General features: G+C 72.8%; 51 protein-coding genes, 1 pseudogene and 1 riboswitch (2 of these 53 running past the window's edge). Of the genes and pseudogenes, 18 read left to right on the forward strand and 34 right to left on the reverse strand.

Annotated features, from left to right (window positions below; all coding sequences use genetic code 11):
• Window positions 1-405, reverse strand: partial view of a helix-turn-helix transcriptional regulator gene (locus tag BFV98_RS17650; RefSeq protein WP_013283582.1) — the 5' portion only. The gene continues 177 nt to the left of window position 1, outside the view; only the first 405 of its 582 coding nucleotides appear in the window; its start codon is at window positions 403-405; its stop codon lies beyond the left edge, outside the window.
• Between the two features lie 212 nt (window positions 406-617).
• Here BFV98_RS17650 and BFV98_RS17655 point away from each other — a divergent pair, with 212 nt between their 5' ends.
• Window positions 618-2,663, forward strand: a complete 2,046-nt coding sequence (locus BFV98_RS17655) for an AAA family ATPase (protein ID WP_071097113.1) — start codon at window positions 618-620, stop codon at window positions 2,661-2,663.
• An 81-nt stretch (window positions 2,664-2,744) separates the two neighbouring features.
• Here the strand turns inward: BFV98_RS17655 and BFV98_RS17660 are convergent, their stop codons facing one another.
• The 4 genes from BFV98_RS17660 to BFV98_RS17675 are packed head-to-tail and all read right to left on the reverse strand — an operon-like array spanning window position 2,745 to window position 4,968.
• Complete coding sequence (locus BFV98_RS17660; RefSeq protein ID WP_013283580.1) at window positions 2,745-3,344, reverse strand: hypothetical protein; 600 nt, start codon at window positions 3,342-3,344, stop codon at window positions 2,745-2,747.
• Between the two features lie 4 nt (window positions 3,345-3,348).
• Entirely contained in the window at window positions 3,349-3,702 is a 354-nt protein-coding gene (locus tag BFV98_RS17665) for a YbaB/EbfC family nucleoid-associated protein (protein ID WP_013283579.1), read from the reverse strand.
• Between the two features lie 9 nt (window positions 3,703-3,711).
• Window positions 3,712-4,638, reverse strand: a complete 927-nt coding sequence (locus tag BFV98_RS17670; protein ID WP_013283578.1) for a WXG100 family type VII secretion target — start codon at window positions 4,636-4,638, stop codon at window positions 3,712-3,714.
• Between the two features lie 9 nt (window positions 4,639-4,647).
• Window positions 4,648-4,968 carry a type VII secretion target gene (locus BFV98_RS17675; RefSeq protein ID WP_013283577.1) on the reverse strand — a complete coding sequence of 107 codons (321 nt, stop codon included), beginning with the start codon at window positions 4,966-4,968 and terminating at the stop codon, window positions 4,648-4,650.
• A gap of 149 nt (window positions 4,969-5,117) precedes the next feature.
• On the opposite strand from BFV98_RS17675, the gene BFV98_RS17680 reads away from it, so the two are divergent.
• From BFV98_RS17680 to BFV98_RS17690, 3 genes are read left to right on the forward strand one after another with little or no spacing between them, the layout of a single operon-like run.
• Window positions 5,118-6,005 carry an ABC transporter ATP-binding protein gene (locus tag BFV98_RS17680; protein ID WP_013283576.1) on the forward strand — a complete coding sequence of 296 codons (888 nt, stop codon included), beginning with the start codon at window positions 5,118-5,120 and terminating at the stop codon, window positions 6,003-6,005.
• Between the two features lie 9 nt (window positions 6,006-6,014).
• The gene (locus tag BFV98_RS17685) at window positions 6,015-6,752 is read left to right on the forward strand and encodes an ABC transporter permease (protein WP_013283575.1); all 738 of its coding nucleotides are present in this window, start codon (window positions 6,015-6,017) and stop codon (window positions 6,750-6,752) included.
• A gap of 45 nt (window positions 6,753-6,797) precedes the next feature.
• The gene (locus BFV98_RS17690) at window positions 6,798-7,604 is read left to right on the forward strand and encodes a VOC family protein (RefSeq protein ID WP_221488161.1); all 807 of its coding nucleotides are present in this window, start codon (window positions 6,798-6,800) and stop codon (window positions 7,602-7,604) included.
• Window positions 7,605-7,727: 123 nt separating this feature from the next.
• Here the strand turns inward: BFV98_RS17690 and BFV98_RS17695 are convergent, their stop codons facing one another.
• From BFV98_RS17695 to BFV98_RS17710, 4 genes and pseudogenes are all read right to left on the reverse strand, one after another.
• Entirely contained in the window at window positions 7,728-8,507 is a 780-nt protein-coding gene (locus BFV98_RS17695; RefSeq protein ID WP_071097115.1) for an ABC transporter ATP-binding protein, read from the reverse strand.
• The gene (locus BFV98_RS17700; RefSeq protein WP_369752213.1) at window positions 8,504-9,598 is read right to left on the reverse strand and encodes a FecCD family ABC transporter permease; all 1,095 of its coding nucleotides are present in this window, start codon (window positions 9,596-9,598) and stop codon (window positions 8,504-8,506) included. Before BFV98_RS17700 ends, BFV98_RS17695 begins: the two co-directional genes overlap by 4 nt.
• Window positions 9,599-9,675: 77 nt before the next feature.
• On the reverse strand, window positions 9,676-10,608 hold the full coding sequence (locus tag BFV98_RS17705) for an ABC transporter substrate-binding protein (RefSeq protein WP_071097117.1): 933 nt from the start codon (window positions 10,606-10,608) through the stop codon (window positions 9,676-9,678).
• A 107-nt stretch (window positions 10,609-10,715) separates the two neighbouring features.
• A riboswitch (cobalamin riboswitch) is annotated at window positions 10,716-10,809 on the reverse strand.
• Window positions 10,810-10,929: 120 nt separating this feature from the next.
• A pseudogene (locus BFV98_RS17710) lies at window positions 10,930-12,249 on the reverse strand (M14 family metallopeptidase); the annotation flags it as partial.
• A 205-nt stretch (window positions 12,250-12,454) separates the two neighbouring features.
• Between BFV98_RS17710 and BFV98_RS17715 the strand changes: the two are divergent.
• Window positions 12,455-13,795, forward strand: coding sequence for a C39 family peptidase (locus BFV98_RS17715; protein WP_013473537.1), 1,341 nt, complete (start codon window positions 12,455-12,457; stop codon window positions 13,793-13,795).
• Between the two features lie 84 nt (window positions 13,796-13,879).
• Here BFV98_RS17715 and BFV98_RS17720 read toward each other — a convergent pair whose 3' ends face one another.
• From BFV98_RS17720 to mqnE, 3 genes are read right to left on the reverse strand one after another with little or no spacing between them, the layout of a single operon-like run.
• Window positions 13,880-14,164, reverse strand: a complete 285-nt coding sequence (locus BFV98_RS17720; protein ID WP_071097119.1) for a DUF4229 domain-containing protein — start codon at window positions 14,162-14,164, stop codon at window positions 13,880-13,882.
• 26 nt (window positions 14,165-14,190) lie between these two features.
• Window positions 14,191-14,619 (reverse strand): hypothetical protein, encoded by a 429-nt coding sequence (locus tag BFV98_RS17725; RefSeq protein WP_013283567.1) that lies wholly within the window; start codon window positions 14,617-14,619, stop codon window positions 14,191-14,193.
• Window positions 14,620-14,626: 7 nt separating this feature from the next.
• Window positions 14,627-15,796: an aminofutalosine synthase MqnE gene (mqnE, locus tag BFV98_RS17730; RefSeq protein WP_013283566.1), complete on the reverse strand. Its 1,170-nt coding sequence runs from the start codon at window positions 15,794-15,796 to the stop codon at window positions 14,627-14,629.
• A 222-nt stretch (window positions 15,797-16,018) separates the two neighbouring features.
• Here mqnE and BFV98_RS17735 point away from each other — a divergent pair, with 222 nt between their 5' ends.
• From BFV98_RS17735 to BFV98_RS17745, 3 genes are all read left to right on the forward strand, one after another.
• Window positions 16,019-17,659 (forward strand): NlpC/P60 family protein, encoded by a 1,641-nt coding sequence (locus BFV98_RS17735; RefSeq protein ID WP_176921706.1) that lies wholly within the window; start codon window positions 16,019-16,021, stop codon window positions 17,657-17,659.
• A 109-nt stretch (window positions 17,660-17,768) separates the two neighbouring features.
• Window positions 17,769-19,406 (forward strand): hypothetical protein, encoded by a 1,638-nt coding sequence (locus tag BFV98_RS17740; protein ID WP_071097123.1) that lies wholly within the window; start codon window positions 17,769-17,771, stop codon window positions 19,404-19,406.
• Window positions 19,407-19,595: 189 nt separating this feature from the next.
• Complete coding sequence (locus tag BFV98_RS17745; RefSeq protein ID WP_071097125.1) at window positions 19,596-21,503, forward strand: DEAD/DEAH box helicase; 1,908 nt, start codon at window positions 19,596-19,598, stop codon at window positions 21,501-21,503.
• A gap of 289 nt (window positions 21,504-21,792) precedes the next feature.
• On the opposite strand, the gene BFV98_RS17750 is transcribed toward BFV98_RS17745, so the two are convergent.
• Window positions 21,793-22,044, reverse strand: coding sequence for a hypothetical protein (locus tag BFV98_RS17750; RefSeq protein WP_013283561.1), 252 nt, complete (start codon window positions 22,042-22,044; stop codon window positions 21,793-21,795).
• A 158-nt stretch (window positions 22,045-22,202) separates the two neighbouring features.
• Between BFV98_RS17750 and BFV98_RS17755 the strand changes: the two genes are divergently transcribed.
• Together BFV98_RS17755 and BFV98_RS17760 are read left to right on the forward strand one after the other, a co-directional pair.
• Window positions 22,203-22,412, forward strand: coding sequence for an AlpA family transcriptional regulator (locus BFV98_RS17755; protein WP_255368150.1), 210 nt, complete (start codon window positions 22,203-22,205; stop codon window positions 22,410-22,412).
• A 104-nt stretch (window positions 22,413-22,516) separates the two neighbouring features.
• The gene (locus tag BFV98_RS17760) at window positions 22,517-23,137 is read left to right on the forward strand and encodes a putative glycolipid-binding domain-containing protein (protein ID WP_013473532.1); all 621 of its coding nucleotides are present in this window, start codon (window positions 22,517-22,519) and stop codon (window positions 23,135-23,137) included.
• 16 nt (window positions 23,138-23,153) lie between these two features.
• Here BFV98_RS17760 and BFV98_RS17765 read toward each other — a convergent pair whose 3' ends face one another.
• The 3 genes from BFV98_RS17765 to BFV98_RS17775 are packed head-to-tail and all read right to left on the reverse strand — an operon-like array spanning window position 23,154 to window position 25,602.
• Window positions 23,154-24,248: a PLP-dependent cysteine synthase family protein gene (locus BFV98_RS17765; RefSeq protein ID WP_071097128.1), complete on the reverse strand. Its 1,095-nt coding sequence runs from the start codon at window positions 24,246-24,248 to the stop codon at window positions 23,154-23,156.
• Between the two features lie 10 nt (window positions 24,249-24,258).
• Window positions 24,259-25,101, reverse strand: a complete 843-nt coding sequence (locus BFV98_RS17770) for an SDR family oxidoreductase (RefSeq protein ID WP_013283557.1) — start codon at window positions 25,099-25,101, stop codon at window positions 24,259-24,261.
• Window positions 25,102-25,143: 42 nt separating this feature from the next.
• Window positions 25,144-25,602 (reverse strand): Lrp/AsnC family transcriptional regulator, encoded by a 459-nt coding sequence (locus tag BFV98_RS17775; protein WP_013283556.1) that lies wholly within the window; start codon window positions 25,600-25,602, stop codon window positions 25,144-25,146.
• Between the two features lie 257 nt (window positions 25,603-25,859).
• Here BFV98_RS17775 and BFV98_RS17780 point away from each other — a divergent pair, with 257 nt between their 5' ends.
• Window positions 25,860-26,126, forward strand: coding sequence for a BldC family transcriptional regulator (locus BFV98_RS17780; RefSeq protein ID WP_013283555.1), 267 nt, complete (start codon window positions 25,860-25,862; stop codon window positions 26,124-26,126).
• Window positions 26,127-26,183: 57 nt separating this feature from the next.
• Here the strand turns inward: BFV98_RS17780 and BFV98_RS17785 are convergent, their stop codons facing one another.
• Window positions 26,184-26,828 carry a UbiX family flavin prenyltransferase gene (locus BFV98_RS17785; protein WP_013283554.1) on the reverse strand — a complete coding sequence of 215 codons (645 nt, stop codon included), beginning with the start codon at window positions 26,826-26,828 and terminating at the stop codon, window positions 26,184-26,186.
• Between the two features lie 143 nt (window positions 26,829-26,971).
• On the opposite strand from BFV98_RS17785, the gene BFV98_RS17790 reads away from it, so the two are divergent.
• Window positions 26,972-27,937 (forward strand): terpene synthase, encoded by a 966-nt coding sequence (locus BFV98_RS17790; RefSeq protein ID WP_013283553.1) that lies wholly within the window; start codon window positions 26,972-26,974, stop codon window positions 27,935-27,937.
• Window positions 27,938-27,958: 21 nt separating this feature from the next.
• On the opposite strand, the gene mqnP is transcribed toward BFV98_RS17790, so the two are convergent.
• From mqnP to BFV98_RS17805, 3 genes are all read right to left on the reverse strand, one after another.
• Window positions 27,959-28,864: a menaquinone biosynthesis prenyltransferase MqnP gene (gene mqnP, locus BFV98_RS17795; protein ID WP_013283552.1), complete on the reverse strand. Its 906-nt coding sequence runs from the start codon at window positions 28,862-28,864 to the stop codon at window positions 27,959-27,961.
• Window positions 28,864-30,321, reverse strand: coding sequence for a menaquinone biosynthesis decarboxylase (locus tag BFV98_RS17800; protein ID WP_071097130.1), 1,458 nt, complete (start codon window positions 30,319-30,321; stop codon window positions 28,864-28,866). Before BFV98_RS17800 ends, mqnP begins: the two co-directional genes overlap by 1 nt.
• A gap of 94 nt (window positions 30,322-30,415) precedes the next feature.
• Window positions 30,416-30,970 carry a carboxymuconolactone decarboxylase family protein gene (locus tag BFV98_RS17805; RefSeq protein WP_071097132.1) on the reverse strand — a complete coding sequence of 185 codons (555 nt, stop codon included), beginning with the start codon at window positions 30,968-30,970 and terminating at the stop codon, window positions 30,416-30,418.
• A 63-nt stretch (window positions 30,971-31,033) separates the two neighbouring features.
• Between BFV98_RS17805 and BFV98_RS17810 the strand changes: the two genes are divergently transcribed.
• Window positions 31,034-31,504 carry a MarR family winged helix-turn-helix transcriptional regulator gene (locus tag BFV98_RS17810; RefSeq protein WP_047891627.1) on the forward strand — a complete coding sequence of 157 codons (471 nt, stop codon included), beginning with the start codon at window positions 31,034-31,036 and terminating at the stop codon, window positions 31,502-31,504.
• 8 nt (window positions 31,505-31,512) lie between these two features.
• Here BFV98_RS17810 and BFV98_RS17815 read toward each other — a convergent pair whose 3' ends face one another.
• On the reverse strand, window positions 31,513-32,997 hold the full coding sequence (locus tag BFV98_RS17815) for an ATPase (protein ID WP_030273539.1): 1,485 nt from the start codon (window positions 32,995-32,997) through the stop codon (window positions 31,513-31,515).
• A 96-nt stretch (window positions 32,998-33,093) separates the two neighbouring features.
• Here BFV98_RS17815 and BFV98_RS17820 point away from each other — a divergent pair, with 96 nt between their 5' ends.
• Window positions 33,094-33,318 (forward strand): hypothetical protein, encoded by a 225-nt coding sequence (locus tag BFV98_RS17820; RefSeq protein ID WP_030273537.1) that lies wholly within the window; start codon window positions 33,094-33,096, stop codon window positions 33,316-33,318.
• On the opposite strand, the gene ccsB is transcribed toward BFV98_RS17820, so the two are convergent.
• Genes ccsB through hemL form a run of 6 tightly spaced genes read right to left on the reverse strand, consistent with a single transcriptional unit; the run spans window position 33,287 to window position 39,354 of the window.
• A complete protein-coding gene (ccsB, locus tag BFV98_RS17825) occupies window positions 33,287-34,261 on the reverse strand; it encodes a c-type cytochrome biogenesis protein CcsB (protein ID WP_013283546.1) in 975 nt (324 codons plus the stop codon). The genes BFV98_RS17820 and ccsB overlap by 32 nt on opposite strands.
• Window positions 34,261-35,880 carry a cytochrome c biogenesis protein ResB gene (locus BFV98_RS17830; RefSeq protein ID WP_071097134.1) on the reverse strand — a complete coding sequence of 540 codons (1,620 nt, stop codon included), beginning with the start codon at window positions 35,878-35,880 and terminating at the stop codon, window positions 34,261-34,263. The genes ccsB and BFV98_RS17830 overlap by 1 nt, the downstream gene beginning before the upstream one ends.
• A complete protein-coding gene (locus BFV98_RS17835) occupies window positions 35,880-36,791 on the reverse strand; it encodes a cytochrome c biogenesis CcdA family protein (protein ID WP_071097135.1) in 912 nt (303 codons plus the stop codon). Before BFV98_RS17835 ends, BFV98_RS17830 begins: the two co-directional genes overlap by 1 nt.
• Window positions 36,791-37,366, reverse strand: a complete 576-nt coding sequence (locus BFV98_RS17840) for a TlpA disulfide reductase family protein (RefSeq protein ID WP_013473521.1) — start codon at window positions 37,364-37,366, stop codon at window positions 36,791-36,793. Before BFV98_RS17840 ends, BFV98_RS17835 begins: the two co-directional genes overlap by 1 nt.
• On the reverse strand, window positions 37,366-38,013 hold the full coding sequence (locus tag BFV98_RS17845; RefSeq protein WP_013283542.1) for a histidine phosphatase family protein: 648 nt from the start codon (window positions 38,011-38,013) through the stop codon (window positions 37,366-37,368). Before BFV98_RS17845 ends, BFV98_RS17840 begins: the two co-directional genes overlap by 1 nt.
• 3 nt (window positions 38,014-38,016) lie before the next feature.
• Entirely contained in the window at window positions 38,017-39,354 is a 1,338-nt protein-coding gene (gene hemL / locus BFV98_RS17850) for a glutamate-1-semialdehyde 2,1-aminomutase (RefSeq protein ID WP_071097138.1), read from the reverse strand.
• A gap of 157 nt (window positions 39,355-39,511) precedes the next feature.
• Here hemL and BFV98_RS17855 point away from each other — a divergent pair, with 157 nt between their 5' ends.
• Complete coding sequence (locus BFV98_RS17855; RefSeq protein WP_013283540.1) at window positions 39,512-39,844, forward strand: STAS domain-containing protein; 333 nt, start codon at window positions 39,512-39,514, stop codon at window positions 39,842-39,844.
• Between the two features lie 93 nt (window positions 39,845-39,937).
• On the opposite strand, the gene BFV98_RS17860 is transcribed toward BFV98_RS17855, so the two are convergent.
• Both BFV98_RS17860 and BFV98_RS17865 read right to left on the reverse strand, forming a co-directional pair.
• Window positions 39,938-41,530 carry an ABC transporter permease gene (locus BFV98_RS17860; RefSeq protein WP_071097139.1) on the reverse strand — a complete coding sequence of 531 codons (1,593 nt, stop codon included), beginning with the start codon at window positions 41,528-41,530 and terminating at the stop codon, window positions 39,938-39,940.
• The gene (locus BFV98_RS17865) at window positions 41,527-42,486 is read right to left on the reverse strand and encodes an ABC transporter ATP-binding protein (RefSeq protein ID WP_030273529.1); all 960 of its coding nucleotides are present in this window, start codon (window positions 42,484-42,486) and stop codon (window positions 41,527-41,529) included. Before BFV98_RS17865 ends, BFV98_RS17860 begins: the two co-directional genes overlap by 4 nt.
• Window positions 42,487-42,539: 53 nt before the next feature.
• On the opposite strand from BFV98_RS17865, the gene BFV98_RS17870 reads away from it, so the two are divergent.
• A complete protein-coding gene (locus tag BFV98_RS17870) occupies window positions 42,540-43,064 on the forward strand; it encodes a GbsR/MarR family transcriptional regulator (RefSeq protein WP_225319687.1) in 525 nt (174 codons plus the stop codon).
• Between the two features lie 4 nt (window positions 43,065-43,068).
• On the opposite strand, the gene BFV98_RS17875 is transcribed toward BFV98_RS17870, so the two are convergent.
• Window positions 43,069-43,626, reverse strand: a complete 558-nt coding sequence (locus BFV98_RS17875) for a two-component system response regulator (protein ID WP_013283536.1) — start codon at window positions 43,624-43,626, stop codon at window positions 43,069-43,071.
• On the reverse strand, window positions 43,623-47,987 hold the full coding sequence (locus BFV98_RS17880; RefSeq protein ID WP_047891618.1) for a HAMP domain-containing protein: 4,365 nt from the start codon (window positions 47,985-47,987) through the stop codon (window positions 43,623-43,625). The genes BFV98_RS17875 and BFV98_RS17880 overlap by 4 nt, the downstream gene beginning before the upstream one ends.
• A 170-nt stretch (window positions 47,988-48,157) precedes the next feature.
• Here BFV98_RS17880 and BFV98_RS17885 point away from each other — a divergent pair, with 170 nt between their 5' ends.
• Entirely contained in the window at window positions 48,158-50,218 is a 2,061-nt protein-coding gene (locus BFV98_RS17885) for a SpoIIE family protein phosphatase (RefSeq protein WP_030273524.1), read from the forward strand.
• Window positions 50,219-50,661: 443 nt separating this feature from the next.
• On the opposite strand, the gene BFV98_RS17890 is transcribed toward BFV98_RS17885, so the two are convergent.
• A complete protein-coding gene (locus tag BFV98_RS17890) occupies window positions 50,662-52,137 on the reverse strand; it encodes an FAD-binding oxidoreductase (RefSeq protein WP_071097141.1) in 1,476 nt (491 codons plus the stop codon).
• Between the two features lie 100 nt (window positions 52,138-52,237).
• On the opposite strand from BFV98_RS17890, the gene BFV98_RS17895 reads away from it, so the two are divergent.
• A complete protein-coding gene (locus tag BFV98_RS17895) occupies window positions 52,238-54,331 on the forward strand; it encodes a S9 family peptidase (RefSeq protein ID WP_071097143.1) in 2,094 nt (697 codons plus the stop codon).
• Between the two features lie 84 nt (window positions 54,332-54,415).
• Here the strand turns inward: BFV98_RS17895 and BFV98_RS17900 are convergent, their stop codons facing one another.
• Together BFV98_RS17900 and BFV98_RS17905 are read right to left on the reverse strand one after the other, a co-directional pair.
• Window positions 54,416-55,927, reverse strand: a complete 1,512-nt coding sequence (locus BFV98_RS17900) for an FtsX-like permease family protein (RefSeq protein ID WP_071097145.1) — start codon at window positions 55,925-55,927, stop codon at window positions 54,416-54,418.
• Window positions 55,924-56,291: the 3' portion of an ABC transporter ATP-binding protein gene (locus BFV98_RS17905; protein WP_013283530.1), read on the reverse strand. 334 nt of this gene lie beyond the right edge of the window; the window shows 368 of its 702 coding nt (coding positions 335-702); its start codon lies beyond the right edge, outside the window; its stop codon occupies window positions 55,924-55,926. The genes BFV98_RS17900 and BFV98_RS17905 overlap by 4 nt, the downstream gene beginning before the upstream one ends.

Here is a 56,291-nt window from a genome sequence, read left to right on the forward strand (position 1 = left end):
CTCCGGCGACTCGTCCGGCGCGCGGCGCAACCAGTCCCGGACCCGCTGGGCGTCGCGGACCATGTGCGCCTCGACCAGGGCCGCCTCGGCGGCACGCGCCTCCGGGTCGGCGTCCGGCCCCACCTCGACGTGGTACGACGGATTCACCGCCTGCCAGAGCCGCTCCCGGGCGTCACCCCGCCCGGGCGCCTGCTGGACCAGCCCGAACTTCGCCAGCTCGCGCAGGTGATAGCTGGTGGCGCTCGGCGAGAGGCCGGCGATCTCGGCGCACTCGGTGGCCGTCGCACCGCCCTCCAGCGTGCCGAGATGTTCCATGATCGCCATGCGGGCCGGGTGAGCGAGTGCCCGCATCACCTGCGGATCACTGATCGTCACCCGGCTCCGGCCGGGAAGCGCCTCGGTCATGCCTCAATGATTGCCGCCACGCCGGACCGGCCGACACACACCCCGCGGTCGACACCCGAAATCCGTTGGCGCGACCTGTCGGTGCTCCCGTAGCGTGGAGGACCGCCCGACGGCCGCGGTGAGCATGCACCGCAGCGGACGTCCCCGCGCCGGGAGCAGGCCAACCGCCCCGGACACGCGAGCGAGCCTCAGTTGAGCCATCGGAGTTCATCGTGCCCGCAACCGACCTTGACGCCATACCGAGCCTCGACGCCGAACTGGCCGCCGAGCGTGCCCACCTCGACGCCTCCCGCGCCGCGCTGACCCGGATGCGGGAACGCGCCGAGGCGCTCTTCTCCACCGGCGACAAGGTGGCCGGAGACTCGTACACAGCCGAGCAGCTCGGCCGGCACATGGCCCGGCGGGTCAAGGAGCTGGCCGACGACCCGACCACCCCGCTGTTCTTCGGCCGCCTGGACTTCGGCGGCGACGACCCGGACCACGCCGGGCGGGAGTACCACGTCGGGCGGCGGCACGTCACCGACGAGCTGGGCGAACCGCTGGTGCTGGACTGGCGGGCCCCGGTCTCCCGGTCCTTCTACCGGGCGAGCGCGCGCGACCCGCAGGGTGTCGCCGTACGCCGCCGGTTCGGGTTCAGCGCCGGGACGCTGACCAGCTTCGAGGACGAGCACCTGGACCGGGGCGAGGAACTCGGCACCGCCAGCCGCATCCTCACCGCCGAGATCGAGCGCCCCCGCGTCGGCCCGATGCGCGACATCGTCGCCACCATCCAGCCGGAGCAGGACGAGCTGGTCCGGGCCGATCTGACCGACTCGATCTGCGTGCAGGGCGCGCCCGGCACCGGGAAGACGGCGGTCGGGCTGCACCGCGCCGCGTACCTGCTCTATCTGCACCGGGAACGGCTGCGCCGCTCGGGCGTGCTGATCGTCGGGCCGAACCGGGCGTTCCTGTCGTACATCGCGGCGGTGCTGCCCGCGCTCGGTGAGGTCGAGGTCGAGCAGGCCACAGTGGAGGACCTGGTCGCGCGGGTGCCGGTCCGCGCGGTCGACGACCCGGCCGCCGCCGCGCTCAAGCACGACGTCCGGATGGCCGAGGTGCTGCGCCGGGCCGTCGAGGCCCACATCGGTACGCCGACCGAGCCGATCATGGTGTCGGACGGCTCGTACCGGTGGCGGATCGGGCTGGACCCGCTGCACCGGCTGGTCACCGAGACTCGCGGGGAAGGGCTGCCCTACGCCACCGGCCGGGAGCGGGTCCGGGCGCGGGTGGTGGGGCTGCTGCAACGCCAGGCGGAGGCGCGCCGGGCGGAGTCACCGAGCGACGCCTGGCTGCGCCGGATGAGCCGGATCAAGCCGGTCACCGACCTGCTCGACGCGGTCTGGCCGGCGCTCACCCCGGACGGGCTGGTGCACCGGCTGCGTACCGACGCCGACGCGCTCGCCGCCGCCGCGGACGGCCTGCTCACGCCCGAGGAGCAGGAGCTGTTCCGCTCCGGCAAGATCAGCCGCACCGCGAAGGCGACCCGGTGGACCGCCGCCGACGCGGTACTCATCGACGAGGTGGCCGGGCTGCTGGAACGGCCCGCCGGCTTCGGGCACGTGGTGGTCGACGAGGCGCAGGACCTCTCCCCGATGCAGTGCCGGGCCATCGCCCGGCGCAGCGAGCACGGCTCGATCACGCTGCTCGGCGACCTGGCCCAGGGCACCGCGCCGTGGGCGGCCACCGACTGGCGGGACTCCCTGGCCCACCTGGGCAAGCCGGACGCGGCAGTGGTGCCGCTGAGCGTGGGCTTCCGGGTACCCGCCGCCGTGGTGGCGTTCGCGAACCGGCTGCTGCCGGCGCTCGCCGTCGACGTACCCCCGGCCCGGTCGCTGCGCAACGACGGCGCGCTCGATGTGCGTACCGCCGAGGACCTGACGGCCGCGACGGTGGCCGAGGTGCGGGCGGCGCTCGCGCACGACGGCTCGGTCGGTGTGATCGCGGCGGACGACGCGGTCGACCGGCTCCGCGCGGCGCTCGCCGACGCGGGCGTCGAGACCGCTACGGCCGACGACGTCGAGGCCGCGGCGCGCGTCACTGTGGTCCCGGCGACGCTGGTGAAGGGCCTGGAGTACGACCACGTGGTGGTCGTCGAGCCGGCCGCGATCGTGGCCGCCGAGCCGCGTGGGCTGCACCGCCTCTACGTGGTGCTGACCCGGGCGGTCTCCCGCCTGGCCGTGCTGCACCGCGAGCCGCTGCCCGCGCCGCTGACCGCCTGACGAGGAGGCCCGGCCGCGCGGACGTGGACGGCCGACCGCGGTCCTCGACGGCCCGCCGCGGGCCCGGCGGGGCGGGTCCGGTCAGGCGGACAGCGCGGCGGCGACCTCGCGCAGCGGGCGGCCGGACTCGGCGATCGGCACGGTGAACGACAACCAGGAGCCGTCGGTGAAGTCGATCCGCAGCCGCTTCGGGTTGAGCCGGTGCCAGCCCACCCGCGCGGAGGCGATCTCGCCGCGCGCGGCCGACCACGCCACGGCGGTCTCGGCCAGCGCGCGTTCCTCGGCCTCGCGCCCGGCGAGCAGCTTGACTCCGCCGGTCCGGCAGACCAGCAACCGCCGCTCGGTGACCGCGAGCAGCGTCTCCCGGACCTGGAGGTCGGGCCGGGGCGGGCGGAGCGCGCGATGTAGGCGGGAGGCGGCGGTGCCGGGGGCGCCGCGTCCTGCGATCCCCCAGCCGATCGCGTCGACCAGGCGGTCGCCGCGGTCCCAGGTGGCCAGTGGCAGCAGCACGTTGAGCAGCACCGAGCCGATCGTCCGCCGGCTCGGCTCGGCAGTGGACTCCGGCTCGGGCGGCGGCGCCGGAGCGAGCCCCTGGCCGACGTCGGCCTTGGCGTGGGCCAGGACACGCTCGCCCGGCTCGACGAGCAGGCCGATCCGGTCGCGGTATCTGGTCTCGTCCATCGGCTCAGTATCGGTCGTGGCCGTAGCCGTCGTCGGCGGGGCGCTCCGCACCCGGCGCGTTGCCCATCACCTCGCCGACGATCTCGCGTACGCGGGCGGCGGCGGCCTCCTGCGCCCGGTTCGCCGCCGAGGTGATCTCCTCGGCGAGCGTGTACGAGTCGAAGCGCATGGCCCGCGCGTTGATGTCGGTAGAGAGGATCTTGCCGTCGGCCGCGGCCACGACAGTGACCAGGCCGGAGTCGCTCACCCCCTCGGCGCTGCTCTGCTCCAGCTCGGCCATCCGCGCGCCGAGTTCGCGCTGCCACCCGTCCAGGTTGCGGGCCAGCGCCTCGATCCGGTCCAGGGCCGGGAACGTCATTGCTGCCTCTCAGTTCACGATCGAGTCGAACACGTTCTGCACGCCGTTGGTGTACGGGCCGAGATCCTCGCGGTACGTGCCGTCCACCAGGTAGTTGCGGTCCTTGCGCCCGTCGGAGACGTCGTGCAGGCCCATCCCGGTGTCGAGCAGGGCGCCGCCGATGCCCGGGATGTTCACCGGGGACGCCTGGTTGATGGCGAACTTGCCGGGGAAGAGGATCGCAGCGCGTTTGATCTTGAACGCGAACGCCTCCCTGGTGTAGCCGGACTTGTTCCACGCCCGGTACGCCTTCTTGGCCTGCCGCAGCTCCAGCACCACCCGGCGGTAGCGCATGAGAAGCTCGGCGACCTTCTCCAGCTTGGTGACCAGCTTGGTGAGGATCTCCGCGAACCGGGCCACGATCTTGACCATGCGGCCGACGGTGGTGGCCAGCCGGGCCAGCACGCGCACCACAGTGGCCGCCAGTGTCACACCGGCGCTCAGCACGGCCGCCACGGCGGCGATGATGACCTCGGTCAGGAACCAGAGCAGGAACTCCAGAATCAGCTCGACCAGCAGGTTGAAGGCGTCCACAGCGGCGTTCGCCGCGTCGACCAGCACCTCCTTGGTGCCGTCCAGCCCTTTCGCCAGCTCCTCGATCGCCTCCTCGACCGACTCCATCGAGGCGTGGAACTTGTCCGCCGCGTCGCCGTCCCAGGCGCCGCGCAGCCGGGCCCGGTCGGCGACCTGGTCCCCGGCGATCCGCCGGACCGCCTCCCCGGTGGTCAGCGCGAGCTGGGCCGCCCGCATCAGATCGTCCGGCTCACCGGCGACCAGTTCCAGGAGCTGCTCGAACGGCCACAGCACCGCGTTCGACAGCGGCTTGAACGGGTCGGGCGTGCCCGACACGATCTGCTCGAAGTAGGTCTTGTTGCGCTGCAGCGCCTCGGTGCTCATCCCGCCCCCTCAGACGCCCGGCTTGAACATGTCGGTGTTCGCCACGTCCGTGCCGGTGTAGGCCTCTGCGGTGTCGTCGAGCCCTTCGGCGATGTCGGCCATCACCTCGGCGCCGTCCGCCAGCCCTTCCAGGCACGCCTCGAACTGCTGCTCGTACGCGGCGGCGAGGCTGAACGACGCGGGCATGACGCCGAAGGAGTGCCGGGCCACGTGGCCGTCGCGGAACGCCCGCTCCAGCTCGCGGAACCGGCCGGCCCGGTCCCGGGAGGCGGCGGCGAACGACCTCAGCGCCTCCGGCTGGACGTCGAGATTCCTGCTCGGACTGGTCACGGACCCTCCCCAGTGTCCGGTCGGAACTTCCACCGTCGTCGACGGCGCCACCAGACTAGGGGATGCGAGCACCCGGTCAGGGGACAGCGCGGCTGGCGGGCGCACGGTAGACAGGGGAGGCACAGCCCTTCCGCCCGAGGAGATCGCCGATGATCCTGGCCCAGGCCGAACAGGTCAGCCGCCGCTACGGCGACGTGCTGGCGCTGGACCGGGTCGACCTGACCGTCCGGGCCGGCGAGCTGGTCGGCCTGCTCGGGCCGAACGGCGCCGGCAAGAGCACGCTGATCAACCTGCTGGTCGGGCTGCGCCGCCCCACCGCCGGCCGGGTCGAGCTGTGCGGCGGCGACCCGCGCGACCCGGCGAGCCGGCGGCAGCTCGGGGTCACCCCGCAGGAGACCGGCCTGCCCGGCACGCTGCGGGTCGGCGAGGTGGTCGACTTCGTCTCCGCGCACTTCCCCGACCCGGTGCCGCGAGGCGAGCTGCTCGACCGGTTCGGCCTCGCCGACCAGGTCCGCCGGCAGACCGGCGGCCTCTCCGGCGGGCAGCGTCGCCGGCTCGCCGTGGCGCTGGCGTTCGTCGGCCGTCCCCGGCTGGTGGTGCTCGACGAGCCGACCACCGGCCTCGACGTGGAGGCGCGGCACGCGCTCTGGGACGCGATCCGCGGCTTCCACGCCGACGGTGGCACCGTGCTGCTGAGCAGCCACTATCTGGAGGAGGTGGAGGCGCTCGCGCAGCGGGTGGTGGTGATCGGCCACGGGCGGGTGCTCGCCGACGACTCGGTGGCGGCGATCCGCGGGATCGTCGGCGTACGCCGGGTCAGCCTGGTCGCCGACGACCTGCCGGCGCTGCCGGGCGTGGTCACCACCGAACGCGCCGACGGGCGGGTGCACCTGCTCACCACCGACGCCGACCAGCTCGTCCGCGACCTGGTCACCTCCGGGGTGCCGTTCCACGATCTGGAGGTCCGGCCCACCTCGCTGGAGGAGGCGTTCCTCGCCATCACGGCCGACGACCGGCCCGCGCCCACCCCTGCCTAGGAGACCGCCGTGCCGCTCGCCCTGATCCACGCCCGCTACCACCTGTTGGAGATCATCCGGGTGCCGGTGGCGGTGGTGGGCAGCGCGTTCTTCCCCGCCGCCTCGATGCTCTTCTTCGTGGTGCCGTTCGCCGGCGACGACCCGGTCGGCGCCACCTACGCCACCGCCGCCATGGTGACCTTCGCGGTGATGACCGCCAACATCTTCCAGTACGGCGTAGGCGTCTCCGAGGACCGCGACCAGCCCTGGAACCCGTACACCCGGACCCTGCCGACCGGACCGGCGCCGCGGCTGGCCGGGCGGATCCTGGCCGGGGTGGTCCTGACCTACGTCTCGATGATCCCGGTGGTGGTGATCGCGGCGGTCGCCACCGACGCCCGGGTCAGCGCGGTGCAGTTCCTGCTCGGCCTGGGCGCGGTCGCCGTGGTCTCGGTGCCGTTCACGCTGCTCGGCCTGGCGATCGGCTACTCGCTGCCGAGCAAGGCCGCGATCGTGGTGGCGCAGGTGATCTTCTTCCCGCTCGCGTTCGGCGGTGGCCTGCTCTCCGGGCCGGACGACGCGCCCGGCTTCATCAAGGCGATCGCGCCCTACCTGCCGACCCGGGGCGCCGTGGAACTGATCTGGGCGGCGGTCACCGACTTCCGGCCGGACACCCGGGCGCTGGTGATGCTCGTGGTCTGGGTGCTGGTGCTCGCCGCGCTCGCCGGCTGGGCGTACCGGCGGGACGAGGGACGCCGCTTCAGCTGACCTTTTGTCCGGTTCCGGCCCGGTGGCCGACCCGGCGGTGCCACGATGCCGACAGGGCGGGCGAGCGGGCCGCCCCCGGCGAGAGGGGTCACCGTGAACGGCGTCGAGCCCGGCACGCCCTGCTGGACGGACCTGGCCACGCCCGGTCTGGACGACGCCCGACGGTTCTACCCCGAGCTGTTCGGCTGGACCGGAGAGATCTCCCCCGAACCGGAAGCCGGCGGCTACACCGTCTTCCGCAAGGACGGCAAGGCGGTCGCCGGGGCCGGGCCACCCGGTACGCCGGACCAGGTGCCGGTCTGGTCCACGTACGTGGCGACCGACGACGCCGATCTGGTCGCGACCCGGGTGGAGGCGGCCGGCGGGCAGGTGGTCGTATCCCCGTTCGACGTCGCGCAGCAGGGCCGGATGGCGGTGCTCGCCGACCCGGCCGGCGCGGTGTTCAGCGTGTGGCAGCCGATGGCGATGCGCGGGGCCGAGCTGTACAACGCGCCGGGCGCGATGTGCTGGAACGAGCTGGTCACGCCCGACCCGGAAGGTGCGAAGGAGTTCTACGCGCTGGTCTTCGGCTGGCATCCGGAGGAGCGCCCGGCCGGACCGGTCGCGTACACCGGGTGGCGCTGCGGCGCCCGGATCGTCGCCGGGATGCTGCCCCGGGCCGAGCCGATGCCGACGGACCTGCCCGCGTACTGGGCGGTGTACTTCGCGGTGGAGGACGCCGACGCCACCGCCGCCCGGGCCGCCGAGCTGGGCGGCACCATCCTCGTCCCGCCGCGCGACAACCCGGCCGGACGCAGCGCCGCCCTGCGCGACCCCGACGGCGCCCTCTTCTCCGTCTCCACCCTGCGCTGACCCCCCCCCGCGCCCGCCCGGCACTGCTGTCGATCTTGCAGTTACAGCCCTCGCGATGCGGCATACACACCTTTTGCCGGGGCCTGAAGTGCAAGATCAACGGCGCGGGAGGTGGGGTGGGGGTCAGGTGGGGCGGACGGGGACCACCAAGGGGCCGTGGTCGCCGGGGATGACGCGGATGTGGGCGCGGTAGTGGCGGGCCAGCAACTCCTCGGTGAGCACCTCCTCGGGCGGCCCGGCGGCAGCCACCCGGCCGTCGGCGAGCAGGACCAGGCGGTCGGCGTACTCGCCGGCGATCGAGAGGTCGTGCATGGTGGCGAGCACTGTCAGACCGTGCTCGCGGCGGAGCTGGTCGACCAGTTCCAGCACCTCCTGCTGGTGCCCGATGTCCAGCGCGCTCGTCGGCTCGTCGAGCAGCAGCAGGGTGGCGCCCTGGGCCAGCGCCCGGGCCAGGAAGACGCGCTGCCGCTCGCCGCCGGAGAGGGTGGCCAGCTCGCGGTGGGCGAACGGACCCAGGTCGAGCCGGTCCAGCACCTCGTGCACGGCGGCCAGGTCGGCGGCGGACTCGCGGCCCAGCGGCGGGATGTACGGGGTGCGCCCGAGCAGCGCGTAGTCGAACACCGACATGCCGATCGGTACGACAGGGGACTGCGCCACCGTGGCCACGATCCGGGCGCGGTCGCGGCGACGCAGCGCGCCGATCGGCGTACCGAAGAGGGCCACCTCGCCCGGGCCGGTGAGCAGGCCGCCGACGGCGCGCAACAGCGTCGACTTGCCGGCGCCGTTGGGTCCGATCACTGTGACCCACTCGCCCGCCGTGACTGTGAGGTCGACGCCGGCCAGGACCGGCGTGCCGCCGAGGGCGACGCGCAGGTCGTGGACGCGCACCGCGGGGGCGTTCACATCGCCACCCGGCGGGCGGTACGCAGGACCAGCACGAAGAACGGGCCGCCGAGCAGCGCGGTGACCACGCCGATCGGGATCTCGGCGGGTGCGGCGGCGGTCCGGGCGACCACGTCGGTCAGGGCGAGGAACGCGCCGCCGAACAGCATCGACAGCGGCAGGATCACCCGGTGGCTGGAACCGGCGAGCAGCCGCATGGTGTGCGGCACGATGATGCCGACGAAGCCGATCAGCCCGGACGCCGAGACGGCGGCGGCGGTGCCGAGCGACGCGGCGGCGATCAGCAGGTAGCGGGAGCGCTGCGGGTGCAGGCCGAGACCGGCGGCCTCGTCGTCGCCGACGGAGAGCACGTCCAGCTCACGCCGGTGCAGCAGCACCACCACGGAGGTGAGCACGAAGTACGGCAGGACCAGCCACACGTCGTGCCAGCCGGCGGTTGCCAGCCGCCCGAGCAGCCAGGAGTAGACCTGCTGGATGTTGTCGGAGTGCTGTTGCAGCAGGTACGTCTGCCCGGCGGCGAAGAACGCCGACACCGCCACCCCGGCGAGGATCAGCGTGGCCGGGGACCGGTCCCGGCCACCGGCGGCGCCGAGCAGGTACGTCAGCACGACCGCGCCGAGCGACCCGACGAACGCAGCCAGCGGAATGGTGATCGGCAGCCCGGTCAGCGCCCCGCCCGCACCGGCGCCGAGCACGATCGCCGCGGTGACCGCGAATCCGGCTCCGGCCGCCACGCCGAGCAGGTACGGGTCGGCCAGCGGGTTGCGGAAGACGCCCTGGTAGCAGCCGCCGGCCAGGGCGAGGAGCGCGCCGACGAGCAGGCCGAGCACGACCCGGGGCAGCCGCAGCTCGGTGATGATCGCGACTTCCCGCTCGGTGAGCCCGCTGTCCAGGTGCACCCCGGGCAGCAGGTTGAGCAGTTCGGCCGCGACGCTGCCGGGCGGCAGGCTGACCGGGCCGAGCGAGACGCCCGCGACCAGCGCGACGAGCACCGCCACGACACCGGCGAACAGCCAGCGCTTGCGCAGCCCGGCGGGCCGGATCGGGGCACCGGCCGCGCCGCGCGCCCCACGCCGCCCCGGGCGGGACAGCAGCCGGGCACCCGGCCGGGGCGCGTCGGGCGTCCCGGCCGGGTTCGGGGCGGATTCCGCCTGTCGTAGGGCCACGGTCAGGCCGGGACCTTGGCGGTGGCATCGACGATCACCTTGAGCAGTTCGACCACGCGCGGGCCCCAGCGCGAGGCGATGTCGTCGTCCAGCTCCACGATCTGGTTGTTCTTCACGGCGGTGATGCCGGACCAACCGCTGCGCGCCTTCACCGTGTCGGCGCTCTGCTTGCAGCACTTGGTGTCGGAGAGGAAGACGAAGTCGGGGTTCGCCTTGACGATGACCTCCTGGGAGAGCTGCGGGTAGCCGCCGTTCTTCCCGTCGGCGTCGGACGCGTCGGCGATGTTCTCCAGGCCGGCGAGCGCGTAGATGGTGCCGATGAAGGTCTTGCTGGTCGCGCTGTACAGCTCCGGGCCCAGCTCGTGGTAGTAGGTCGGCTTCTCCGTACGCTTCGGCAGGTCCTTGGTCAGCGCGGTGATGTCGTCCTTCATCTTCTGCACCACGGCGTCCGCCTCGGACCGGTGGCCGGTGAGCGTACCCAGGTCGGTGAGCTGCCGGTACGTGTCGTCGAGCGTGGCCGCGGCGGGGATCTGCAGGACCGGGATCTTCAGCGCGACGAGCTGGTCGGCGATCTTGTTGAGGTTGTCGGAGATCACCACCAGGTCGGGGTTGCGGGAGGCGACGGCCTCGGCGTTCGGCTGGTAGCCGGACAGGTCGGTGCGGGGCGCCTCGGCCGGGTAGTTCGACTGGTCGTCGACGGCGGTGACCTGCTTGCCGGCGCCGATGGCGAACAGCATCTCGGTGGAGGTCGGCGAGAGCGAGACGATCTTCTCGGGCCGCTTCTCCAGCGTCAGCTTGCCGACTGTGGCCGGGAACGCGCCGCCGGAACCGCTGGCGGCGGGGGTGTCGGTCGAGGTCTTCTCGGCGCAGCCGCCGAGGAGCAGCACGCCGGCCGCGAGCGCGGTGGCGAAGAGCCGGGGGGTACGTCGGGACATGGGGCCTCCTGTCGGTCGAGGAGTGTGGTGCTTCGCCGACAGGGGGAAAGGCCCGTCCGCGAGGCGCCCTTCCTCGAGAGCGCGTGTCGCGACCGGGCCTCAGGCGACCTGGCTCGTCCCACGTCCGTCGGCGCCGGCGGAAGGCCGGCGCCGCGCGTACGGGGCATCACAGTTGCGGGACAGCGCCGGTTTCACACCGGCTTCGCTGTGGCACGGTCGGTGCCACGGTAGCGCACGACCAGCGGAGATCGTCCGGACGGGCGGGGTGGGCGGGAACCCCGGCGGGGGTGGAACCGGGGTTCCCGCCCGGTGGTGAGGTCAGCAGTACTGGCTCTGCTTGCCGATCGCCCGGTACGGGCAGTCGGCGTACTCGGACAGGATCAGCACGGCCTCCCGGTTGCGTGAGGTCTGCGCCGGGATCACCTCGTCCGGCGGGTAGAAGCCGCCGCCGGAGGCCGAGCCGGGGTACATCTCGAAGGTGTACGCCCAGATCTTGTGGGCGCCCCACATCCAGTCGATGCTGGTGCCGTCGGCGATGTAGAGGTCGCTCGACTGTTCCGGGGTGTAGTTGTTCGTCGCCGCCATCTGCCGCCCGATGGTGGCGAAGGTGTTGTACTGGTCGGTGTTCATCCCGGTGGCGGTGTTGCTGTACGTGTATCCGTACGGCCAGAGCACCAGCTGCGAGTAGGTGTGGAAGTCGATGTTCGCCTTGATCTGCTGCACCCCGCCGACGACCCGGCTGTTGACGAAGTTGCGCAGCGCCGCGGTCTCCGGGGCGGAGAAGGCGGACGGGCCCCGGTAGGTGTCCGACGACTTCGTGCCGGACGAGCCGCCGCAGCAGCCCCACTGGTAGGCCCAGTTGCGGTTCAGGTCGGTGCCGATGGCTGTCGAACCGCTGTTGGGCTGCCGGTTCTTGCGCCAGGAGCGGTAGGAGCCGGTGGCGATGTCGTACTCGCTGCCGTCCGGGTTGACTGTGGGGACGATCCAGATCTCCCGGGAGTTGACGATGCTGCTGATCCGGGAGTCGCTGCCGTAGTTGTCGGTGAAGAGGTTGAGCAGGTAGATCGCCATCTCGACGGTCAGGTGCTCACGGGCGTGCTGCTGGGCGTTGAACAGGATCTCCGGCTCGGCCTCGTCGGTGGCGACGTTGTCGGAGATCTTCACCGCCATCAGGTCCCGGCCCTGGTACGACGTGCCGATGCTCAGCTTCCGGGCGATCGTCGGGTGGTCGGCGACCACCTTGTTCACCACGGCGGTCAGCTCGGCGTAGTCGTGGTAGTTCGAGTCGGCGGGCGGGAACGCGTTGGCGGTCATGCCCCCGTCGGCGTGGTTGTGCTCCGGCACGACGTCCTTCTCGAGCCGGAATCCGAGCCGGGTGATCGCGTTGGCCTCGGCCTTGGTCGCCGTGACGTGCAGCACGCCGTGCTCGGAGTAGTCGATCGCGGCACCGGTGGAGGCGACCGCGGTGCGGTCGGCCGCCGTACGCGGGCCGAGCACCCGGTAGGCGACGGTGGCCGGCTCACCGGAGCCTTCCGGTGCGGGCCGGGCGACGGCGGGCGCGGCGGCCGCGGTGACGATGGTCAGGCCGATGACGGCGGCGAGCGCCAGCCGGCGGCGGAGCGGAGAGGAGCGGAAGGCCATGGACAACCTCCTGGGGGTACGGGAGATCCCGTTGTCCGCACACTCCACCAGGAGACACATGGTCATATCAATATCTGTCTTTGCCTTGGGTCATCCCGACCTGATCGTCACTTCGGCAATGATTTTCTACGCCTGAACATCTGGCGAAACTTCCCGCCAAGCGCGACAGTGAACGGCAACGATGCCGTCTCCCTGTGGAGCTGCCATGTTCGGACGACCCATGCGCGCGGCCGCCCTCGCCGGCCTCACCGCGCTCACCCTCCTCGCCACCAGCGCACCGGTCCAGGCACAAGCCCCGCGACCGGGCGTCACGCACGACGAACAGATCACCTTTCAGGAGTTCTCCCGCTTCCCCGACTGGCGTAGCGGCTCCCACCAGGGCACCCGCGCCGTACCGGGCCGCCACCCGGCGCTGACCATCGGCCGCCCGGCCGGCACCACCGAGTTCACCGACGAGCACACCGGCACGACCCGCACCTGGGAGTACGCCACCTGGACCTCGCCCGAGCGGCGGATCGGCTTCGACGCCACCGAGATGGTCGCGTCGTGGAACGCCGCCACCCCGGCCGGCACCTGGATCCAGGTCGAGCTGCACGGCACGTACAACACCGGGGCACAGACCCCGTGGTACGTCATGGGCCGCTGGGCCTCCGGCGACCAGGACATCAAGCGCTCCACGCTGGACGGCCAGGGCGACCCGTGGTCGAGCATCTGGACCGACACGTTCTCGGTCGACGACGCCGACGCGGGGGTGCTGCTGCGCTCGTACCAGTTGCGGCTGACGCTCTACCGCGCGCCCGGCCAGGCCGCCGCGCCGCAGGTCCGGATGGTCGGCGCGATGGCGTCGAACGTCCCGGACCGGTTCACCGTCACCCCGAGCCGGGGCGGCATCGCCTGGGGCACCGAGCTGGCCGTGCCGCGCTACTCGCAGAACATCCACATCGGCGAGTACCCCGAGTACGACGGCGGCGGCGAGGCGTGGTGCTCGCCCACCTCGACGGAGATGGTGGTCGAGTACTGGGGCCGCAAGCCCTCGGCCGAGGACACCTCGTGGGTCGACCCCTCCTACCCCGACCCGACCGTCGACCACGCCGCCCGGATGACCTACGACTACGAGTACGAGGGCGCCGGCAACTGGCCGTTCAACACCGCGTACGCGTCGAGCTTCCCCGGCCTGGAGGCGCGGGTCACCCGGCTGCACTCGCTCGACGAGGCGGAACGGTTCATCAAGGCGGGCATCCCGGTGGTGACCTCGCAGTCGTTCCTCGCCAGCGAGCTGGACGGCGCCAACTACGGCACCTCCGGGCACCTGTTCGTGATCGTCGGCTTCACCGCCGACGGCGACGTGATCGTCAACGACCCGGCGTCCTCGTCGAACGACGCGGTCCGCAACGTCTACAAGCGGGAGCAGTTCGAGCAGATCTGGCTGCGTACCAAGCGCTACCGGGCCAACGGCACGGTGGCCTCCGGCTCCGGCGGCATCGCGTACCTGATCAAGCCGGCCGACCGGCCGTGGCCGGTCGTCCCGGGCTCGACCAACTGGTGAACGGCCCGGCCGGCCGGTGAACGGTTCGGCTGACCGGTGAAGGGCCCGGTGCCGTGTCCGGCGCCGGGCCCCTCGTTCGTCCGCTCAGCCGTCGCGGCGTTCGGCGCCCGGCTCGGCGCCCGGCTCGTCCTCACCGGCGAGCGCGGTGCGCAGCCGGTCCTTCTCCGCGCGCCGCCGCTCCGACGCCTCCGCCATCTCGCCGGCCATCTCGTCCCGCCAGTTGCGCAGCAGGAAGAACGACAGCGCGGCGGAGGAGATCAGCGCCACCATCAGCCGCAGGAACATGTTCATCTCGACGAACCAGAGGGCTGCCAGCACGGCGACGAACAGCCCGACCCGGCCCAGCGTGTACTTGACCGCCGCGCTCATTCCCGCATTCCCACTCTCTCCGTGCCTCAGCCCGTACGCCGGGCCAGCCAGTGCACGCCATGAAACCAGATGACGGCGTAGACCACGGTGAACACCGCCGCAGCCAACGCGCCGGTGAACAGCGCGGGCAGCCCCGAGGCCAGGCCCGCGGCCAGCAGACCGGCGAGGACGCCGAGCCCGAGACCGGCCAGCGCGGCCACCACCCGGGCGGCGCCGAACTCCCAGGCCCGGAACTCGTCCCAGAACAACCAGAGCGGCAGGATCACCGCGAGCCAGCCGTTCGTACCCCCGAAGCCGCTGTCGCCGACCGTGGCGAACGCGAACTCGAAGACCAGCAGCGCCAGCACCCCGATGACCAGGCCGGCCAGGCTCACCCCGAGCAGGTCACCGAGGGTGAGGATGCGCCCCTCGGCGTCGCGCCGGGGGAAGCCGCGCTGCTGTTCCTCGTCGCTCATCGCCAGGTCAGGCCCAGACCTGCTGCGGCTCGGACCGGCGCTCCGCCAGCGACGGCGGCCCGTCGTACTCGCGGACGATCTCGTAGCGGGTGTTCCGCTCGACCGGACGGAAGCCGGCGTCCCAGATCATGTGCAGCAGGTCGTCGCGGTGCATGGTGTTCGGCGTGCCGTACGAGTCGGCGTCATGGGTGATCTTGTATTCGACCACCGAGCCGTCCAGGTCGTCGACGCCGAAGTTCAGCGAGAGCTGCGCGACCGACAGCCCGTGCATGACCCAGAAGCACTTGACGTGCGGCACGTTGTCGAACAGCAGCCGGGAGACCGCGAACGTCTTGAGCGACTCGGCCGGCGAGGCCATCGTGGTCCGGGCCTGGATCCGGTTACGGATCTTGCCGTCGGCCGAGTCGACGAAGTCGTGCTGGTAGCGCAGCGGGATGAAGACCTGGAAACCACCGGTCTCGTCCTGCAGCTCACGCAGCCGCAGCACGTGGTCGACCCGGTGCCGGGGCTCCTCGATGTGGCCGTAGAGCATGGTCGACGGCGTCTTCATGCCCTTCGAGTGGGCCAGCCGGTGGATGCGCGACCAGTCCTCCCAGTGGCAGTTGTGGTCGACGATGTGCTGCCGGACCTCCCAGTCGAAGATCTCCGCGCCACCGCCGGTGAGCGACTCCAGGCCGGCGTCCATCAGCTCGTCGAGGATCGCGTCGGCGGTGAGCCCGCTGATCTTCTCGAACCACTGCACCTCGGTGGCGGTGAACGCCTTGAGGTTGACCTTCGGCAGCGCGGCCTTCAGCTCGCGCAGCACCTTCGGGTAGTAGCGCCAGGGCAGCGTCGGGTGCAGGCCGTTGACGATGTGCAGCTCGGTGAGCTGCTCGTCCTCCATCTCCTTGGCCTTGCGGACGGCCTCGTCGATGCGCATCGTGTAGGCGTCCTTCTCGCCCGGCTTGCGCTGGAACGAGCAGTACGCGCACGACGCGGAGCAGACGTTCGTCAGGTTCAGGTGCCGGTTGACGTTGAACATCACCCGGTCGCCGTTGAGCTCGGTACGCCTGTGGTGGGCCAGCCGGCCCAGCCAGGTCAGGTCGTCGCTGGCGTAGAGGGCGATGCCGTCCTCGCGGGTCAGCCGCTCCCCCGCGTACACCTTCGCCTCGAGTTCGCGCTTGAGTCCGGCGTCCATCCGAAAGCCACGTCCTTCCACCTGGGTTCCCGATCGAGCGTACGTCGCGGGTCCGACCGGCCGCCGACGTGGTCGCGCCGGTTCACCGGCCGTCACGCTCCGCACATCGACATCGTCGCAACCGTGAGGTAAGACAGGGTGGGGCGGAACACACACCAGGGCCGTCCTGTCCCGACACGCCCCAATCACGCGTGACGGACCCCAGACCGGACGGGGAGCGGTATGGCTCACAGCACCAAGGCCCGACGGCGACGAGGACGGCAGCCGGTGATCTCACCGATCCTGCGCCCGGCGCTCTGGTCCGCCCTTCTGGGGGCGGTCGCGGCCGCGGCGCTCGCCACACCCGCCTGGGCCGACCCGCTGCCCGACGTCGTACCCGACACCGGCTCCCGGCCCCAGGTCACCGGCCCCCTGCAACTGCCCGGCTCGTCCGGCGCCGTCCGCGGCGTACCCGGCACCGTCCCCGGCGTACCGGGTGCCGTTCCCGGCCTCCCCGGCACCGTCCCGGGCCTGCCCGGCGTCACCACCCCGGGCGGCACTGCGGGCCTGCCGGGCACCACCGGCGTGACCAACCCGGCCGACGGCCCGCTGATCGCCCAGATCAACCAGCTCGACGCCCGGGTCACCCTCCTCGGCGAGGAACTGCTCCGGATCAAGACCGAGCGGGACGCCGCACAGACCGAGCTGACCCAGTCCGCCGCCCGGCTCAAGGAGGCCCAGGACGCGCTCACCCGCGCCCAGGACAACGCCAAGAGCGCCGCCGCCGACGCCGTGAAGGCCGACGCGGCGCTGCCGCCCGGTGAGTTCGGCGCCAGCCTGCGCGACTTCGCCAACCTCCAGCGCATCACCCGCGGCGACAAGGCCGAGGGCGCCACCACGTCGGTGACCGGCGAACTCCTCCGGGCCACCAGCGCCGAGGAGGCCGCCCGGAAGGCACACGAGTCGGCCCAGCGCCGGGCCACCGAGCAGACCACCGCGTTCACCCGCGCCGAGGCCGACCTGCGCAAGCAGGAAACCGCGCTCGTCGCGCTGCGCAAGGAGAACGCGGCCAAGCTCCTGGAGATCGAGCGCCTGGCGGACGCCGCCGAGCAGCGGCTCGGCACCTCGTACGTGGTCGATCAGAGCATCGACGGCCTGGTGGCGGACCCGCGGGCGCTCGCCGCCGTGCGCTACGCCCTCGCCCAGCTCGGTGACCCCTACCTGTGGGCCGCCGAGGGCCCGGACCGGTTCGACTGCTCCGGCCTGATGCTCGCCTCCTACCAGGCGGCCGGCTACCGGGGCCTGCCCCGCGTCGCCAAGGACCAGTACTTCGCGACCCGTTCCCGCACCGTCTCGCCGAACGCCCTGCTCCCCGGCGACCTGCTGTTCTTCGCCTCCAGCAGCAGCTGGACCAGCGTCCACCACGTCGCCATGTACATCGGCAACGGCAAGATGGTGGAGGCGCCGCGGACCGGGGACGTCGTCAAGATCTCGGTGGTCCGCTGGTCCCGGCTCTACGCCGCGACCCGGGTGATCGGCGCCGTACCCGCCCCGGCCACCCCGGTCCCGCCGCCGACCGTGCCGGCCACGCCGAAGCCGTCGACCACGCCCGAGCCGACGCCCACCACGCCCAAGCCGTCGACCACGCCCAAGCCGACGCCGACCACGCCGAAGCCCACCACGCCGACGCCGAAGCCGACGACGTCCAGCCCGGCGCCGAGTACGCCGCCGCCGAGCCCGACCGACTCGCCCGACCCGACGCCGAGCCAGAGCGCGAGCGCCGAGCCGGAGACCAGCAGCGCCGCGCCGAGCAGCAGCAGCGCCGCGCCGTCGAGCAGCACGTCCGGCAGCGGCTCCGCCAGCCCGAGCAGCAGCACCGACTGACCCAACCGCCGCTCCGGCTGTGCTCCCGGGCCGGAATGTGGCACGGTGAGATCCAGGCACTTCCGGTCGGCGCCACGGCCGGAGGCGAGCGTGGGTGCGGAGGGGCGAGATGGGCGAGCAGGACGTTCCGGCGGAGAAGGTCCACCCGGGACCGACGCCCGACCCCGCCGACCCGGCCGGCGACGACGACCACGGTTCGGCCCCACCCGGGCCGATAGCCGTCGCGCGGGCGCGGGTGTCGGTCGCGGGCTCGGCCGTGCCGCCGCCCGCCGGTGACGAGCAGCCGCTGCCGCAGGCCGGTCCCACGACGTACCGGGCGGCCACCCCGGCGGACACCCCACCGCCGCTGGACCGGCGCCTCCCCGGTGCCACCGTGCCGCCGTCCAGCTGGTCCGCCTTCGCCGTGGGCGAACGCCAGGCGACGTCCCAGCCCGCCGCCGCGGAGGCCGACGGCGACGCCTCCCCGGGTACGCCCGGCAGTGCTCCGGCCGCCATCCCGGCACCCCGCGTCTCCGGTTCCGCACGCGTGCCCACGCCGCCCGTCGCAACCGCGGACGCGGCAGCACCGGCCGACGCCGCACCGGACCGCGACACCGCACCGGCCGAGCAGGCGGACGGGACCGCCGTCGGGCCGCAGGACGACTCCCAGTCCTCGGCAGCCGGTTCGGCCGAGTCTCCGCCGAACGCGGCGCCGGCCTCCGCAGCCGGCCGCCCGGCCCCGCTCACCGGCTCTTCCACACCCGCTGAGCAGGCCGGATCCGCACCCGCGCGGGCCAGCGCATCGGTACCCGGCCTGAGCCGTGTCTCCGCCGAGGAGGTCGCCGCCTCCGTGGTGGCCGCGCCGCCCGCCGCCGCCACCGTCTACCGGGCCGGTCCGGTGAACCCGGAACCGCCGGAGCCGGTCCAGCCGCCGGAGCCCGCGCAGCCCCCGGCGCCGAACGGCCCCGAGCCCGAGCCGGCGCCGACCCCGGTGCCCGGTCCGACGCCACCGTCGCCCGCGCCGCCGGTACCCGAGCCGGAACCACCGCTCCGGCCCACGCCACCCCTGCCCACGCCGCCCGCACCCGCCCCGCCGACGCCGACGCCCGGACCGGTGCCACCGATCCCCGGGCCGCCGGTACCGCCGCCGGGTCCGCCCGTACCCCCGCCCCCGCCCCCGCCGGGTCCGATGCCCGCGCCGCCGTTCCCGCCGCCACCGGCGATGACCGGCGGGCCGGGCCCACTGCCCGCGCCGCTGTTCCCCGCCCCGGCGCCCGGCCCGTCGTTCCCGCCCGCGCGGGCCGCCGTGCCGGGCCCGCCGGCCACGCCCGGCACGCCGGACGGTGCGCTGCCGTCGTGGGCCGCCGCACCCGTGTCGGCACCGCCGCCGCCAGTGGTGCCGGCCCCGGCGCTGCCGACCTGGCCGCCGCCGGCCACGCCCGCCCGCGACGCCGACACGACCCGTCCGGTACGCCCCCAGCCCGCCGGCCCGGATCTCGCCGGCACCGCGTACGGCGGGACCGACGGGCCCGGGTTCGCCACCGTGTCGTTCCCGCAGGGCAACCCTCTGGAGAACTCCGGATCGCTGACCGGGCACATCCTGGCCCAGGGCTGGTCCGAGGAGAGCCCGGCGGCCCGGGGCGGCAACACCAAGGTGATCATCGTGCTGGCCGTCGCGCTGACCATGCTCATCGCGATCAGCCTGCTCGTGGTCTTCCTGGCCAACGACGCATTGAGCAGCCTGACCGGGACCATGCTCATCGAGTGACAGGGGTGAGCCCGCCCACTACGGCTTCGCGTTGCCGTGGCGGAGTCGGCGATGCGCCGTACACTTGTCTCCGATCACTGACCCGGCGCGCCCCGACTGCGCGCCCATGGGCGATCTTGCGGGCGATTCGGCGGCGTGACAGGCCGCGGCGGGCCATCGCGAAGATGCGCCCCGCTCGAGAGGTATTTCTTGACCACGTTCGCTGAATCCAGCACGTCCCCGTCCGTCGACTCGACGCCCGACACCGTCGACTTCGCCTCGCTCGGCCTGCCCCGGCAGGTCGTCGAGGTGCTCGCCCGGCAGGGCATCACCACCCCGTTCGAGATCCAGCGGGCCACGCTGCCCGACTCGCTCGCGGGCCGCGACGTCCTCGGCCGGGGCCAGACCGGCTCGGGCAAGACGCTCGCCTTCGGCCTGCCGGTGATCGCCCGGCTCGCCGACCGCAACCGGGCCCGGCCGCTGCACCCGCGCGCCCTGGTCCTGGTCCCCACCCGTGAACTGGCCATGCAGGTCAACGACGCGCTCATGCCGCTCGGCAAGGCGGTCGGCGTGTTCCTGAAGACCGCCGTCGGCGGTGTGCCGTACGACCGGCAGATCGACGCGCTGCGCCGCGGCGTGGAGATCGTCGTGGCCACCCCGGGACGGCTCGGCGACCTGATCGAGCGCGGCGTGTGCCGCCTCGACGACGTCGAGATCACCGTGCTGGACGAGGCCGACCAGATGGCGGACATGGGCTTCCTGCCCGAGGTCACCCAGCTGCTGGCGAAGACTCCGGCGGACGCGCAGCGGCTGCTGTTCTCGGCCACTCTGGACAACGACGTCGACACGCTCGTCAAGCGGTTCATGACCGACCCGGTCACCCACTCGACCGCGCCGGCCACCGCCGCCGTGTCCACGATGGATCACCACCTGCTGCTGATCCCGCCGCACGACAAGTTCGCGGTCGCCGCGTCCATCGCCGCCCGTGAGGGCCGCACCATGCTGTTCGCCCGTACGCAGCTCGGCGTGGACCGGCTGGTCGAGCAGCTCGCGGCCGTCGGTGTGCGGGCCGGTGGGCTGCACGGCGGCAAGACGCAGCGCATGCGTACCAAGACGCTCGCCGAGTTCCGCGAGGGCCGCACCCCCGTGCTGGTCGCGACCGACGTGGCGGCCCGCGGCATCCACGTCGACGGCGTCTCGCTGGTGCTGCACGTGGACCCGCCGAAGGACCCCAAGGACTACCTGCACCGGGCCGGCCGTACGGCCCGGGCCGGCGAGTCGGGCGCGGTGGCGACGCTGGTGCTGCCCAAGCAGCGCCGCACCACTCTGGCCATGATGGAGAAGGCGGGCGTCGAGCCGGCCGAGACCCGGGTCCGGGCGGGCGACGAGGCGCTGGCCGAGCTGACCGGCGCGCGCGAGCCCAGCGGCGTACCGGTGCGGGACGAGCCGGAGCCGCGACGCGGCGGCGGCTCGCGCCGCTTCGGCGACCGCGACGGCCGGGGCTTCGACCGTGGCGGCCGGGGCGGCTTCTCCGACCGTGGCGAGCGCCGGTTCGGCGACCGCGACGGCCGGGGCGAGCGCCGCTTCGGCGACCGGCCCGCGGGCGAGCGGTCGAGCGACCGGTTCGCGGACCGCGGTGGTGACCGCCGGTTCGGCGACCGGCCGGCGGGCGAGCGCTACTCGGGCGAGCGATCCGGCGGCGAGCGCCGCTTCGGACGGCCGGAGCGCCGCGACGACCGCAGCTTCGGCGACCGGGGCGAGCGCAGCTTCGGCGACCGGCGGTCCGACGGCCGGAGCTTCGGCGAGCAGCGGTCCGACGACCGCGGCCAGCGCGGCGAGCGCTTCGGCGAGCGGGCCGACCGGCCGTACGGGGACCGGCAGCGGCCGGCGGCCGGACGCGGGTACGACCGCGACGAGCGGCGGTACGACGACCGGCCGAGCGGCTCGCGCGGCTTCGGCGACCGGCGCCAGGACGACCGCCCGCACGCCGAGCGGCGTTTCGGTGACCGGGGCGACGCGCGTCCGGCCGAGCGCCGGGCCGGCGGTTTCCGGGCCGAGGGGCGGGGCCGGGACGACAGGCGCGGCTTCGGCGGGCGCCCGCCGGCACGTACCCACTGATCTGAGCGCACCCACCGCCGCCGCCGAGCACCCGCTCGGCGGCGGCGGTGCGTCTGGGGTGATGTCGGCTCCGTTCTAGCTGCGCGGTGTGAGGACGGGATACCGCCGGGTCGGCTCATTCCACAGCGACAGGCGATGACGAGGCCGCCAACCGGGCGGTGGCGTGGGGATGGTCTTGTCGATGGTCTGCCGGAGGCTGCGCCGAGCGGACCGGCCCCACGACCAGGCGACCCAACAGCCGAACGCCTGGGCGATGACGGCGGTCAGCAGCAGACCGGTGCCGATCGGGTCAGACATTGCGCACCGACCGCAGCCAGCCCAGGAACCGGATGTGCATCTCGGCGGGGTCCGGCGGCTCAGAGTAGAGCCTGGTCAGGTCATCGGTTGCCTGCCGCATCAGGGCAGCCAGATCGACGGCGAGGTGGCGTCGGTCGTGCTCGTAGTCAGCGACCAACTCGACCTTGGCGTTCTCGCAGGGCCAGTTGAGCAGGTCTGCCGTACAGACCCAAAGGGGTTTCAGCGGAGCGTGGCGCTGGGTCACTCGGGGCCCTCCTGCATGGTCGGCGTCCAGGTGGCACCCCCGTCCGCCGCGAACTCGCCACCGGACGGGGGGCCTGATCACATCGCACCCCAGCTCGCAGGGGGTTGTCAATCTGTAAGTGACAAATGACCACTGCGTGTCGTGCCTACTTTCGGCGTGTGAGACGACCACGCCTGTACGGGCCCGGCGAGCTGGCCGCCCTGTTCGGCGTATCGCGTCAGCGGGTCCTGCAGATCACCCGCCGCCCCGGGTTTCCCGAGCCGCTCGCCCGACTGATCGGCATGAACGTCTGGGACGCGGACGAGGTGGACGAATGGACCCGCCACAACCGGCCGCCCCGCCCCACAGAGGGCGACGAGCAGGGGTAATCAGTAGCGCTGGCCTGACGCCCGGGAACAGCGGGACATCCCGCTCGGCGGCGGCGTTCGCGCATCCGCTGCCGCCGACGGCCGGGTCGCGTAACGTCCGGTCCATGCCGAAGTCGCTCTTCTGGGCCCGGACCGACACCGCCGGCTCCGAGCACGTCGTGCTCGACGACGGTCAGGGGCTGACCGCGCAGGGTGTGGCGCTCGCCGTGGATCCGATCCCGTACACGTGCCGGTACCGCCTGACCGTCGGGCCCGACTGGTCGACGAACCGGCTGGAGGTCGAGTCCGAGGGCGCCGGCTGGTCGCGGAGCGTACGCCTGGAGCGGGGCCGGGACGGGTGGCGCGTGCGCACCGGCGAGGAGGGTGACCTGGACGCGGCGCTGAGCGCGGCGGGCCACCCACCGGCGGGCCTGCCCGGCACCGACGACCCGGGCCGGCTGGCCGAGGCGCTCGACGTGGATCTGGGCGGTTCCCCGCTGACGAACACGCTGCCGATCCGCCGGATCGGGCTGGGGCGGCTGCCCGCCGACCTGGCCACGGCCGTGAATGTGGCGTGGGTGCTGCTACCCGGCCTGGCCGTGGTGCCCGCCGAGCAGGTCTACACCTCGCTGGGTCCGGGCCGGGTCCGGTACGCGAGCGGCACGTTCACCGCCGACCTGGAGGTCGACCCGGACGGCTTCGTGGTGCGTTACCCGGGGCTGGCCGAGCGGGTCGACCCGCGCTGACCGGCCGGGGTCGGGCTCAGGCAGCCGGCCAGGTGCCGTCGGTCAGGAACCGGTCGATGGTGGCGAGGTGCGGGGCGAGGTCGAGGCCCTGGGCGGCCACCCACTCGTCGGAGTAGTAGGTGTCGACGTACCGGTCGCCCGGATCGCAGATCAGCGTGACCACCGAGCCGGTACGTCCGGCCGCGCGCATCTGCGCGATCAGCCCGAACGCGCCCCACAGGTTGGTGCCGGTGGAGCCGCCCACGCGGCGGCCGAGCACCGCCGAGCCGGCCCGCATCGCGGCGAGCGACGCGGCGTCCGGCACCTGCACCATCCGGTCCACCACGCTGGGCAGGAAGGACGCCTCGACCGTGGGCCGCCCGATGCCCTCGATCCGGGATCCGCGGTCGGTGCGTACCGACCAGTCACCGGCCTGCCAGGCGGGGTAGAACGCGGAGTTCTCCGGGTCCACCACGCAGAGCTTGGTGGGCAGCCGGCGATACCGGGCGTAGCGGCCGATGGTGGCGCTGGTGCCGCCGGTGCCGGCGCCGACCACGATCCAGGCGGGCACCGGGTGCCGTTCCAGCGCGAGCTGGGCGTAGATCGACTCGGCGATGTTGTTGTTGCCCCGCCAGTCGGTGGCCCGCTCGGCGTACGTGAACTGGTCCATGAACCGGCCGCCGCTGTCCTCGGCGAGCCAGCGCGCCTCCACCACGACCTTCGACGGGTCGTCCACCAGGTGACAGCGTCCGCCCTGGAACTCGATCTGGGCGATCTTCTCCGGCGACGTGGAGGCGGGCATGACAGCGATGAACGGCAGCCCGAGCATCCGGGCGAAGTACGCCTCGGAGACAGCCGTCGAGCCCGATGACGCCTCGACGATCGTGGTGTCCGGGCCGATCCAGCCGTTGCAGAGCCCGTAGAGGAACAGCGAGCGGGCCAGCCGGTGCTTCAGCGAGCCGGTGGGGTGCACCGACTCGTCCTTGAGGTAGAGGTCGATCCCCCACTCGCGGGGCAGCGGGAAGGGCAGCAGGTGGGTGTCGGCGGAGCGGTTGGCGTCCGCCTCGACAGTGGCGATGGCCTCGGTCACCCAGCGCCGGCTGGCCTCGTCGCACCGGTCGAGATGAGTCACGTCGGCAACGTTACAAGCGAGGTGGGCTCGGGTTCTCCCGGACCCGGCGGGCCTGCCGCCGCTGACCGGCCCGCCCGGTGGCCCGGATCACCGGCGTGAGGGCCAGGGCGAGCCGGGGGAAGGCGTCCAGGAGTCGTACCTGGGCACCGCGCCAACGCGGCAGGCTGACCACCGGCCGGGGCCGCCGGGCCAGCCGGACGGCCCGCGCGGCCACCCGCTCCGGCGTGAGCAGCGAGCCGGTGAAGGACGCCAGCGCTCCCGGGTCGTCCAGCTTGTCGTGCAGCATCGGCGTCCAGATCCCGTCCGGGCACAGGCACGACACGTGTACGCCCCGGACGCCCGCCATCCGCAGGTCGCTCAGAGTGCCGAGGCTGAACGCGAGCAGGGCGTGCTTGCTGGCCGCGTACACCGTCTCGCCCGGTGCGGCGATCAGCCCGGCCAGCGAGACGACGTTGAGCACGTGGCCGCGGCCCTGTTCGCGCATCACCGCGACGGCGGCGAGCGTGCCGTTGATCGCGCCGAGCGCGTTGACCTCGACCACCGCGCGCCGGGTCGGGGCGTCGTGCGCCCAGGACGGCCCGGTGACCAGGATGCCCGCGTTGTTCACCCAGAGCCCGAGGCCGCCGGGCGCGGCCGCCGCCTCGGCGGCGACGTCCGCGCAGGCGGATTCGTCGCGTACGTCGAGCGGGCGGGACCAGCCACCCAGCGGCGCGGCGGCAGCCGCCACGGCCCCGGCGTCGGTGTCGGTGAGCAGCACGTTCCACCCGTCGGCGTGCAGCGCGGCGGCGATGGCCCGCCCCAGCCCGCCGGCCGCACCTGTGACCACGGCGGCGCCGCGCTCCGAGCTCGTCATCGGCGCACGGTAACCGCAACCCCCGGCCCGGGGCCAGAGGCGTCAGGCGGTGGGCGGTTCCAGCGGCTGCGGGCGGTTCTCCCACTTGGTCGACAGGGCGATGCTGGTACGGGTGGACGCCACACCCGCCGTCCGGTTCAGCCGGACGATCAGCTGCTCCAGCTCGGCGATCGTGCCGACTCGCGCCTTGAGCAGGAAGGACTCGACGCCGGCCATGAAGTAGCAGGACTCGATCTCGGGGATGCGGCGGAACGCCTCCAGCACCTCGTCGGTGTCGGCGTCGGAGTCCTCGATGATGCCGATGAGCGCTGTGACGCCGAGCCCGATCGACTCCGGCTCGACCTCGGCCCGGTACGCCCGGATCACGCCGCTGGACTCCAGCTTGCCGACCCGCTCGTGCACGGCCGGGGCGGAGAGGCCGACCTGACGGGCCAGCTCGGCGTACGACAGACGGGCGTTGCCTCGCAACAACTCCACGAGGCTCAGGTCGATCGTGTCCACGGAGAGTGACCCTATCCGTTTGGCGACCACGGAACACTGTCGGTACCCGTGGATCAACCCTTCACAAACGTACGATCACGGGGGTTCTCCGCCTGTACCATTTCCTAACCTTCCCAGTGTGTGCGTTTTTCGCGTTTGGCGGACACGTCCGGTAGCCGGTGCTGTAATTGCCATACGTCCCTCATGACGGCTCTGGGCTCGCACCGGCCGGGGGCAGTGTGTTCAGCCGGGGGCTTCGTCGACGCGAGGAGGGGGCTGTGGACACTGGAGATCGCCTGCTGACACCGGGTGAGGTCGCTGCGCTGTTTCGGGTGGACCCGAAGACCGTGACCAGATGGGCAGCGGCCGGCCGGATCGGCAGTATCCGGACTCCAGGAGGGCACCGCCGGTTTCGGGAATCCGAGGTGCGGGCCCTGCTCGAGGGGGAGGGCATGCTGGACGAGGCGGAGGACATGGGCAAGGCCCGCAACATGGGCCCGACCGCTAACACCGGCCCCGGACCGGCGAACGCCGGCATGTACTGAACGGACGGGGCGCGGTCCGGCCGAGGGCCGCGCCCCGTACGTCGGCAACCGGGACCGTCAGTCCGGGTCCGCCTCCCGGCGGCCGGCTGCCAGCTCGCCGGACCACCGCCGGAACAGCGTGTGCTCGACACCGAGCGCGTCGAGCACCTTCCCGGCCACGAAGTCCACGAGCTGCCCGGCGGACGCCGCCGCCCCGGCGCCGTAGAAGCCCGGACTGGCCGGCAGCACCACCGCGCCGGCGTCGTGCAGCGCGATGAGATGTTCCAGGTGACTGCGGGTCACCGGCGTCTCCCGGGGCACCACGACCACCGGGCGGCGCTCCTTGAGGTTGACCTCGGCGGCGCGCTGGAGCAGATCCTTGGAGAGCCCGATGGCGATGCCGGCGCACGCGGCGGTGCTGGCGGGCACCACCGCCATGCCGCGTACCGGGTAGGAGCCGCTGCTCGGGCCGGCGGCCAGGTCACCGGCGGGCCAGTGCCGCAGGTCCGCGCCGGTGAGGTCGCGGTCGAGCCAGGCGGCCAGGTCCTCGGTCCAGTGCGCGTCCCGGAAGGGCCGGCCGGTCTCGTCCAGCACCGTCAGCCGGGCCGCCCGGGAGACGATCAGGTCCACCGCCTGGCCGGCGTCGAGCAGGCCCCGGACGACAGCCGCAGCGTACGGCGTCCCGGACGCCCCGGAGACACCCACCACCCATGGTTCGCGCATGCCCTCAAGCGTGCCTGGTCGCCGCGGACGGCGGGCGGCGACCCCCTTTCGGTCGCCCCGCCCGGGATGTCCAGAGGGTTCACGGAACGTCCCGCGGCATGAAATTCTTCGATCGGCGATCCACTTCCACGGAGGGGCCGGTGATGACGGCGGCGGTGCTGCGGGCGCTCCGCTCCGACTGCCCCATCCCGCCCCGCCTCTCCCCGTACGCCGACGACGTGCAGGGCTGGCTGGTGGCGCAGGTCGACCGGCTCGGTCTGCCGGCTGACCCGGCCACCCGGCAACGGCTGGCGCGGGCCGGCTTCGCCCGGTACGCCGGGCGCCTCTATCCGGACGCCACCGAGCCCGACCTGCGCGTGCTGACCACACTGTTCACCTGGTTCTTCCTCGTCGACGACGCCTGCGACGGGCGGGACGGCCTCACCCCGGCGCAGATCCGCGCGTTGCGTGACGGCGCGCTCGCCCTGCTGCGCGAGGGCCCGCGTGCCCGCCACCCGGGCTTCTCCGGCCCGCTGCGCCGGCTGCTGGTGCAGGCGTGGCGCGAGCCCCGCCGCCGGATGCCGGCCAGGTGGCGGCTGCGCTTCGCCGACGCGGTCGCCGACCACCTCGACGGGGTCCACCGGGAGGCCACCGCCACCACGTCCGGCCGCCCACCGGGCGTCGCCGAGTACGTACGGCTGCGCCGGGCCACGTCGGCGGCGTACGTGTCGTACCCGCTGATCGAGTTCGCGTCCGGGCGTCCGCTGCCCGACGCGGTCTACCACCATCCGGCACTACGGCGGCTCGCCGGCCTCGCCAACGACCTGCTGTCCTGGTTCAACGACATCGCCTCGCTGGAGCGCGACCGGGCCACCGGCGGCGGGCACAACCTGGTGCTGGCGACGGCGGCCGAGCGGGGCGTGCCGGTGCCGGCGGCGGTCGACCTGGTCGCGGGGCACTGGCGGGCCGAGATGGACCGGTTCGCGGCGCTCCTGGCGGCGGCGCCGTCGTTCGGCCCGACGCTCGACGACGCCGTCGCCAGCCATCTCGACGGGCTGGCCGCCGCCGTGCGCGGCACGGTCGACTGGACGCTGGAGAGCGCCCGCTACCCGGTCGCCGCGGCGTCCTGACCGGGTGCCCGGCGTTGCCGTCTACGGCCGCAGGCCGAGCCGGATCACCAGGTCGAGCAGCGCGAGGACGAACAACGCGATGCCGACGAAGCCGTTGGCGGTGAAGAACGCCCGGTTGACCTTGCTCAGGTCGGTGGGGCTGACCACCATGTGCTGGTAGGCGAAGGCGACAGCGGTGAGCGCCAGCCCGATCCACCACAGCCAGCCGAAGCCGACCCAGGCGCCGAACCAGATGAACAGCGCGAACGTCACCACGTGCGCGACAGTGGAGGCGTGCAGCGCGAAGCGCCGGCCGTACCGGGCGGGGACGCTGTGCACGCCGATCTCCCGGTCGATCTCCGAGTCCTGGCAGGCGTAGATCAGGTCGAAGCCGCCGATCCACAGGCCGACGGCGGCACCGAGCAGCCAGGCCGGGCCGGAGCCGTCGAGCGTGCCGGTGACCGCCAGCCAGGCGCCGACCGGGCCGACCGCCTGGGCCACCCCGAGGATGGCGTGCGGCCAGTTCGTGAACCGCTTGGCGTACGGGTAGACCACGAGCGGCACCACGGCGAGCGGCGCGAGCACCAGGCAGAGCGGGTTGAGCAGGGCGGCGGCGGCCAGGAACACCACGAGCGCGACGGCCGCGCCGGTCCAGGCCGTCCGCACGCTCACCGCGCCGGTGACCAGTTCCCGGTTCGCCGTACGCGGGTTCCGCGCGTCGATCCGCCGGTCGAGGATCCGGTTCGCGGCCATCGCGAACGTCCGCGCGCCGACCATCGCCACGGTGATCAGCAGCAGGTCTCCCCAGCGCACCCGGCCGCCGTTGAGCTGCATGGCGGTCAGCGCCGACAGGTACGCGAACGGCAGCGCGAAGACCGAGTGCTCGATGGCGACGAGCTTGAGGAAGGACGAGACCCGGCCGGGTCGCTCCTGTACTGCCGCCGTCATCAGATCCCGTATTCCTTCCAGCGCTTGTCGACGAGCGAGACCACCTCGGGCGACATGCGCATCTCCTCCGGCCAGCCCCGGCTGTAGCCCTCCTCGGGCAGCTTGCGGGTCGCGTCGATGCCCGCCTTGCCACCCCAGAACTGCTGGTACGAGGCGTGGTCCAGGTGGTCCACCGGTCCCTCGGTGACCATCAGGTCGCGGGCGTAGTCGACGTTGCCGAAGGCGCGGAACGCGACCTCGTTGTAGTCGTGCACGTCGCAGTCCTCGTCGACGATCACGATCAGCTTGGTCAGCGACATCATGTGCGCGCCCCAGATCGCGTTCATGACCTTCTGCGCGTGCTTCGGGTAGCGCTTGCGGATCGACACGATCGCGCAGTTGTGGAAGACACCGGCGGCGGGCAGGTCGTAGTCGACGATGTCCGGGATCAGGAAACGCAGCAGCGGCGCGAAGATCCGCTCGGTGGCCTTGCCGAGGCCGTGGTCCTCCTGCGGCGGCTGGGACGTGACGATCGAGTGGTAGACCGGGTCGCGCTGCATGGTCATGCACTCGATGTGCATCACCGGGAACGGCTCGACCGGCGTGTAGAAGCCGGTGTGGTCGCCGAACGGCCCCTCGGGCAGGCGCTCGCCCGGCTCGATGTAGCCCTCCAGCACGATCTGCGCGTGCGCCGGCACCTGCAACGGGACGGTCAGGCAGTCCACCATCTCGACCCGCTCACCGGCGAGGAACCCGGCGAACAGGTACTCGTCGATGTCGGCCGGCAGCGGCGCGCTGGCCGAGTACGCCACCACCGGGTCGGCGCCGATCGCGATCGCCACCGGCAGCCGCTGGCCGAGCCGCTCGGCGACCGCGTGGTGCGCGGTGGAGTTCTTGTGGATCTGCCAGTGCATGCCGATGGTGTTGTGCGAGTGCTGCTGGAGCCGGTAGAGCCCGAGGTTGCGCTTGCCGGTCTCCGGGTGCTTGGTGTGGGTCAGCCCGAAGTTGTGGAAGATCCCGCCGTCACCGGGCCACACCTGCAACCCGGGCAGCCGGTTCAGGTCGACGTCGCCGCCGCGGTAGACCACCTGCTGGCAGGGCGCGGTCTTGACCTTCTTCGGCGGCATCGACTTGAGCTGCATGACCTTGCCCAGGCCGCCCATCATCCCGGAGAAGCCCTGCGGCAGCTCCGGCTTGAGCATGTCGCCGATGCGCTCGCCGATCTCGTCGAGGTGTTCCACCCCGAGCGCCATCGCCATCCGCTTCTCGGTGCCGAACAGGTTGATCGCCACCGGCATCTCACCCCGGGTGGGGCGCTCGAACAGCAGCGCGGGCCCGCCGGCCCGGACGGTGCGGGTGACGATCTCGCTGATCTCCAGCGTGGGGTCGACCGGCGCGCTCACCCGCCGCAGCTCGCCCGCACGCTCCAGCGCCGCGAGGAAATCCTTCAGATCGGTGTACGGGAAGCGAGCCGCCATACCGCCCATCCTCCCGTACCCTCCTGCGGAGGTAAGGACGGGCCCCCTTTTAACGCCTCCGGTAGAGGAGGGGCCCCTTCTTAACACCCGCAGCTCAGGCGGCGGGCTGCCAGGCGTACGCGGCCAGCGGCTCGTCGAGCGGCGCCTCGGTGAGCCGGTTGGCGAACGTGGAGATCGTGTACGTGCCGACGCCGAGCACCACGTCCAGCGCGTGCCGGGCCTGCCATCCGGCGGCGAGCAGCGCGTCCAGGTCGGCGTCGGGGACCGCGCCCCGGTGGTCGAGCACGGCGGCTGTGAACCGGCGCAGCGCCTCCAGCCGGGGGTCGGGCAGCGTCGTGCCGGCCCGCAGCGCCCCGATCAGCTCGGGCGCGGCGCCGTGCCGGACCAGCGTCGCGGTGTGCATGGCCACGCAGAGGTGGCAGCCGTTGCGGGTGGCGACCGTCAGCACGACCACCTCCCGTGCGACCGGGTCCAGGTCGGTGGCCTCGAACGCGGCGTTGGCGGCGAGGAAGCCCTTGAGCAGTTCGGGCGAGCCGGCCATCAGGCTCACGGCGGCGGGCAGGTGACCCAGCGAGCGACGTACTCCGGCCATGACCGGGCGGGCGGCGGCGGGCGCGGTGTCCGGCTCGTACGCGGTGAAGCGGGACATGACAGGGCCCCTCTCGTAAGATGGTCAACGTGGTTGACGGAATAGTAAACGTGGTTGTCGAACATGGCAACGCCTGACCGCCCCGGCTTCGCGCTGCCGCTGCTCCTGCTCGCCGGTTTCCGTACGCTCGTCGACGACCTGCACGCCGAGCTGGCCCGCCAGGGGCACCCCGAGCTGCGCCCGGCCCACGGCGTCGTCCTCCAGGCCGTCGGCCCGGCCGGCACCACCGCCTCCGACCTCGGGCAACGCCTCGGCGTCTCCAAGCAGGCAGCGGGCAAGACGGTGGACCGGCTGGTCGCGCTCGGCTACCTGGAACGCGTGGACGACCCCGCCGACGCCCGCCGCAAGCTGGTCCGGATGACAGCGAAGGGCCGCGACGGGCTGCACCGCTCGGCTGTGGTCTTCGACGAGTTACGCGACCGCTGGGCGGCCACGCTCGGCGCGGACCGGGTCGCCGCCATCGAGGACGACCTGCGCCGGATGGTCCCCGCCGACGTGTTCCGCCTCGACATCCCCGGCTGGTTCGGCGGATGAGCGCCCGCTCAGTGCCCGTAGAGGAGAGCTGGGTCGGCCAGGACCACATCCGCCCGACCGGCCGCGGCCTCGACGAGGTCGTCCTCGAAGCCGTGGCCGCCGGCCAGTAGCAGCCGTGCCCCGGCCGCGTCGACGCCGGGTCGTCGTCGCACCAACAGGGCCCGGATCCGTTCCAGCCGCTGGAGGTCGGCCCGGCCCAGCCGGCGACCCCACTTGACCTCACCGATCGCCAACAACGGGCGGGGGCCGTCGCCAGGTGGCGGCTCGCCCACCGCGACCAGGTCGAGTTCGTGACGCGTCCGGGTGTCCGGGTCGGTCAACGTCGCCGCGCTCACCTCGGCGACGTGCCCGCCGAGAAGCTCGGGTTCGGCGAAGCGGAGCGACCACTGCCGCACGATCTCCTCGAACCGGGGTCCGAGCACCGCGCTGGCGTAGCGGCGCTGTGAGCGACGCCAGACGTCGGCTCCGCGCCGCTGCTCCAGAGCCGTCCACGCCGGACGCATCATGGCCTGGTAGAAGGTGATCAACGGCTCGGTGATCCGGTAGCTGCTGCGACCGCTGCGCAGCGGGTCGGGCTCACGCAGCAGCAGTCCGGCGTCCTCCAGCACGGTCAGCGGGTGCTGGAGGTCGGTGGCCTTCCGCCCGATGTAGCCGGCGATGCCGCCCCGGTTGGCGTTCCCCTCCGCGACGGCGGCGAGGACCGAGTGGTACAGCGCCGTGTCCCGCAGGTCCGGGTCCTCGGCCAGCAGGTACCGGGCCTCACGGAACAGCGGCCGGGCCGGGTTCAGGACCGTCCGCACGATCCACGCGTCGAAGTCGTCCGGCCCGGCCGGGGTGTCGTCCTGGACGTACTCCCGGCGGTACGCGGGGGTGCCGCCGACGACGGAGAAGACGCGCACCGCCAGCAGCGGGTCGTCGATCTGCCAGAAGGCCGCCGCGGCGCGGAAGTCCAGTGGCTGCACCGGCAGTTCCAGGCCGGCCCGCCCGCGCAGCGGCGCCGACCCGGCGAGCAGTCCTCCCATGAAGGACAGCGCCGAGCCGCACAACAACAACCGCGCCCGGGACCCGGTCCGCTCCGGACGCCCGGGCGTCAGCGCATGCTGGATGACCGACGGCAGGTCACGGGCCGCACGCACCAGGTACGGGAACTCGTCGAGGACGACAGTGACGGGGCGTTCCCGTCCCAGCGCGAGCAGCGCGTCGACCGCAGCACCCCAGTCCGGCAGGTGGACGGGGCCGGGTGACCCGGAGTACGCGCCCAGCGCCTCACCCAACCGGCGCAGCGATTCCGTCGACGTCGCCTCGGTCGCGCCGAAGTAGAAGCCCTCGCTCGCCTGCGCCAGTTGGTACAGCAGCAGGGTCTTGCCCTGCCTCCGGCGGCCGCTGACCACGCCGAGCGTCGCGCCGGGCCGGTCGTCGGCCACGAACCGGGCCAGCTCGGCCCACTCGACGTCCCGGTCGAAGATCTCTGCGGGCTTTCCGAACAGCGGCATGCCGACACCACACTTCTTATAACTACAGTTCTAAGAAGTGTAGTCCTACATTCTGCGTCACTGACAGCTTCGCCGACGGCGGTTCATCATCGACGGATGGACGACGCATACGTGGTGGGTGACCCCGACGGCCTCAGCCCGCTTCAGGCCGAGATCCGCGACGCCGTGGCCCGCGAGCTGCACGCCCAGTTCGCGCTGCGGGCGGACCGCCTCGAACTGGCCGACCTGCCGGAGGTGGCCTACCAGGTCACGCGCCGGGTGGACGAGGTGCTGAGCGCGCGCCCGGTCACTACACTCCGGCGTACGAGTGCAGACCGGTGAAGAAGAAGTTCACGCCGAACAGGTTCATCATCACGGTCAGGAAGCCCACGATGGAGATCCAGGTGGCCACGTTGCGCTTCACGCTCGGCGTGGCCCGTGCGTGCAGGTAGCCCGCGTACACCACCCAGGAGATGAACGCCCAGGTCTCCTTGGGATCCCAGCCCCAGGCGCGACCCCAGGCCGCCTCGGCCCAGATCGCACCCGCGATCACCGCGAAGGTGAAGATCGGGAACGAGAAGGCGTGCAGCATGAAGGTCAGCCGCTCCAGCCCGGCCGCCTCCGGGAGGCGGCGGGCCAGGGTGTACGGGAAGCTGCGCCGCCCCTGCTCCCAGCCGGACCGCATCAGGTACGCGGCGGCGGGCACCACGCCCAGCAGGAAGATGCCCGAGGCGAAGATGATCGTCGAGACGTGGATAATGAACCACCACGACTGCAGCGCCGGCATCAGCGGCTCGATCGGCACGTAGAGCTTCAGCTCGGCGAACGCCAGCAGCAGCACCATGACCAGCGTCAGGAACAGCCCGAGCCGGCGCAGCCACGGCTGCTTCCAGAGCACCACGAGCCAGGCCGCCACACCGATCCAGGTGCCGGTCAGCACGAACTCGTACATGTTGCCCCAGGGCATCCGGTCGGCGGCGAGGCCCCGGGTGACCACGGCGCCCAGGTGCACGGCGGCGGCGAGCACTGTGAGCCAGGCGGCGATCCGGCCGGCCAGCACGGCCCGCGCGCCGGTACGGTCCGGGCGCGGCGGCGTGGCCGCGACGGCCGGCTCGTCGATCGTGCCGCCGGCTCCGCCGACGCCCGCGCCGACCAGCTCCCGCGCCGGCGCGGCCGCGGGCACCTTCCGCGCGTTGCCCAGCGCGAACTCCACGGCGTGGCTGATCATCGCGATCAGGTACGCCAGGATCGCGAACGCGACCAGCTGGTCGGAGAGTGCGGACATCAGTCGTCTCCTTCTCGCGCCCGCCGCGCGTCCGGCGCGTCACCGCTCACCGCGGCGACGAGCTGCGCGAACTCGTCGGCGAACCCAGGGTGCTCGGTGCGCGGCAGCCCACCGGCCTCCACCAAACTACTACCGCTCGTCGGAGATCCGCCCTCGGGGGGCGAAACCCGGAACCAGACCCGGCGCCGCCGGGCGAACAGCGAGCCCATCAGGCCCAGCAGCAGCGTGCCGCTCGCCACCAGCAGCAACGTCTGCCCGGGCGCGTGCCGGACCGCGAGCGTGATGTACGGCTTGGTGCCGACGAACTCCAGCGTGCTGCCGTCGTCGAGGGTCCACTTCTCCCCCGGCCGCAGCAGCTTGGTGCCGATCTCCTTGAGCTTGCCGTCGTCGATCTGCCGCCGGTCCAGCGCGTAGACCGAGCCGGGGATGCCCGCGTCCAGCCCGAGGTTGCCCCGGTACGCGGTCAGGTTCACCGCCGGGTTCCGCTCGGCCGGGTACTGCGACGAGACGTACGGCGCGCTCTCCGGCGCGGTCGGCAGGTAGAGCCCGTCGAAGGCGATCTGCTGGTCCGGGGCACGCGCGCCGGTCTTCGGGTCGACGTTGGCGTCCGGGAAGATCGCCACGCCCTCCTCGGTCGCGTTGGAGTCACCGGTACGCAGGAACGGCGCCTCGCTGGTCTGGCTGCGGCCGTACCTGTCGGTGTACTTCAGCAGCGGCGCGTAGCCGTTGCCGAGCAGGTAGACGTTCGCCGAGCCGAGCCGCAACGGCGAGTTGACCGAGAACCCGGCGGTCCGTTCCGCGCCGCCCGGCTCGTCCACGGTCACCGTGGCCCAGTAGCGGGACGCCAGCCCGGACGGCAGGTAGTCGGCCTCGAACTTCTCCAGCGTCAGGCAGAACGGCGGCAGGTCGGAGCTGTCCACGCGCGGGCCGAGCGACGCCTCGGCGTACTGCTGGCGGGTGTTGCAGAAGGCGTTGTCCTCGCCCGCCACCAGGATGCGGTTGCCGTGCCATCCGTACCAGGAACCGAGCGCCACCCCGAGCAGGACGGCGACCAGCGACACGTGGAAGAGCAGGTTGCCGGTCTCCTTGAGGTAGCCCTTCTCGGCGGAGACCTCGTCGCCGCGCACGGTGACCCGCCACCGGCGGCGGCGCAGCACCGCCGCGATCGCCTCGGGGTCGGCGGCGGCCGGGGCCTCCAGCACCGCGTGCTGGGGCAGCCGGTCGAACCGCTTCGGCGCGGCCGGCGGCTTCATCCGCAGCGCGCGGACGTGGTCGCGGGCGCGGGGCAGGATGCAGCCGATCAGCGAGGTGAACAGCAGCAGGTAGATCGCGGAGAACCAGACCGAGCCGAAGACCTCGAACGCGCCGATCTGGTTCAGCCGGGGCGCGAGGTCGGGGTGGTCGACGAACCACTGGTTGACGCGTTCCGGGTTGACGCCGCGCTGGGGCAGCACCGAGCCGGGGATGGCCGCGACGGCGAGCAGGAACAGCAGGATCAGCGCCGTACGCATGCTGGTGAGCTGCCGCCACGAGTTGCGCAGCAGGGCCAGCACCGGGTTGACCCGCCGCCGGGGCGCCTGCGCGGGTGGGGTCGACGGCCTGTCGTCAACGGTCGTCATCAGATGCTCACCTCGCCCACGCCCACGTTCGTCTGCAACCAGATCACCACGTTCACCCAGCCGCCGGTGATCAGCGCCAGGCCGATCGCGATCAGCAGCGCGCCGCCGATCCGGGTGACCCACCGGCTGTTGCGTCGGACGGCGCGGAACACCCCGAGCAGGCGCTGGAAGCCCAGCCCGAAGACGACGAACGGTATCCCCAACCCGAGGCAGTACGCCACGGCGAGCACCACGGCCCGGTCGGTCCCGCCCTCGGTGGCCGCCATGCCGAGCACCGCGCCGAGCGTCGGGCCGGTGCAGGGCAGCCAGCTGAGCGCGAAGACCGCGCCGAGCACCGGCGCGCCGAGCAACCCGGCGGAGGGCAGCCAGCGGATGCGGAACTCCCGCTGCATACCGGGGATCACCCCGAGGTAGCCGAGGCCGAGCACCACCACGAGCGCGCCGATGACGATCTCCAGCGTGCGCTCGTACCGGAAGAAGAGCTTGCCGACGCCGGAGAAGAGGATCGCGGTGGCGACGAACACGACGGTGAAGCCCGCGATGAACAGCAGCGTGCCGGCGAGCACCCGGCCCTTGACGGCGGCGGTGGTCCGTTGCGGCGCCACCCGCTCGGCGACGCTCACGCCACCCGAGCCACCCGAGCCACCCGAGCCACCCGAGCCGCCCGCGCTGCTGCCGGCGGCGGCGCCGGTGTTAAGAAGGGGCCCTTCCTCCACCGGAGGCGTTAAAAGGGGGCCCTTCCTTGCACCCTCCAGGTCGGAGCCGGCCAAGCCGGTCACGTACGACAGGTAGCCGGGCATGAGCGGGAGCACGCACGGGGACAGGAAGCTGACCAGTCCGGCCAGCGCCGCCGCGCCGACCGCGAGCAGCAGCGGGCCGGACTCGGCGAGCTGGCGGAACGTCTCGCCCATCAGCGGGCGCCGTTCGGCGGCGGCGCCTCGGCGGCGATGTCCTCGACGATCGGCCGCAGTTCGTCGCGGGTGACGGCCCGGCGGATCACCACGGCGATCCGGCCCTCGCGGTCGAGCACGACCGTGGCCGGGGTGGTGTTCGGCGGGATGTCGAAGTTCAGCGCCTGACGGCTGGCCGGGTCGAAGATGCTCGGGTACGTGACCCGGCCCTCCTCGAAGGCGATCGCCTTGTCCTTGCTGTCCTGCACGTTGATGCCGAGGAACGTCACGCCGGAGCCCTTGGTGGCCTGGTAGGTGGCCTCCAGGTCGTCCGCCTCGGCGCGGCAGGGCGCGCACCAGGAGCCCCAGAAGTTGACCACGACGACCTGCCCGCGGTCGCGGGAGATGTCGTAGCTGCCGCCGGTGAGCAGCTCACCGCTCACCTTCGGCGTCTTGGAGCGCTGGTCCGGGGCGCAGGTGACTGTGGAACCGTCGGCCGCGCACCGGCTCTCCTGGCTGCCGGAGGAACAGCCGACCAGCGCCGTACCGGCGGTGACGGCGGCGAGCAGGGCGGCGGCGAGCCTCCGGGTGAGCATCAGGCCCCCTTGGCCGTCCGGGCGGTCGGCGAGATCGAGACGAGGTGGGCCGCCGGCTCGGAGTACCCGATACCGACGATCTTGGCGCCGTCGAAGTGGAACGAGGTGAGGCTGGCCAGGCCGCACTGGCGACGGCGCGGGTCGTGCCAGAGGCGCTTGCGCTCGACGTGCCGGCGCAGCGTCCAGATCGGGAGCTGGTGCGACACGAGTACCGCCTCCCGCCCCTCGGCGGCGACCCGGGCGGCGTGCAGCGCGGCGAACATGCGCTCGGCGATGGCCCGGTACGCCTCGCCCCAGGACGGGGTCACCGGGTCGCGCAGCACCCACCAGTTGCGCGGGTCGCGGAACGAGCCGTCACCCGGCGAGACCTTCTTGCCCTCGAACCAGTTCGCGCTCTCGATCAGGCGCTCGTCGACGCCGACGGAGAGACCGAACTGCGCCGCGATCGGCTCGGCGGTCTGCTGGGCGCGCTCCAGCGGGCTGGCCACCACGTGCACCACGGTCCGGTCGGCGAGCGCCTGCGCCGCCGCCTTTGCCATCTGCACGCCCAGCTCGGAGAGGCGGAACCCGGGCAGGCGGCCGTAGAGGATGCCGTCCGGGTTGTGCACCTCGCCGTGCCGCAGCACGTGCACCACAGTCTCCGCCACTGGTTACCCCCCGTGTCCCGCCGCTGCCGCCGCCCGCGCCGCCACCGGCAGGGCGGCGGCGATCTGCTCCCACGCGGCGTCGTCGATCGCGGTCGAGACGAACCACGACTCGAACGCGCTCGGCGGCAGGTAGACGCCACCGGCGAGCATCGCGTGGAAGAACGCCTTGAACGCCGGCACCACCTGGGTCCGGGCGCTGTCGTAGTCGTGCACGTCCGCGTCGGTGAAGAAGACCGAGAACATGTTGCCCGCGGTGGAGAGGCGGTGCGGCACGCCCGCCGCGGACAGCGCCTCGGTGGTCAGCTTGCCCAGCGCGGCGGCGGTCTCGTCGAGCCGCCGGTAGAGCGCGTCGTCGGCCAGCCGCAGCGTGGCCAGACCGGCCGCGCAGGCCAGCGGGTTGCCGGAGAGCGTGCCGGCCTGGTAGACCGGGCCGGCCGGGGCGAGCTTCGCCATGATCTCCGCGCGCCCGCCGAACGCCGCGGCGGGCAGGCCGCCACCCATGACCTTCCCGTACGTCCACAGGTCCGCGTCCGACGGGTCGAGGCCGTGCCATCCGGCGCGGGACACCCGGAACCCGGTCATCACCTCGTCGACGATGAGCAGCGCGCCGTTGGCGTGGGCGATCCGGGCCAGCTCGGAGTTGAAGCCATCGCGGGGCGCGATCACGCCCATGTTGCCGGCGGCGGCCTCGGTGATGATCGCGGCGATGTGCTGCCCCTCGGCGGCGAACGCCTCCTCGACCGCGCGCAGGTCGTTGTACGGCAGCACGATGGTGTCGCCGGCCGCCGCGCCGGTCACGCCGGGCGAGTCGGGCAGGCCGAAGGTGGCCACGCCGGAGCCGGCGGCGGCGAGCAGCGAATCGGAGTGGCCGTGGTAGCAGCCGGAGAACTTGATGATCTTGGCGCGGCCGGTGAAGCCGCGGGCCAGCCGGATCGCCGACATGGTCGCCTCGGTGCCGGAGTTGACGAGGCGCACCTGCTCCACCGGCGTCCGCGCGATGATCTCCTCGGCCAGGTCGACCTCACCCGGCGTCGGCGTGCCGAAGCTGGTGCCGAGCGGCGCCGCCTCGCGCAGCGCCTCCACCACTGCCGGGTGCGCGTGACCGAGGATCAGCGGACCCCAGGAGCAGACCAGGTCGACGTAGCGCCGACCGTCGGCGTCGAAGAGCCACGGACCCTCCCCCCGGACCATGAAGCGCGGGGTGCCGCCGACGGCACGGAACGCGCGCACGGGAGAGTTGACCCCGCCGGGCACGACGGCCTTGGCGCGGTCGAACAGGGCCTCGGAGGCCGGGGCGTCGGCCGGGTAACGGCCGGATCCGGCGGAAAAGGTCTCGGTCACGATGGGGCCATTGTGTCAGCGCCGGAGCGCTGCCTGGCAGGCACCCCGCAACGGGGGTTACCAGGCTCACCCGCCGCTCACCCGCCTGAGCGGCGCGGCGGACCGACGGCGATCCGCTCGACAGGCCCGTCGGTCGAGATCGCGATAGGCTGACCGGGTGGATCGTGCCGAACTGTCCATCACCGTACACCGGACGGGTGACGAAGCCGTGCTTCGCCTGGCCGGTGAGATCGACATGCTCACGGCCGCCCAGCTCTCGACAGTGGTGAACGAGGTGCTGGCGGATCCGCCCCCGCGCATCGTGCTCGACCTGGCCGGGGTCACGTTCTGCGACTCGCAGGGCCTCGGCACGCTCGTGGTGCTCAGCCGCAAGGCCAGCCACACCCAGTGCCTGCTGATGCTCACCAACGTCGGCGACTTCCTGATCCGCGTCCTGGACATCACCGGCCTCCGCAGCGCCCTGATGATCCGCAACGAAGCCACCCCGTAGCCCTCACCCCCCCCCCGCGATCTTGCACTTGCGGCCCTCCGCGCGGGTGATTCGCCCGCTTTGCCGGGGCCACAAGTGCAAGATCAACGCGGGTCAGAGGACGGGGAGGTCGCGGCGGCGGAACGTCAGCAGGCCTGCTGTGGCCAGGGTCACCGCCAGGGCCGTCAGCACGTAGAGCGGGGTGGGGGTCCACGCGTCGCGCAGCACCTGCGGGGTGTGCGTGAACGGGGACACGTCCAGCAGCCACTGGTCCAGCTCCAGCACGGCGCCGAGCTGCCCGAGCAGCACGCAGACCGCCAGCACCACCCACGCGGCGGACGCGAGCCGGGGCAGCAGGCCGTAGAGCAGCACGGCGAGCCCGGCCAGCACCCACGCCGCAGGCACCTGGGCCAGGCCCGCGGCGAGCATCCGGCCCAGCTGGCGGGGCACGTCACCGGTGCTCAGCCCGTACGTCAGGCCGGTGGCCAGCCCGGTCACTCCGAGCACCACGACCGGGCCGAGCAGCGCGAACGCCACGTGCGAGAGCAGCCAGGTCGAGCGCCGCGTCCCGGTGGCGAGCACCGGCTCGGCGTGCCCGGCGGCCTCCTCGGCGCGCATCCGCAGCGCGGCCTGGATGCCGTACCCGGCTGCTGCGAGCCCGGCCAGGCTCAACGTGACCCCCAGGTACGCGTCGGCCATCCCGGACGCGCCGCCGAGCCGGGCCACGATCTCCTCCATCCGCGGACTCCCCTCGACCGACCGGCCGGCCGCCTCGGCCGCGCCACCGAGGATCAGCCCGAGCAGGCCGAACCCGACCGACCACCAGAGGATCTGCCCCCGGTGCAGCCGCCAGGCCAGCCCGAACGGACCGGACAACGCGCCGCCCGCGCCGGCCGGGCCGAGCCGGGGCGGCAGCACGCCCGCGCCCAGGTCGCGGCGGACCGAGATCGGGTACGCGAGCACGGCGAGCAGCACAGTGGCGGCCAGTGGCAGCAGCAGCACCCACCACCGCTCCCCCTCGTACGGGCGGACGCGGGCGGCCCAGCCCAGCGGGGACAGCCAGCTCGGCCAGTCGTTGCCGGCGGTGTCCCCGGCCAGGCGCAGCCCGAACGCGGCGCCGAGACCGGCGAGGCCGATGCCCCGCGCCCCGCCCGCGGTCTCGGTGAGTTGGGCGGCCAGCCCGCCGAGCGTGGCGAAGACGGCGCCGGTCAGCACGGTGACCAGTCCGTACGCGACCGAGCCGCCGACCGGCAGCCCGGTCGAGACGAGCCCGGCGGCGGTGAGCAGCCCGAGCACCAGGTCGGCGCCGTACGTGACGAGCAGCGCGGCGGTCAGCCCGGCGTGCCGCCCGAGCACGCTGCCGCCGAGCAGTTCCCGTCGCCCGGCTTCCTCCTCGGTGCGGGTGTGCCGGATGACGGTGAGCAGGCTCGCCAGCGCGACGATGAGCAGCAGGAAGCCGCTGCGCTGGGCGGTGAGCGCGCCGACGCTGTCGCCGTACGCCGGGCCGAGCAGCGCGACGATCGACGGGTTGCGGGCGGTGCCCTCCAGGTACGCGGCCCGCTCGGCGGCGGTGGGGAAAAGTTCGAAGAAGCTGGCCGCGTACGTGATCGGCAGTACCGCGAGCACGAGTACCCACAGCGGCAGCAGGAGACGGTCCCGGCGCAGGATCAGCCGGACCAGGTGACGCGTGCCGGTGAGCGCGCTCATGACCGGTCCGCCGTCTCGGAGGGCGCCGCGTCGGAAGAGGGCGCCGCGTCGGAGGCGGGCGCCGCCTCGGACGGCGTCGTCTCGTAGTGCCGCAGGAACAGTTCCTCAAGCGTGGGCGGCGTGCTGACCAGGCTGCGTACCCCCAGCTCGGTGAGCCGGCGCAGCGCGGCGTCGAGCGACGCGGTGTCCACGTCGAAGCGGACCCGCTGCCCGTCCACCCGCAGGTCGTGCACGCCCGGCAGGTCGGCCAGGCCGTCCAGCGGCGCGGTGACCTCGGCGTCGATCGCGGTGCGGTGCAGGTGGCGCAGGTCCCCGAGCGTGCCTGACTCCACCGCCCGGCCGGCCCGGATGATCGTCACCCGGTCGCAGAGCGCCTCCACCTCGGCCAGGATGTGGCTGGACAACAACACGGTGCGCCCGTCCTGCCGGGCACGGCGGACCCAGTGCTGGAAGACCTCCTCCATCAGCGGGTCGAGCCCGGAGGTCGGCTCGTCGAGGATGAGCAGTTCGACGTCGGAGGCGAGCGCGGCGACCAGGCCGACCTTCTGCCGGTTGCCCTTGGAGTAGGTGCGGCCCTTCTTGCGCGGGTCCAGCTCGAACGACTCCAGCAGCTCGGCGCGGCGTTCCGGGTCGAGCCCGCCGCGCAGCCGGCCAAGCAGGTCGATCACCTCGCCGCCGCTGAGGCCGGGCCAGAGCGTGACGTCGCCGGGTACGTACGCGAGGCGCCGGTGCAGCGCCACCGCGTCCCGCCACGGGTCGCCGCCCAGCAGTCGGACGGCCCCCGCGTCCGCCCGCAGCAGGCCGAGCAGCACCCGGATGGTGGTCGACTTGCCGGAGCCGTTCGGGCCCAGGAAGCCGTGCACCTCTCCGGTGCGAACGGTCAGGTCGAGCCCGTCGAGGGCCCGGGTGCGGCCGAAGGTCTTCACCAGGCCGGACACATCGATTGCCGTTTCCATACTTCAGAAGCTACGCTCGTTTCACAAAGTTGTGAAGACTGTAGGGTCACGGGGTGAGTGTCGAGGAGCCGACCATGAACGTGCCGCCCCAGCACGACGAGGAAGAGGTCCACCTCTTCGTCGAGCGGATGGCGATGGCCTTCGCCGACGTGGGCTTCCCCCGGATGGCCGCCCGGGTCCTGTTCACAGTGATGAGCGCCGACGACCCGCTCACCGCGGGCGAGATCGCCGAGCGGCTCGGCGTCAGCGCGGCGGCGGTGAGCGGCGCGGTGCGCTACCTGACCCAGTTCGCCATGCTGGTCCGCGAGCCGGTCAAGGGCTCCCGGCGCGACCGCTACCGGATGCCCGACAACCCGTGGTACGAGGCGACCATCACCAAGACCACGCTCTACAAGAACTTCATCGACATCGCCGCCGGCGGGGTCGACGCACTGCACGGCCGGAGCACACCGGCCGGTGAGCGGGTCGCCGAGATGCGCGACTTCTTCCTCTTCGTACAGGAGGAGCTGGAATCGCTCGGCGACCGCTGGCGGGCCCGGCGGGCCGCGACCGGGCACGGCGGCCCGGCCGGCGGCTGAACCGTCAGCGGGTGTTGCCCCAGCGCGCCTGCTCCAGCAGCTCCACCGCGCGCTCCCGGGTGGACGGGTCGTCGTCGGCGCGCAGCAGCGCCGTCGCCTCGTCGACCGCGTCGGTCAGGTGCCGCCACTGCAGATCCCGTTCCCGCACCAGATCCGACTGGGCGGCGAGTTGCCGCGTCTTCACCCACAGGTCGACGAAGACCGTCACCTTTGCGCGCAGCACCCACGGGTCGAACGGCTTGGTCAGGTAGTCGACCGCACCGGCCGCGTAGCCGCGCAGCGCGAGCTGGGCGTCCTTGTCCGCGGCGGTCAGGAAGATGATCGGTACGTGCCGGGTGCGCTCGCGCCGCTTGATGTGGGTGGCGGTCTCGAACCCGTCCATGTCCGGCATCTGGGCGTCCAGCAGGATCACCGCGAAGTCGTCCACCAGGAGCTGCTTGAGCGCCGCCTCGCCGCTCTCCACCGCGACCGACTGCACCGGGAGACCCTGGAGGATCGCCTCCAGTGCCATCAGGTTCTCCCGCCGGTCGTCCACCAGCAGGGCCTTGGCCGTCTGCGTCACGCGTTCTCCTCGCCTCGGCTCCGGCTGATCCAGGACGCCATCAGTTCGATCAGCTCGTCCAGGTCCACCGGCTTGGTGATGTAGTCGCTGCCGCCGGCGCCGAGCGCCGACTCCCGGTCACCGGGCATCGCCTTCGCGGTCAGGAAGACGATCGGCAGGTCCGCGAACCGGTGGTTGCGGCGGATCTGCGCTGTCGTCTCGTACCCGTCCTGGTCCGGCATCATGGCGTCCATCAGGACGATGTCCACCTCCGGGTGCTCGGCGAGCTGGCGGACGCCGTCCGCCCCGTTGTCCGAGTACAACACGGTCATCCCGTGCAGTTCCAACGCGGACGTCAGCGCGAACACGTTCCGCACGTCGTCGTCGATGATCAGCACGGTCACGCCGTCCAGGCGCCGGGTGGCGGGCGTCTCCTGCGGCTGCGGCAGCTCCATGGGCATGAGCAGCGACGACGGCAGGCCCGCGCGACTCGGCGATGGTGGCGCCGGCGCCACCACCGCGTCCGGCGCCAGCACATCGGGTACGAAGAGAGTGAACGTCGAACCCTGACCGGGCGCGGACGAGACGGTGATCGTGCCGCCGAGCAGGCGGGCCAGGTCACGGCTGATGGACAGCCCGAGGCCGGTGCCGCCGTAGCGCCGGCTGGTGGTGCCGTCCGCCTGCTGGAACGCCTCGAAGATCAGCGACAGCTTGTCGTCGGAGATCCCGATGCCGGTGTCGATCACGGTGAACGCGATCACCCGCTGCGCGTTCGTCAGCGCGGGCACGTCGAAGACGGCGTTGTCGGCCGCCGGGCCGATCCGCAGCGTCACCGCGCCGTTGTCGGTGAACTTCACCGCGTTGGACAGCAGGTTGCGCAGGATCTGCTGCAACCGCTGGGCGTCGGTGACCAGCGCGGGCGGCAGGTCACGGCTGACCCGCACCTGGAAGTCCAGGCCCTTCTCCTCGGCCTGCGGCGCGAACGCCTGCTCGACGTAGCCGCGGATCTCGGCGAACTGGATCTCGGTGGGCTCCACGTCCATCCGGCCCGCCTCGATCTTGGACAGGTCGAGGATGTCGTCGATCAGCGACAGCAGGTCCGACCCGGCGCCGTGGATGGTCCGGGCGAACTCGATCTGCTTCGCGCTGAGGTTGCGCTCCGGGTTCTCGGCCAGCAGCCGGGCCAGCAGGAGCAGCGAGTTCAGCGGCGTACGCAGCTCGTGGCTCATGTTGGCCAGGAACTCCGACTTGTACGCCGACGCGCGGGTGAGCTGCTGTGCCTTCTCCTCCAGGCCGAGCCGGGCCAGCTCGATCTCCCGGTTCTGCGTCTCGATGTTGGCCTTCTGCTCGGACAGCAGCTTCGCCTTGTCCTCCAGCTCGGCGTTGGTGCGCTGCAACTCGGCCGACTGGTCCTGCATCTCGTGCGCCAGCCGCTGCGACTGCGCCAGCAGTTCCTCCGTACGCCGGTTGGCCTGGATGGTGTTGACAGCGACGCCGATGGTGAGCACCAGCCGCTCCAGGAACGCCAGGTGCAGCTCGGAGAACGTGGCCACACCGGCGAACTCGATCACGCCGAGCAGTTCGCCCTCGAACTGGACCGGCAGCACCACCAGGTCGGCCGGGGGCGTGTCGGCCAGCCCGGACCGTACGACGAGGCGCCCGTCCGGCTGCGCCTTGACCCGGATCGTCCGGCGCGACAGGGCGGCCTGCCCGACCAGCCCCTCACCCGGGCCGAACGTGACGTCGTGGCCGCGTGCCACGTACCCGTAGGAGGCGGTGAGCCGCAGCCGCATGCTGCCCTCGGAGCTGTCCGCCAGGAAGAACGCGCCGAGCTGCGCGTCCACCAGCGGGGTCACCTCCTGCATGATCATCCGGCAGACCTCGCCCAGGTCGCGCTGGCCCTGGAGCAGACCACCGATCCGGGCCAGGTTCGAGTCCAGCCAGCCCTGCTCGGCGTTCTTCTTGGTCGTCTCCCGGAGGGTGACGATCATCTGGTTGATGTTGTCCTTCAGCTCGGCGACCTCGCCCTGCGCCTTCACGTTGATCCGCTGGGTCAGGTCACCACGGGTCACCGACGTGGAGACCTGCGCGATCGCGCGCAACTGCGTGGTCAGGGTGGAGGCGAGCTGGTTGACGTTCTCGGTGAGGTCGCGCCACGTACCGGAGACGCCCTTGACCTGGGCCTGACCACCCAGCTTGCCCTCGGTACCCACCTCACGGGCCACCCGCGTGACCTCGTCGGCGAACGACGAGAGCTGGTCGACCATCGTGTTGACGGTGTTCTTCAGCTCCAGGATCTCGCCCTGCGCGTCGACGGTGATCTTCTGACCCAGGTCGCCGTTCGCCACGGCGGTGGTGACCGAGGCGATGTTCCGCACCTGGCTGGTCAGGTTCGACGCCATCGAGTTCACGTTGTCGGTCAGGTCCCGCCACGTACCCGAGACGCCCTTGACCTGGGCCTGACCACCCAGCTTGCCCTCGGTACCCACCTCGCGCGCCACCCGCGTGACCTCGTCGGCGAACGACGAGAGCTGGTCCACCATCGTGTTGACAGTCGACTTCAGCTCCAGGATCTCGCCCTGCGCGTCCACTGTGATCTTCTGCGACAGGTCACCCTTGGCGACGGCTGTCGACACCTGGGCGATGTTGCGCACCTGCGCGGTCAGGTTCGACGCCATCGAGTTCACGTTGTCGGTCAGGTCGCGCCAGGTGCCGGCGACGCCGCGTACCTGGGCCTGGCCGCCGAGCTTGCCCTCGGTGCCCACCTCGCGGGCCACCCGCGTGACCTCGTCGGCGAACGACGAGAGCTGGTCCACCATCGTGTTGACAGTCGACTTCAGCTCCAGGATCTCGCCCCGGGCGTCCACAGTGATCTTCTGCGACAGGTCGCCCTTCGCCACGGCGGTGGTGACCGAGGCGATGTTCCGGACCTGGCTGGTCAGGTTCGACGCCATCGAGTTCACGTTGTCGGTCAGATCGCGCCACGTACCCGAGACGCCCTTGACCTGGGCCTGACCGCCCAGCTTGCCCTCGGTACCCACCTCACGGGCCACCCGGGTCACCTCGTCGGCGAACGAGGAGAGCTGGTCCACCATCGTGTTGACGGTGTTCTTCAGCTCCAGGATCTCGCCCTGCGCGTCCACTGTGATCTTCTGACCCAGGTCGCCCTTGGCCACCGCGGTGGAGACCTGGGAGATGTTGCGGACCTGGCTGGTCAGGTTGCCGGCGAGCTGGTTGACGTTCTCGGTGAGGTCGCGCCACGTGCCGGAGACGCCGCGCACCTGCGCCTGGCCGCCCAGCTTGCCCTCGATGCCCACCTCACGCGCCACGCGCGTCACCTCGTCGGCGAACGAGGAGAGCTGGTCCACCATCGTGTTCACGGTGTCCTTCAGCTCCAGGATCTCGCCCTGGGCGGCCACCGTGATCTTCTGCGACAGGTCGCCCTTCGCCACCGCCGTGGACACCTGGGCGATGTTGCGCACCTGCGCGGTCAGGTTCGACGCCATCGAGTTGACGTTGTCGGTCAGGTCCTTCCATGTGCCGGCCACGCCCGGCACCTCGGCCTGGCCGCCCAGCTTGCCCTCGGTACCCACCTCGCGCGCCACCCGGGTCACCTGCTCGGCGAACAGCCGCAGCGTGTCGGTGAGCGAGTTCATGGTGTCGGCCAGCTCGGCCACCTCGCCGCGCGCCCCGACCGTGATCTTCTGCGACAGGTCGCCCTTCGCCACAGCCGTCGCCACCTGGGAGATCGACCGCACCTGCCCGGTGAGGTTCGACGCCATGGTGTTCACCGAGTCGGTGAGGTCCTTCCAGGTGCCCGCCACCCCGCGCACGTCGGCCTGGCCGCCCAGCTTGCCCTCGGTGCCCACCTCACGCGCCACGCGCGTCACCTCGTCGGCGAACGACGAGAGCTGGTCCACCATCGTGTTCACGGTCCGGCCGATGCGCAGGTACTCACCGCGCAGCGGGCGACCGTCGATCTCCAGCGCCATGTGCTGGGACAGGTCGCCGTCGGCCACCGCCACGATGACCCGGGCGATCTCGGTGGTCGGCCGGCCCAGGTCGTCGATGAGCGAGTTGACCGCGCGCTGCCCCTCCGCCCAGGAGCCGTCCAGGCCCTCGTCGTCCAGGCGCTCGGTCAGCCGGCCGTCGCGGCCGACGATCCGGCTGATCCGCCGCAGGTCCAGATGCTGCCGCTCCTGCAACGACACCACGTCGTTGAAGGCGTCGGCGACCTCACCGGGCAGCCCCGCCCGCCGGGGCAGGCGCACCCGGAGATCGCCGCGTCCCACCCTGCGCAACGCCTCGACCAGTTCGCCGAGGAGCACCTCGTGGTCGGACGCGGACGGGTCAGCGGTCACCGACTGATTCACCGTGGCCATCGATCCTCGCTCCGCTCGGGCTCGTGCCGTCACACGGGCCATCCCATCATTGTGCCGCGCGATCCGTCGAGGTCACCGCGTGTGATCGCGCGTCACGTGCGGTATCGACCCGGGTGGCGGGTTCGGCCTGATGCTTGGCACCCGGGGTGGGCGCGGTGGAGGATACGAAGGTGTCAGCGGAGGCAGGGCCTGCTAGCGGCGGCGCGGACGAGCGCGTCCGCCGGGTCCGCCTCCCCGCCGACCGCCGCACCCCGGCGGCGGCCCGCGCGCTGGTCCGCACCATGCTGCTCGAAGCGCGTCTGCCCGAACTGCTGAACGAGGCGCTGCTGCTCACCACCGAGCTGACCACCAACGCCGTCGAACACGCGCGCACCGAACTGGACATCGAGGTCGACACCGACCGCAACGGCCTCACCGTGACAGTCACCGACTTCGCCTCCGGCCCGGTCGACGAGCTGATCGTGGGCGTGCGCAACACCACGTCCGACATCACCGAGGTCGCCGCCCGAGGGCGCGGCCTGCTGCTCGTCGACCACTTCTCCAGCCGGTGGGGCACCACGTACCTGCCCACCGGCAAGGGCGTCTGGTTCCGCCTGGACCGGCCCGGCCCCGGCGGGTCCGCCCGGCCGTCGGCCGGCCCACTGCGCGTCGCCGAACCGGAAGGAAACGGCGACGGTACGCCGAGCGCCGCGGCGATGAGTGAGCTGATGCAGCTCACCCCTGACGCGTACGCCGACGAGCCGCTGCCCGAGTTCGCCACCGGACTGCTGACCCGGGTCGCCGAGATGGTGGGCGCCGCCGGTGGCACGGTCCGGCTCGACCGGGGCGACGGACTCGGCACCCAGGTCTTCGCCCGGTACGGCCGGCCGGCGCGCGAGGGCAACGAGCTGCTGCGCGTCCCGCTCGCCGTGCACCGGCCGTACTCCGGTGAGCTGGAGCTGGACGCGGCGCCCTCGGCGTACGCCCGGCCGCTCGCCGTACTGGCCGCCGAACGGCTGTCGCTGCACCTGGAGAACGACCGGCTGCGCCGCGCCGACGTACGCCGCTCCACCTGGCTGACGTTCCTGGCCGAGGCCAGTGAACTGCTCGCCCAGTCGCTCGACGTCGAGCTGACCATGGCGCTCATCCCGCAGCTCGTGGTGCCCCGGCTCGGCCAGTGGTGCGCCGTGCACACCACCGACGAGTGGGGCCGCCTGCGGCTCGCCGCGTCGAGCCACGCCGACGAGGCGATGCTGCCGCAGCTGCACCGGATCCTCCAGGAGACCGGCCAGGACTCGATCCAGTCCCGGCTGCGCGAGGCGTCCCGCAACGCCGCCCAGGTGCCGCTCGGCGGGCCGATGGAGGGCTTCGCCGTACCGCTCATCGCCCGCGGCCAGCGGCTCGGCACCCTCGCCGTGGGCCGGCACCAGCGGCACCGGCACGACCCGGACGAGGTCTCGGTGCTGGAGGACGTGGCCCGCCGCGCCGCCCTCGCCATCGAGAACGCCCGCATCCACGCCGAGCGCCGCCGGGTCGCCCAGACGCTCCAGCAGTCGCTGCTGCCGCCGGTGCTCCCGGTGGTCGAGGGCATCGGCTTCGCCGCCGAGTATGTCCCGACCGGCGACGACGCGGAGGTCGGCGGCGACTTCTACGACGTGCTCCCGCTGCCGGACGGCCGCTGGCTCGTGGTGGTCGGCGACGTGTCCGGCAAGGGCGTGCAGGCCGCCGCCGTGACCGGCCTGGTCCGCGACGTGATCCGGGTGCTCGTCGGCGACGGCAAACCGCTGCCCGAGGTGCTCGGCCGGCTCAACGAGACGCTCGTGGAACGCGGCGGCGGGCGTTACTGCACGCTGGCGCTGGCGGCTGTCGCACCCGGCGACGGCGACCAGCTCGACGTCTCGCTGCACCTGGCCGGCCACGACCGCCCGGTGCTGCTGCACGGCGGTGGAGGGGCGACGTTCGTCGGCGCCGGCGGTACGGCGCTGGGCCTGCTCGACACGATCACCACGCCGACCGCCGAGCTGACACTCAAGCCCGGCGACGCGCTGATCTTCTACACCGACGGGGTCACCGAGCGGCGGCGCGGACGGGAGCTGTTCGGCACCGACCGGCTGCGCGAGTCGGCGGCGCCGCTGGCCGGGTACTCGGCCGACGTGGTGGCCGCTCGGCTGCGCGCCGCCACCATCGCCTTCTCAGTGGAGCCCCCACGCGACGACATCGCCATCCTGGTCCTCCGGAACGACACCCCCTAGCCCGCTCGCCCGCCCCGCCCCGCCCCGCGTCCGCTCCGGGTTCGGCGTCGGCGTCGGCGTCCGCCTCGACGATCATGAACTTAGCCGCTCATTTCGCCCGATTCCTCCCCGCCAACTTCATGGTCAACGAGCGCTCCCTCCTCCGCGCGGACGCCTCAGCCGTCGTTCGCGGCGCTCAGCTCGCCGTCGTGACCGTTGAGCCCGCCCCGTCGCGGCTGTTGAGCCCGCCCGTCGTGGCGCTCGCTCCCCGGCGCAGCCCTCCAGCCCTCCCCGTCTCGCCCTCAACTCCCCCTCGTGGCGCTTCCGCCCGCCCCAACGGCGGTGATCAAGGAGTTTGTGGCTCAGGAGGGCGCGAAATCTGACACAAACTCCTTGATCACCGAGTGAGGGCGGGCCGGGCGAGGGCCGGCGGGGACAGGGCCGGGCCAGGCGGGGCAGGTGGGTCAGAGGCCGCCGGGGAGGCGGCCGGGGGCCAGGCGGTGGTGCGGATCCAGGTGGGCCTTGGCGCTGCGCAGTCTCGGCAACGTGGGCAGCTCGCCCCAGAGGTCCACGGCACGGCGTACCGCCGCGGGCGCGGCCACCACCACGCACCGACCCCGCCGGGCGATCAGCACGCTGCGAACCGCGGTGAGGATCGAGGCGACCCGCTCGGGCGGAAGCGCGCCGGACAGGGCGGCGTGGACGGTGCCCGAGCCGGCCGAGCCGCGTACCGGCACCGGGCCGCCGGTGGCGTCGCGCAGCGCGTAGACGGCCGCGTGCAGGTCGTTGATCGGCACCTCGATGCGCAGCGCCGTGTCGCCGGGCGCGAACGGGTAACGCCCCCACCATTCCGGTGCGTGGTGGCTGACGATCGCCTCGGTGCCGAGGACGGCGGTGAGCCGCTCGGCCCGCTCGGTCACGTCGGCCGGGCCGCCCTCCAGCAGCACCACGAGGCTGCCCGCCGCGGGTCGTCCGGTCACGGCGGGATGGTCGGGGCGGTTGACCACCGACGGGTGCGTCGGCGGAATGCGACGCCGGGGCAGCGGCACCGGCACCGGCAGGTCCAGTTCGACGGCGGCGGGATCGACGCCCGCGGCCAGTACGGCACGGACCAGGTCGTGCACCTCCAGCGGTGTCCAGACCGGACGGGACACCCAGAGCCGGCCGGCCGGCACGGCGTGCACCCGCATGGTGGCCGAGACCAGCACGCCGAGCCCGCCCTGCGAGCCGCAGAGCAGCCGGGCCACGTCCAGCCCGGGCACCTCGCCCCGGCCGAGTATCGCGTCCCCGCCGCCGCGACCCGGATCGCCGCCGGCATCGCCCGCCGGACCGCGTCCACTCGCCCGGCCACCGCCGCTGCCAGGGGTGGCCCGGCCGAGCGCCTCCGTGCCGGACTCGCCGACGCTCACCAACTCGCCGTCGGCGTCCAGATAGCGCACCCCGACGAGCTGGGCGCACGGGCTGCCGTGCCGGTGACGCAGCGGACCGGACTCGTCAGCGGCGAGCACTCCGCCGAGCGTCGCGCCCGGCGAGGGCGCGTCGACAGGCAGCCGCCGGTTGGTGCGCGCAAGCGTGGCCTGGACGGCGCGCAGCGGCGTACCGGCGCCGATCTCGGCCACCGCCGCGCCGCGCGGCTCGTGCCAGACCCCGGCGAGGCGGCCGGTGTCGAGCATGATGTCCACCTGCGCCGGCGCGGCCCCCCAGTCGATCTTCGTCCCGGCGCCGCGCGGCACCACTGTCAGGTCGTGCGCCGCGGCCAGCCGCAACACCTCCGCCGCGGCGTGCGGGCCGCCCGGCACGGCCACCCATCGGGCGATACGGCCGGCCACCTCGTCGGCCGGGCCGGCGAAGCGGGCGAACGGGGTGCCGCAGATCGCGGCCAGCTTCCGGGTGATGTCGAGGGCTTCGAGTCGGTCGGTGGAACGTGCCGCATCCGCCATGGCGGTTATCGTACACATGTTCGAAAGACCTGGCGGCGAGTCGCCGGATTCGGTCGGCGGGCGAGCCCGGCGGCGGCCCGCCGACCGGTAACGTGGCGCCGTGACCGAAACCCCACCGCCCGTCGCCAAGCGCGTCCCGACCGAGCGCCTTCATCACGGTGACACAGTCCTCGACGAGTACGCCTGGCTCGCCGCCAAGGACGACCCGGACACGATCGCGTATCTGGACGCCGAGAACGCGTACACCGAGGCGCGCACCGCCCACCTGGCCGGCCTGCGCGCGGAGCTGTTCGAGGAGACGCGCCGGCGCACCCAGGAGACGGACCTGTCGGTGCCGACCCGCAAGGACGGCTACTGGTACTACACCCGCACGGTGGAGGGCCAGCAGTACGGCGTGCACTGCCGGCGCGCGGTCCTGCCGGGCGAGACGGCGCCCCCGGTCAGCGCGGACGGCGCCCCGCTCGACGGCGAGGAGGTGCTGCTCGACGGCAACCAGCTCGCCGAGGGGCACGACTTCTTCTCGCTCGGCGCGTTCGACGTCAGCCCGGACGGGCGCTGGCTGGCCTACTCCACCGACTTCTCCGGCGACGAGCGCTTCACGCTGCGGATCAAGGATCTGACCACCGGCGAGTCGCTGCCGGACGAGGTACCGGACACGTTCTACGGCACGGCCTGGTCCAGCGACGCGTCCACGCTGTTCTACGTGACTGTGGACGAGGCGTGGCGGCCGAACCGGGTCTGGCGGCACACCGTCGGCACGGCGTCCACCGAGGACGTGGTGGTCTACCAGGAGGACGACGAGCGGTTCTGGGTCGGCGTCGAGCTGACCCGCTCCGAGCGTTTCGTGGTCATCGACATCCACAGCAAGATCACCAGCGAGGTGTGGGTGATCCCGGCGTCCAACCCGACCGGCGAGCCCGCCGTCGTGGCCCCGCGGCGTCAGGGCATCGAGTACGCGGTGGAGCACCACGGCCACCGCTTCCTGATCCTGCACAACGACGGCGCGGAGGACTTCGCGCTGGCGTACACCCCGGCGGACTCGCCGGGCGAGTGGGAGCCACTGATCCCGCACACCCCTGGCACCCGGCTGGAGGCGGTCGACGCGTTCGAGAACCACCTCGTGGTGTCGCTGCGCACCAACGGCCTGACCGGCCTGCGGGTGCTGCCGGTGGGCACCGACGACAGCTGGGACATCGACTTCCCCGAGCCGATCTACAGCGTCGGGCTGGACGCCAACCCCGAGTACCGCACGAGCGAGGTGCGGCTGCGCTACACCTCGCTCGTCACCCCCGACTCGGTCTACGACTACGACCTGGTCACCCGGGAGCTGACGCTGCGCCGGCAGAAGCCGGTCCGCCCCGGGCCGGACGGGCGGGCGTACGACCCGGCCGACTACGAGCAGCACCGGGACTGGGCGCTCGCCGACGACGGCACCCGCGTACCGATCTCGCTCGTCTGCCGCCGCGACACCCCGCGCGACGGCTCGGCGCCCGCCGTCATCTACGGCTACGGGTCGTACGAGGCGAGCATGGACCCGTGGTTCTCGATCGCCCGGCTGAGCCTGCTCGACCGCGGCGTGATCTTCGCGGTGGCGCACATCCGGGGCGGCGGTGAGCTGGGCCGGCGCTGGTACGACGAGGGCAAGCTGCTGGCCAAGAAGAACACGTTCACCGACTTCGTGGCCTGCGCCCGGCACCTGGTGAAGGCGGGCTGGACGGCGAGCGACCGGCTGGTCGCCCGGGGCGCCTCGGCCGGCGGCCTGCTGATGGGCGCGGTGGCGAACCTCGCCCCGGACGCGTTCACCGGCATCGTCGCGCAGGTGCCGTTCGTGGACGCGCTCACCTCGATCCTCGACCCGTCGCTGCCGTTGACTGTCACCGAGTGGGAGGAGTGGGGCAACCCGCTCGACGACCCCGAGGTCTACGCGTACATGAAGTCGTACACGCCGTACGAGAACGTGGCCACCGTCGAATACCCGGCGATCTTGGCGGTGACCAGCCTCAACGACACGCGCGTGCTCTATCACGAGCCGGCCAAGTGGATCGCCCGGCTGCGGTCGCTCGCGCCGGCCGGCGACTACCTGCTCAAGACCGAGATGGGCGCGGGCCACGGCGGCCCGAGCGGCCGGTACGACTCCTGGCGCGAGGAGGCGTTCGTCAACGCCTGGATCCTCGACCGCGTCGGCCGCGCCTGAGGTGTAAGGAAGGGCCCCTTATTAACAGACGTCTGTTAATAAGGGGCCCTTCCTTACACGGGGGCCTGCTCGGCCGCTGACCGCTCAGCCCGCGCGCAGTTCCTCCACCGACGTCGCGGTGCGCAGGAACAGCAGGCCGGCCACGACCGTGCACAGCACCGCCGCCAGCCCGCCCGCCGCGAGCCAGGCCAGCTGATCCCACGGTACGTCCGGCGGAACTGTCGTCTTCGGCACCCATTCGGTACGGGTGTACCGCGCCGCGGTGGCCGGATCGCCGCACAGTTCCGAGCCGGCGTCGCAGATCGTCCGCGTGAAGCCGCCGTTGCTCGGTGCCGGCATGACGCCCCGGACCAGCAGGTAGCCGACCGTCAACGCGAGCCCGATCGCGGGTACGGCGGGGGCGAGCGCGGCCCAGAGCAGCGACCGGCCGATGGTGGCCCGTGGCACGCCGGTCGCCACCTGCGCCGCGTACGCCCGTCGCCGGCTGGTGATCCCCTCGACCACCGCCACGAGCAGCCCACCGCCGGCGATCGCCATCGCCACCAGGACCGCGAGGTCGACCAGGTTCATCGCGCCGAGGTAGAAGCCCGGGTCGGCCAATCCGGAGCCGGTGCGGCGGGTCACCTCGGCCTCGGCCTGGAAGTCGGCACGCAGCCCTGCGGCACCGGCGCCGAAGATCAGCGCGGCCAGCAACGCGGCGAAGGTGCGGCTGCCGGCCCACGGGTCGGCGGTCAGCCGGCGGGCGGCGAGCAGGGCGGCCGGGCCGCGTCCGTGCCGGTGCAGCAGCCGGCCGGTCCGGTACGAGATCCAGCCGGTGCCCGACACCACGCCGATCATCGCGGTCAGCCCGCCGACGACGAGCAATGTCGGCACCGGCCAGTCGGGGGCCACGGCGCCACGCCGTTCGTACCAGAGCAGGAGCGGGCGGATCGCGGCGAACATCGCCAGCGCGGCGAGGATGAGCACGCCCGGCCACGGCCAGGGCGCCCGGGTGCGGACCTTGCGCACGACGCCGAACGGGGTGGTGGCGACCCGCCGCAGCAGCAACGCGCTCACCAGCGCGGCGGCCAGCGGCAGGCCGAGCACGACGGCCGCCACCGCCACCGGGGCCGGGTGCACGTCGGTGGGCAGCGGCAGCCGCCCGTCCGCGTCGGGCCGGTGCAGCAGCCGGCGCCCGGCCAGGAAGACGGCCAGGCCGACGAGGGTGCCGAGCAGGCTCGCCACGCCGGTCTCGGCGACCGCGACCCGGGTGACCTGCCCGGGGGTGGCACCGGCCAGCCGGAACGCGGCCAGCCGCCGGTCCCGGCCCGGCGCGCCGAGGCGGGCGCACTGCCCGGCCAGCCCCAGGACCGGTACGCAGAGCAGCAGCAACGCGAACGCCACGCCGGGGCGCAGACCGGGTTCCCGCAGCAGGGCGTTGGTGTACTGGTCGGAGTTGAGCCCTTCGTCGCCGGACGGCTTCACCACCGACAGCACGGTCAGCGCGGCCAGCCCGGCCAGCGTCGCGAGCGCGGCGCTCACCGCCGTGAGCACCACCCGTGCGATGTCGGTGCGGGTGCCCGCCAGCACGAGACGCAGCAGCGTCCCCGGCCTCACCGCGACCCGCCCGGCAGCGCCGGGTCGAGCCCGAGCCCGGTGTGGTCGACCATGCCGTCGCGCAGGCTGACCTCCCGGTCCGCGTACGCGGCGATGCGCGGCTCGTGCGTCACCAGCACGACTGTGGTGCGCTGCTCGCGGGCCAGCCGGACCAGTTGAGTGAGCACCTGCTCGCCGGCCAGCGTGTCGAGCGCGCCGGTCGGCTCGTCGGCGAAGATCACCCGTGGTTCGGTGACGAGCGCCCGGGACAGCGCGCAGCGTTGCTGCTGCCCGCCGGACATCTCACCGGGCCGGGCGTCGGCGACGTCGGCCACGCCGAGCCGGTCCAGCCAGGAGAGCGCCGCCGTCCGCGCCGCTCGCCGCC

The organism is Micromonospora sp. WMMB235 (assembly GCF_001855515.1).
GTDB classification, from domain to species: domain Bacteria; phylum Actinomycetota; class Actinomycetes; order Mycobacteriales; family Micromonosporaceae; genus Micromonospora; species Micromonospora aurantiaca.

Coding starts and splice junctions, on each gene's coding strand:
- BFV98_RS17660 (WP_013283580.1), bottom strand. CDS start 3,344: ATGGACGAGACCAGATACCGCGACCGGATCGGCCTGCTCGTCGAGCCG.
- BFV98_RS17665 (WP_013283579.1), bottom strand. CDS start 3,702: ATGACGTTCCCGGCCCTGGACCGGATCGAGGCGCTGGCCCGCAACCTG.
- BFV98_RS17670 (WP_013283578.1), bottom strand. CDS start 4,638: ATGAGCACCGAGGCGCTGCAGCGCAACAAGACCTACTTCGAGCAGATC.
- BFV98_RS17680 (WP_013283576.1), top strand. CDS start 5,118: ATGATCCTGGCCCAGGCCGAACAGGTCAGCCGCCGCTACGGCGACGTG.
- BFV98_RS17690 (WP_221488161.1), top strand. CDS start 6,798: ATGCCGACAGGGCGGGCGAGCGGGCCGCCCCCGGCGAGAGGGGTCACC.
- BFV98_RS17705 (WP_071097117.1), bottom strand. CDS start 10,608: ATGTCCCGACGTACCCCCCGGCTCTTCGCCACCGCGCTCGCGGCCGGC.
- BFV98_RS17715 (WP_013473537.1), top strand. CDS start 12,455: ATGTTCGGACGACCCATGCGCGCGGCCGCCCTCGCCGGCCTCACCGCG.
- BFV98_RS17720 (WP_071097119.1), bottom strand. CDS start 14,164: ATGAGCGCGGCGGTCAAGTACACGCTGGGCCGGGTCGGGCTGTTCGTC.
- BFV98_RS17725 (WP_013283567.1), bottom strand. CDS start 14,619: ATGAGCGACGAGGAACAGCAGCGCGGCTTCCCCCGGCGCGACGCCGAG.
- mqnE (WP_013283566.1), bottom strand. CDS start 15,796: ATGGACGCCGGACTCAAGCGCGAACTCGAGGCGAAGGTGTACGCGGGG.
- BFV98_RS17735 (WP_176921706.1), top strand. CDS start 16,019: ATGGCTCACAGCACCAAGGCCCGACGGCGACGAGGACGGCAGCCGGTG.
- BFV98_RS17740 (WP_071097123.1), top strand. CDS start 17,769: ATGGGCGAGCAGGACGTTCCGGCGGAGAAGGTCCACCCGGGACCGACG.
- BFV98_RS17760 (WP_013473532.1), top strand. CDS start 22,517: ATGCCGAAGTCGCTCTTCTGGGCCCGGACCGACACCGCCGGCTCCGAG.
- BFV98_RS17770 (WP_013283557.1), bottom strand. CDS start 25,101: ATGACGAGCTCGGAGCGCGGCGCCGCCGTGGTCACAGGTGCGGCCGGC.
- BFV98_RS17785 (WP_013283554.1), bottom strand. CDS start 26,828: ATGCGCGAACCATGGGTGGTGGGTGTCTCCGGGGCGTCCGGGACGCCG.
- BFV98_RS17790 (WP_013283553.1), top strand. CDS start 26,972: ATGACGGCGGCGGTGCTGCGGGCGCTCCGCTCCGACTGCCCCATCCCG.
- mqnP (WP_013283552.1), bottom strand. CDS start 28,864: ATGACGGCGGCAGTACAGGAGCGACCCGGCCGGGTCTCGTCCTTCCTC.
- BFV98_RS17800 (WP_071097130.1), bottom strand. CDS start 30,321: ATGGCGGCTCGCTTCCCGTACACCGATCTGAAGGATTTCCTCGCGGCG.
- BFV98_RS17805 (WP_071097132.1), bottom strand. CDS start 30,970: ATGTCCCGCTTCACCGCGTACGAGCCGGACACCGCGCCCGCCGCCGCC.
- BFV98_RS17810 (WP_047891627.1), top strand. CDS start 31,034: ATGGCAACGCCTGACCGCCCCGGCTTCGCGCTGCCGCTGCTCCTGCTC.
- BFV98_RS17815 (WP_030273539.1), bottom strand. CDS start 32,997: ATGCCGCTGTTCGGAAAGCCCGCAGAGATCTTCGACCGGGACGTCGAG.
- BFV98_RS17820 (WP_030273537.1), top strand. CDS start 33,094: ATGGACGACGCATACGTGGTGGGTGACCCCGACGGCCTCAGCCCGCTT.
- ccsB (WP_013283546.1), bottom strand. CDS start 34,261: ATGTCCGCACTCTCCGACCAGCTGGTCGCGTTCGCGATCCTGGCGTAC.
- BFV98_RS17830 (WP_071097134.1), bottom strand. CDS start 35,880: ATGACGACCGTTGACGACAGGCCGTCGACCCCACCCGCGCAGGCGCCC.
- BFV98_RS17835 (WP_071097135.1), bottom strand. CDS start 36,791: ATGGGCGAGACGTTCCGCCAGCTCGCCGAGTCCGGCCCGCTGCTGCTC.
- BFV98_RS17840 (WP_013473521.1), bottom strand. CDS start 37,366: ATGCTCACCCGGAGGCTCGCCGCCGCCCTGCTCGCCGCCGTCACCGCC.
- BFV98_RS17860 (WP_071097139.1), bottom strand. CDS start 41,530: ATGAGCGCGCTCACCGGCACGCGTCACCTGGTCCGGCTGATCCTGCGC.
- BFV98_RS17865 (WP_030273529.1), bottom strand. CDS start 42,486: ATGGAAACGGCAATCGATGTGTCCGGCCTGGTGAAGACCTTCGGCCGC.
- BFV98_RS17880 (WP_047891618.1), bottom strand. CDS start 47,987: ATGGCCACGGTGAATCAGTCGGTGACCGCTGACCCGTCCGCGTCCGAC.
- BFV98_RS17890 (WP_071097141.1), bottom strand. CDS start 52,137: ATGGCGGATGCGGCACGTTCCACCGACCGACTCGAAGCCCTCGACATC.